Raw genomic sequence first — 57671 nt, forward strand, 5'->3', positions numbered from 1 at the left:
GTCGTGATGCAACACAGCGCTCAGTTTGCCGTCACGCAGCAAGTCAACGTTATCTTTGTCAAGGTCATGCCCGATAAAACATTTCGGCGCCTGACCCAGCGNGCCGAGCGCACGGAGTATTGCAACGTTGCCTCCNCCCATCGAATAGACCGCGACAATTTTGCGCTCTGCATCAACGGCCCGCTTGACTCGCTTCTCCGTTTCCCTGTCGAGGCCGTGCCCCCCGCTGGCATCGACGAGTCTTAGCTTCGGATTTCGGCGGGTCAATTCATCCCGAAAGCTCGCTCCGCGTTCTTCTTCCCCGCGAAACCGCTCACTACTCATGGTGACCAGAACATTGCCTTCACGGCGACCAAGCCATTGACCGATGAGGTAAGCGGCGGTCGCGCCTGCCATGTGGTTGTCGAGCCCGGCATAGGCAATGCGCGATGACCGCGGAATATCCGTAAAGATGGTGACGACAGGAATGCCCCGCTGCCGCAAGCCGGAAACAGCGGCAACAATCTCAGGGACATCTCGTGCCTTGAGCAACACACCGTGGCTGCCCCTGCGTCCAATCGCGCTCAATGCGTCCACAACTTCCGCAGTGGTCATCGTGTCTTGCATCAGAAACCGTGGTCTGAATACCGCCGGATGCAACCCCGGTAGCTCAGATTCCAACGCTTCCCGTATTTCGTCAGAAAACCTTTGCGGCGCTTCGACGACGACATCGACGACAACCTTGCGCCCGCTAGTCGCCAGCTGGAACTGTTGTTTCTCCAGTTCCTTTATCCCGTGCTGCACCCGTTGGCGAGTGTGTTCGCGGACGTGCTCCCGTCCATTCAGCGCGCGGTCGACTGTGGCAAGTCCAAGGCCCGCCTGGCAGGCAATCTCCTTCGTAAGAAAGCGGTGCGCCATGAGGGGCCTTCAAATGGAGGTGTTTTTGAGGCGTTTATCCGTTTCCTAGGAACCTCGATAAAGACCCACCACATGGTGGCTTAGCTCCCGCGAGCCAGCAGGATCTGCTACGTCGAGCGCTCGCTGAAGTCTGGCCCGAAGACACGTTCGTGACTGCGCCTCGCGAGCAGGTTGACCGACGCAATGGGCAGACCCGTACGGGGTGGATTCTCATTGCGTTTTCGGGAAGTCAGGATATAAATAAACCAGTTCGTTGCACTCAACAGTAGTTGGGGCGAAGTCGAACTGGCAATAGCGGCCCGAATGCCTTTCCGCATCGGCTTGCTCCAGACATGAAAGACTACGGGCAATAACATTCCGGGGTGACCTATGGCGGCGATACAGCACGTTTTCGTCCTGATGCTCGAGAATCGTTCCTACGACAGCGTGTTCGGATGGTCCAATCTGACGGGCGTCACACCCGGAGGTGAAACCACAACCGCCAACGGACTGCCCGCCACGCCCATAGTCAATTTCGGACGAACTGGGACAGCATATCAGCTAGGCAAAGGTGCGCCCTACGCGCTCGGCTTTGACCCGGGACATGAACTTACCGACGCCTGTGTCCAACTGTGCGGGTTACAGGTAGCCAGTGGGGATACCGTGCGTAACGACTCCCTCGTTTTCGGCGCGAGCGGCTATCCACCATTTGCGACGGACACTTCGACAATGGGCTTTGCCGCAACGTACGAAGACCATTCCGACGCAGTAGCTGACGCTTTCAACGCCTTTACACCGGACCAACTCCCTGTACTGAACTTCCTGGCCCGCCAATATGGTGTATGCGATTACTGGTTCGCATCGATGCCGGGACCGACATGGCCGAATCGTTTCTTTGCCGTAGCCGGTACCTCGTCAGGGCTCGACCATTCTCCGAGTGATGCGCAAGTTGTGGAAGCGGTGTTCTTCAACGCACCACTTTTCACTTTTCCGAACGGCACGGTTTTCTCAAAGCTTCAGGCGTCGGACTGGCTCATCGTGCAAGGCGACGTTGCACAGACGCGCGGTATTCACGGGATGCAAAATCTGCTCAGTCGTTTCGTTCGCATGGATACGCTGCTTTCTCGGCTTGCCGATAATTCATTGACCGAGAAGTTTATTTTTATCGAGCCAACGTACGACGCCAAGAATGACTTCAGAAACGGCAATTCGATGCATCCGGCCGGCGACGTACGGAACGGGGAAGCGTTGGTCAAGCAAGTGTACGACGCTATCAGTGGTTCTAACCTATGGTCCAGCAGCGTGCTGCTCATAGTCTTCGATGAGCATGGTGGCTTCTTTGACCATGTGACGCCTCCAGATGCGAAGCCGCCGGGCTCCGCCGAAAACGGCCGCCTGAAAACCCACAACTTTGCGTTTGACAGGCTAGGCGTACGCGTGCCAGCCATCGTCGTCTCTCCTTTCGTTCCCGCTGGCACCATCGACCATTCGGTGTATGACCACAGCTCGATTCTGAAAACAACAGACATGCTGCTTGGGCTCAATGGAGCGCTCAACCTGACGGCGCGTGTGCGCGCAGCGGACAATTTCTCGAAGATATTGAGCCTTTCGACGCCTCGTTCCGATATCCCGCAATGCCCGTCACCCGTCGCTGCGGGTAGTGACCCGCGGCCCACGAGCGAAGGGGCTCCGCGGTCGAAGGATCCCTTTCTGCCACTGTATGCGCATCACTAGGACCGGCGGCTCACGCCTGTACATCCGGCGCCCGACAGAAGGGCGCTTCACCAGCTTCCGGCAGTCACCAAGGGGAACTTCCGCCCTGCGGAGGTTCGCAAAAAAGTTCCACCCACTTATGGCTTTGTATGTCCAACAAGCTCTTCGAATGAGGAAGACGTAAAGACATATCTAGCGAATGACTTCAGGCAGATAAAAGCTAAAGCGCGCTGACCTGGCCGGTGATGCGTCGCGACGCACAAAGGCATTTGCTCCGTCGTTTCGAGAACCACTGTCGGCAGACCTGGCGCTCGAGTTGCACGCACCTTTACGGGCAGTGTCCTTCACCTTTCATGGCATCCCGAACGCGTCGATGCCGCAGCGCCGTCGAGCTTCTACCCGGCGACATAAGAGCTAAATTCAGGCCGGACGTTGGCGAGTGCGCGCTGCGCCGCGTCGAGCATTAACCGCTTTGGATTCTAGCGATGGCGAGCGCTCGGTCAGCAATGGCTGAGCCTCATCCTCGGCGCGTTCCGCCCCTGTGAACTGTTGGCGGTAAGCTGCAGGCGTCATTGCCTTCGTCGCTTTGAACTGCCGGTTGAAGTTGGCAACATTGGAAAAGCCAGAGCGCGTAGCGACCACGGATATCGGCAGTTGCGTGTCCGTGAGCATCCGGCAGGCATGCCCGATTCTCACCCTTGCGATGTACTGACCGATGCTTTCACCGAGGTGATGTGAAAAGTGTCGGGTTAGGGTGCGTTCGGAAAGGCCGGACGCTTGCGCGAGCGTCGCGAGTGGCAGCGGTCCTGCGAACTGTGTTTCAATCAACGAGAGAACGCGGTTGAGCTGTTCCGGCTCATGCCCTGACGGTGCGCCGATGCGCGCCTCGAAAGCGCTCGGCGAGGCTAAAGGTACTGCCGGTAAATCCGACAACCAGACCAGAATGTCGAGCACCGTCGTTAGACGTTCGCGTGAGTCTTCGGAAAGCAGCCGGTCCAGATACTGTCGCATGTGCGTACCAGCCCCTTCTTCGAACACCAATCCGCATACGGCCCGTCGCAGGAGAGTGCGCAGGTCCGCATACTCTGGGCAGAGGTCCGAGAAGCGCCGGACCCATGCATCGTCAAACCATATGACGATGGCGACCTGTGAACTCGTCGGGTCTATTGAGCGATTGGACGCCCACGTATGCGGCATGTCCGGAGGAACCAGGACCAGGTCGTCGTCGCCATAGACCGCCACCGAGTCGCCGATATACCGCTTCCCCTGGCTGTTCATAGTCAGGGTCAACTCGTATTGAGGATGATGGTGCCATTCGAACGGAATCCTCGGCAGCCGCCGATGGTAAACCCGCACGGAACAACTCCCACCGAATCCAACGTGCTCGTACGCTGCTTTCATGGCTGAATGTGCGAAGACATTGTCTGGATGTTATCACTGAAAACGTCGGCAGCATCGTACTCTTCAGTTGCTCAGCAACGATATGGAGACGATGCAATGGCACTGCACATTGATGACCTGCCGGCAGCAATCAGGAAAGCGAAGCGCGAGTTGCGCGAAACGCTGCCCAACTACAAGGCAGTCTTCGCCGAGGTCGAATCGGCGATGAACGAAGAGGCCAATCGCATAGCCGCGGTTCGAGACCGGGGAGATGCAGTCATTCCCGAAATCCAGTTCGCAGACATTGTTGCGAACCGGGTAAGCCCGGAACAGATTGCGCTTGTCAAATCACGCGGCGCTTGTGTATTCCGCAAGGTATTTGACCAATCGCTCGTCGAGCAGTGGGACAACGATATCGCAGACTATGTCGAGCGCAATGACCTCGATAAAAAACTGCTCACGCGCGCCGAAGACAAATACTTCGGTCAGCTCGCATCGAGCAAGCCCCAGATCTATGGCGTCTACTGGTCAAAGCCGCAGGTACTGGCGCGCCAATCCGACGAGCTTACGCAAGCGCGTGTGTTCCTGAACCGCCTTTGGAAAACGGAAAGCGAAGGTCGGGTCCATTTCGACCCGAACCACGTCCCGGTCTATGCCGACCGGCTGCGCCGCCGCCCACCGGGCTCGGAGTCACTCGGTCTCTCCGCGCACTGCGACGGCGGCTCGGTAGAGCGCTGGATTGAGACCAACTTCCGCAAGGTCTACCGGCACGTCTTCTCCGGGAACTGGCGCGACTATGACCCGTTCGACGCAGCGTGGCGAACCGATGTCGAAGAAATTGCATCCCCGGCAGTCTGCTCCATGTTCCGCACTTTCCAGGGGTGGACAGCGCTCACGCCGCAAGGTCCCGGCGACGGAACGCTGCAACTCGTGCCAATCGCAAACTCGATGGTCTACATCCTTCTGCGCGCGCTGCAGGACGACATCGCCGACGACGACTTGTGCGGAGCGATGCCCGGGCGCGCGCTGTCAATCAGGCAGGAATATCACCCGCCGCTATTCCGCGCGCTGTCTTCGATTCCATTGATGCAGGCTGGCGATACCGTGTTCTGGCACAGCGACGTCATTCATGCGGTCGAGGATGCGCATCGAGGCACGGGCTATAGCAACGTGATGTACATCGCGTCGCTGCCGTCGTGCGCCAAGAACGACGCCTATCTGAAGCGGCAACTGCCGAGCTTCCTTGAAGGAAAGAGCCCGCCGGACTTTCCCGCAGACCACTTCGAAGTCGATTTCGTCGGTCGTGCCACTGCCGATGACCTGACGCCTCTCGGTCGGTCACAAATGGGCATGAATCTGTAAGCGAACAGTGGCGTCTTATTAAACGAAAACACATTCGCCCACCATCAAGCGTCGGCAAATGCTCAGCAGTCGGATAACAATCAGGAGACAAATGATGAAAAAGTGTGGACTCGCCGCTGCAATAGCAGCGATTTTCGGTATGGTCGCTCCGCCGGCGGCTGACGCCGCCGAGTCCGTCTCGGTCTTGCATTGGTGGACGTCAGGCGGTGAGTCGAAGGCCGTCCGTGTCCTCAAAGACGACATGGAAAAGCAGGGATATGGATGGAAGGACTTCGCAGTTGCAGGCGGTGGCGGTGCGGCGGCGATGACCGCTCTGAAAACCCAGGTGATTTCGGGTAACGCTCCGTCTGCCGCTCAAATCAAGGGGCCGCTCATCCAGGATTGGGCGAGCCAAAGCGTACTGGCGAATATCGACAAAGTGGCTGCCGACTGGAAAGCTAACCTCCCCCCGACGCTCGATACACAGATGAAGGCAGACGGGCACTATGTCGGTGTGCCATTCTCAATTCACCGCATCAACTGGCTGTGGATTAACAAGGCGGACCTGGACAAGGTGGGTGGGAAACCGCCAACTACCTGGCCAGAATTCTTCGCGCTGGCGGACAAGTTTCGCGCGGCGGGCATCACCCCGGTAGCGCACGGTGGTCAGCCGTGGCAGGACATGACAATATGGGAAACCGTGGTGCTGTCCCAAGGCGCGGACTTTTATCGTAAAGCACTGGTCGACCTCGACCAGCAGACTCTGACATCGCCGCAGATGGTACAGGTCTTCGACATCGTGCGAAGAATTCATGGCTACCTCGGCAGCGGATATCAGGCGCGCGACTGGAACGTCGCTACGGGAATGGTGCTATCGGGTTCCGGCGGTATGCAGTTCATGGGCGACTGGGCAAAGGGCGAGTTCGCCAATGCCAACAAAAAAGCAGACGTCGACTATATTTGCGCGCCGGCTCCGGGCACATCGAATGCCTACACGTACTCTGTCGACTCGTTTGTGTTCTTTCAGGAGCGCGGAGCGAAAGACGCGACACCTGGACAACTGGCAATGGCCAAGACCATCATGTCGGTCGATTTCCAGCAGGATTTCAGCCTCTACAAGGGTTCTATTCCAGTTCGTCTTAACGTACCGATGGACAAGTTCGACACCTGCGCAAAAAAGTCATACGCGGATGAAATCGCGACTATCAAGTCCAGTGGCTTTGTCCCATCCCTCGAATTCGGTATGGTTCAATCGGCTGCGACCGAGGGAGCGATAACCGACGCGGTCACCAAGTTCATGAACTCGAACGAAGACTCGGCGCAAGGCGTCAAGGCGCTGGCTGCCGCGGCGAAGGTCCGCTGATAGCGGCAACGAAGCTAGCCCATGCGCCAAGGCGGCTCACGTACGCATTGCTCTGAAATAACATCCCGCCCGTCCGTAATCCGAGCAACATAGGCACGGTTTTCGTCATCGAGTATACGAGTCCATTGGGCAACAAGATATTCGTCGAGAGTTTCGAACACGCTGACCTGCGCCCAAGTGTTCGAGACGAACGCTGACATCGTGTAGCTGACATCGCTGGGACGGTCGACTAGAGCATCGTCCTCGGCGCGCACCCCCACAGTATAAATTTTGGCCAAGGCCCTTACTCGTTGGAAATGAAGCCGGGAAGCTCACGAGCTTCGGGCAACCGGGTGGCCGCGAATGCCTCGGCGAGCATCAGCGCGAAACCATCAACCGTTACCGCGCGGGTGGCGACACGCTGTCTAAGGAAATCCGCCCATGCAAATTTTGCGTTGAACCCGCCTGGATTTTCAAAGACGCCTGCGGCTCTGATGAAAGCCGCCAGGCTCTGGAAGATGTCATCGGGTATTGCTTCAACCGATTTCGGAAGCTCAGTTGCCGGATGTTCTCGCCCATGTTCGTCAAACGGGTGGACCCATCCTCGCTCCGACATGGTCTTCGCAAACTGTTCATCAGTCAGGCGGCTCAAATCCTCCTTGACGCGAACGGGCGCTTCGGGCAAACCTATCTCAAACCAGGCCCGCGCCCAATGATGGTGGTCAATCACATGTAGTAGTCCTTTCGGTCCCAGGATAGTCACTACGGCCTGTTCTTCAGCGAACCGGCGGCGCTTCTCGGGGCCAAGAGCAAAATAGCTCGCTTTCTTCGCCTGCACCTGGACATAGCCAATCGCACCTTGTGTTGGGCGCAGGACGTTCCATGAAACCCAGCGCGGGCTATCATCGCGGGCCGTCTTGCTTTCCTCCGGGCTCGATTGCTCCTTCATATGCGCCTCCTCGAAGTTGCGGCGCATGGACCGGAAAGTGCCGCAAGCACCGCAAGCTTCTGCAAGCAAGCCGTGCGCCCAGCTTTTCGCATGCCGCTTCCATAGACAAGGTAAAGGCGCGGTAGCCTCGTCCCATGCTGTACACCGAAAAGAGCACGCCGTCGTATGGCGAATAACAGGGTTCGGTGAATGCGAATTCAGTATGCTTGAGCATCGCGTTCTCCTTTCGCGGTATTGAAACGGGCCTTCCCGATGTTGCTTGTCAGTAGGCAAAACACAGAGCCGGATCTGCCAGTACTGTCGCGCAATTTCCTGGTAACGCGACGCGTGCTCGCCGTCGTCCTGGTTTTGGCGGTCCTTGTTCCTCTTGGCTGCGTCGCGGGCTATGAATACTTCGACGATCAGCGGCGTAGCGCAGACACGAGCGACGTCGTTGACCGCCTGATCAGGGTTGCCCAGGAGCCCGCGCTGAAAATCGTCGACATGAACAGCGAAATTAGACGTAGCTGTTGAACGTCTGCTGGTGGTCGTGGCAGGCACAGATTTCCAGTGGCTTGCACGCGTGCCGGTTGAGCGCTCTCCTTGGGGTGACGTGGCCCACAACCCCGCCACAAGCAGAGTCCGGCAACATCGCCTCAACTACTGTGCGACGTCCTTTCCGGGATCCCGGATTCGCCGCCAAGAGCACTAAGCGCAGTGGCCGTATCGACCTCGGTAGTGCCCCTGCACCAAGCTTGGCGGCTTCCCCGGCTTCAACAACCGGGTTCGTGGCCAGCATGTCCGCCATCGCCTCGGACGTTATCCGCTCGACTGCGACTGCAGGATTTGCGTCCCACGTTGTAGCGCGCTTCCGCCAGGGCGATAGTGCGCTTCCGTTGTATTGCTGCGATGCAGCAGCGACTTTTTGTGAATGGCGCACACTTTGTTGCATGCAAAGCGACGGATTCAACTTGGTGCAAACTGTGTTGTGCTCATACGCACAAAAAAAAAGCGTCACGTTTCCGTGACGCCTTAAAAAGTTCTAGCCATTCCGAGGGCCGTGCTAGAACCTGAGAGATGGTATTTCGAAAACGGCTGAGGCCACGCGCGCTGTGGTGGTGAGCATTCACGGCAGCCGCGAACCGGGACCGGTCTGCATCAGACTCCGCGCCCGATGGCGGCAAATTCGCGGCATGAAAGAACCATGCGTGATACCGTCTTTCGAAATGAGGTTCCATTTTTTACGGTTATGCTGACTAAGTCAAGCAAAATCTGAACAGCCTCGGCGCGCTGCGGAAAATTATTCCGATACAATGAATAATACGAAGAAAACAGGCGCGCACGCCGCCTGCGGGACGGCCTTGCGCGCCGACCGCAGCACCGTCGAGCAGGTCTTCAAGCAAATAACCTGAAATAATGTTCCAGAATCCACATGAACCCACGAACGCGACCCCACACCGCCGCCGACCCCGTCAAAGAGAAAGACGGCTCCGGCGACGAGGTCACCGCGCTGGCACGTGGCCTGACGGTGCTCCGTTCGATTGCCGCTGCAAGCGCACCGCTCAGCAACCGCGAACTAACCGAACTCACCGGCATTCCGAAGCCGACTGTCTCGCGGATCACCGCGACGCTGGTCGGCGCCGGCTTTCTGTTCCGGCTACCCGACAGCGAGCGCTTCGTGCTGACTTCGTCGGTCCTGGAACTGAGCAATGGCTTTCTGCGCAACTTCGATATTCGCGCGCGAGCCCGCCCGTTCCTGATCGAACTTGCGGAGCGCACGCGTCTCTCGGTGCATCTGGCCGTGCGCGACCGCCTCGACATGGTGGCGATCGACGTGATCCGGCCTCGTTCGGCCGTGCTCGTCTCGCGCCTCGAGGTCGGCGCGCGGATGAGCCTGAGCCGCACCGCGATCGGCCGCGCGTACCTGGCCGCGCTCGATGAACCCGATCGCGCGAAATTGCTGACCGGTTTGCAGGCCGCCGAGGGCGACGACTGGGGCCATGTCGGCGGCCCGCTGGAAACGGCGCTGCAGGAAACCATCCAGCGCGGTTTCGCCATTGCAACAGGCGAGTGGCACGACGGCCTGAACGCAATCGCGCTCGGCTTCACCGGCCCCTCCGGCGAGCGCTACGCAGTCAACTGCGGCGGCTCCGCCGACCAGTGCCCGCGCGACTGGCTGATCAACCGCGCCGCACCCGAACTGCTCGATTGCGTCGCGCGAATCGTGCTGGAGATCGGCGGCACGCCGGGGCGCCGCCTCGACAACTGAAGCGCTAAAACGCGCACTGCCTCGGGGCCGCGCGACTTCCTACATCCTGTAACCGGCGTAATCAAAAGAAAAATACGCAGGTGGACTGTTACAGAGCGCGGGACGTAGGATCATGCATTCCTGCCGCCGAGGGCCCGCGCGGTCTGGCGCAAGGCCGTTCGGCACGGCGCGACGAAGCCCGGACCGCATGAATGTCGCCGGGCACTGCGCAAGCATCCTTGCCGGCGTCTCAGGTAGCATCGCGCTGAACACGCGCGGGCCGCCCGCTGTCGAAACCGCCTGCCGTGCCGTCGCACGCTCAAGCGCCCAGCGTCGATGCGGCACAATCGCGTGAACGCCTCACTTCCAAGCCAGTCACTGACCGAACCGATGGACGAACAACAACAGCATTCGGAAACTTCACGCCCCACCGCTCCGGCCTCGCCTACGCCTCCGAGCGGCGCGCCAGACCGTCCGTCGCATAAACACGATAAGCGTGACACGCCGCCCGGCGTCGTCAGAAGCCATCGCGGCCGCAATATCGCGCTCATCGTCGCCGCGCTCGCGATTCTCGGCTTCGTGCTGTGGCGCTGGCATCCGTGGGGCTCGCCCGGCGGCACGGCGCCCGGCGCGAGCGGCGCGCATAGCGGCCGGCCCGGCCGCGGCGGGTTGGGCGGCATGGCCAACATGCCGCAACCCGTCCACGTGGCCACGGCAACGCAAGGCGAGATGCCGGTCGTGCTGACCGCGCTCGGCACGGTCACGCCGCTTGCCAGCGTCACGGTATTGCCGCAACTCAGCGGCACGCTGCAAGACGTGTATTTCAAGGAAGGCCAGATGGTCAAAAAGGGCGACCTGCTCGCCCAGATCGACCCGCGCCCGTATCAGATCTCGCTCGACAACGCGCAAGGCACGCTCGCGCGCGACGAAGCGCTGCTGCAAACCGCGCGTCTCGATCTGAAGCGCTATCAGACACTGCTCTCGCAAGACTCCATCGCGAGCCAGCAGGTCGATACGCAGGCGTCCCTCGTGCGTCAATATGAAGGCACCGTGAAGTCCGACAAAGCTAATGTCGATACCTACAAGCTCGACCTCGTCTATGCGCGGATCACTGCGCCCGTGTCGGGCCGCGTCGGCCTGCGCCAGGTCGATCCCGGCAACTATGTGACGCCGAGCCTGACCAACGGCATCGTGGTGATTACACAGTTGCAGCCGATCAGCGTGATCTTCACCACCTCTGAAGACAACCTGCAGCAGATTCTCGAACAGACGCAAACTGGCGCGAAGCTCTCCGTCACCGCGTACGACCGCAGCAACACCACGTCGCTCGAAGGCGGCGCGCTCGAGACGCTAGACAACCAGATCGACACCACGACCGGCACCGTCAAGCTGCGCGCGATCTTCCAGAACGGCAAGAACCTGCTGTTTCCGAACCAGTTCGTCAACACGCGCCTGCTCGTGAACACGATCAAGGACGCGGTGATCGTGCCGACTTCGGCCGTGCTCAACGGTTCGATGGGCCAGTTCGTATACGTCGTGAAATCCGACAACACTGTGACCGTGCAACCGGTCAAAGTCGGCCCCGTCGACGGCGAGCGCACCAGCATCAAATCGGGCTTGCAGGTAGGCGAGCGCGTCGTGATCGACGGTTCCGACCGCCTGAAGGAAGGCGCGAAGATCACCATTCCGGCCGACAAGCCGCGCGGGGCGTCAGGCGCCCGCGGTGCTTCAGGTGCGAACAGCGCGGCGGCCGCGTCCGGCGCCTCGGGCGCGCGCGTCCATCACGGCAAGCACGCGGCGCAAGCTTCGCAATAAAGGCACGGCACTTACCGCATGAATCCATCCCGCGCTTTTATTCTGCGTCCCGTCGGCACCGCGCTGCTGATGGCGGCGATCATGCTGGTCGGCCTCGTCGCGCTGCGGTTTCTGCCGCTCTCCGCGCTGCCCGAGGTCGACTATCCGACGATCCAGGTGCAGACGTTCTATCCGGGCGCGAGCCCGGACGTGATGACGTCGTCCGTCACCGCGCCGCTCGAACGTCAGTTCGGGCAGATGCCGTCGTTAAATCAGATGTCGTCGCAAAGCTCGGCCGGCTCGTCGATCATCACGCTGCAATTCAGCCTCGATCTGCCGCTCGATATCGCCGAGCAGGAAGTGCAGGCCGCGATCAACGCGGCGGGCAATCTGCTGCCGTCGGACCTGCCCGCGCCGCCGATCTACGCAAAGGTGAATCCCGCCGACGCGCCGATCATCACGCTCGCCATTACGTCGAAAACCCTGCCGCTCACGCAAGTCCAGGATCTCGCCGACACGCGTCTTGCGCAGAAAATCTCGCAGGTCGCGGGCGTGGGTCTTGTGAGCCTGTCGGGCGGCCAGCGGCCGGCTGTGCGGATTCAGGCGAACCCGCGCGCGCTCGCCGCCTACGGTTTGAATCTGGACGACCTGCGCACCACGATCTCGAACCTGAACGTCAACACGCCAAAGGGCAACTTCGACGGCCCCACGCGCAACTACACGATCAACGCAAACGACCAGTTGACCGACGCCGACGCATACAAAAGCGCGGTAGTCGCGTACAAGAGCGGCCGTCCCGTGATGCTGACCGACGTCGCCACCATCGTGCAGGGCGCGGAAAACACCAAGCTCGGCGCGTGGGTAGACGGCACGCCGGCGATCATCCTGAACGTGCAGCGCCAGCCGGGCGCGAACGTGATTCAGGTCGTGGACAGCATCAAGAAACTGCTGCCGCAGTTGCAGCAGGCGCTGCCGGCTGCGCTCGACGTGCAGATCGTCACCGACCGCACCACCACGATCCGCGCTTCGGTGCGCGACGTGCAGTTCGAGCTCGCGATGTCGGTCGTGCTCGTCGTGCTCGTCATGTACCTGTTTCTCGCCAACGTCTACGCGACCATCATTCCGAGCCTCTCGGTGCCGCTTTCGCTGATCGGCACGCTCGCCGTAATGTACCTGTGCGGCTTCTCGCTGGACAACTTATCGCTGATGGCGTTGACGATCGCGACCGGCTTCGTGGTCGACGACGCCATTGTGATGATCGAGAACATCGCGCGCTATATCGAAGAAGGTGAAGCGCCGCTCGAAGCCGCGTTAAAGGGTTCGAAGCAGATCGGCTTCACGATCATTTCGCTGACCGTCTCGCTGATCGCCGTGCTGATTCCGCTGCTCTTCATGGGCGACGTGGTGGGCCGCCTGTTCCATGAGTTCGCGATCACGCTCGCCGTGACCATCGTGATCTCGGCAGTCGTGTCGCTCACGCTCGTGCCGATGATGTGCGCGAAACTGCTGCGCCACACGCCGCCGCACGAGAGCCACCGCTTCGAGGCGCGTGCGCATCGCGCGATCGACTGGGTGATCGCCCGTTACGCGGTCGCGCTCACATGGGTGCTGAACCGTCAGCGCTCCACGCTGGTCGTCGCGGTACTGACGCTCGTGCTCACCGCGCTGCTTTACGTGTTCATTCCAAAGGGCTTCTTTCCGGTGCAGGACACCGGCGTGATCCAGGCGATCACGCAGGCGCCGCAGTCGGTGTCGTATGCATCGATGGCCGAGCGCCAGCAGGAACTCGCCGCGCAGATCCTGAAGAATCCCGACGTGCAAAGCCTGACCTCGTTCATCGGCGTGGACGGCAGCAATATCACGCTGAACAGCGGCCGCATGCTGATCAATCTGAAGCCGCGCGACGACCGCAGCAGTACGGCAAGCGAAGTGATCCGTCAGTTGCAAAGCGACGTCGCGCATATTGCCGGCGCGTCGCTGTACATGCAGCCGGTACAGGACCTGACCATCGATTCCACCGTGAGCCCCACGCAATATCAGTTCATGCTGACGGACCCAAACATGAGCGAATTCACGACGTGGGTGCCGAAGCTCATCGAACGGTTGAAGCAGTCGCCGGAACTCGCGGATGTCGCCACCGACTTGCAGGACAACGGCCAGTCGGTGTACATCGAGATCGACCGCGCCACCGCGTCGCGTTACGGCATCACGCCCGCCACCGTCGACAGCGCGCTGTACGACGCGTTCGGCCAGCGCATCGTCTCGACCATCTTTACCCAATCGAACCAGTACCGCGTGATCCTGGAAGCGCAGCCGTCGATGCAGCACTACACCGAGTCGCTCAAATCGATCTATCTGCCCTCTTCCACTTCGTCGGGCGGGCAGGTGCCGCTGTCCGCGATCGCGAAGTTCATCGAGAAGCCCGCGCCGTTGCTCGTCACGCATCTAAGCCAGTTTCCCGCGACTACGGTGTCGTTCAACCTCGCGCCGGGTTCATCGCTCGGCGCGGCCGTCAAGGCGATCGAGCAGGCGGAGAAAGACATCGGCTTGCCGGCGTCGTTCCAGACGCGCTATCAGGGCGCGGCGCTGGCGTTCCAGGCGTCGTTGTCGAACGAACTGTTCCTGATTCTGGCGGCCATCGTCACGATGTATATCGTGCTCGGCGTACTGTACGAAAGCTTCATTCACCCGATCACGATTCTGTCGACGCTGCCGTCGGCGGGCGTGGGCGCGTTGCTCGCATTGCTGATGACCGGACACGATCTGGACATCATCGGCATTATCGGCATCGTGCTGCTGATCGGCATCGTGAAGAAAAACGCGATCATGATGATCGATTTCGCGCTCTACGCCGAACGCGAGGAAGGCAAGGCGCCGCGCGAAGCGATTTACCAGGCGTGCCTGCTGCGCTTCCGGCCGATCCTGATGACCACGCTCGCCGCGCTGCTCGGCGCACTGCCGTTGATGCTCGGCACCGGCGCCGGCTCGGAATTGCGCCGGCCGCTCGGGATCGCGATTGCGGGCGGTCTGATCGTGAGCCAGTTGCTGACGCTCTTCACCACGCCGGTGATCTACCTCGCGTTCGACTCATTGGCCCGCCGCACGCGTGAGCGCTTTAACCGCGGCGGTCCGTCGCACGGCGGTCCGCCCGCAGGTGCCACGCCGCCCGCCACGGACGCAGGGAACTGATGCGATGAACCTGTCGCGTCCCTTTATCTCGCGCCCTGTCGCCACCACGTTGCTGGCAATCGGCATTGCGCTGTCCGGTATTTTCGCGTTCATGAAGCTGCCGGTCGCGCCACTGCCGCAAGTAGATTTCCCGACCATTTCGATCCAGGCGTCGCTGCCCGGCGCGAGCCCGAACACGGTGGCGACCAGCGTGGCGAGTCCACTCGAACGGCATCTCGGTTCGATCGCCGACGTCACAGAAATGACGTCGATGAGTTCGGTCGGCTCCACGCGCATAACGATGCAGTTCGGCCTGAACCGCAATATCGACGGCGCGGCGCGCGACGTGCAAGCCGCGATCAATGCCGCGCGCGCCGATCTGCCGGCAAGCCTGCGCAGCAATCCGACCTACCACAAGGTCAATCCCGCCGACGCGCCGATCATGATTCTCGCGCTCACGTCGAACACGCTCACCGCCGGCCAACTGTACGACTCGGCGGCTACGGTGCTGCAGCAGTCGCTGTCGCAAGTGGACGGCGTCGGCGAAGTGGACGTGAGCGGTTCGGCCAATCCGGCTGTGCGCGTCGAACTGGAGCCGCAGGCGTTGTTCCACTACGGCATCGGTCTCGAAGACGTGCGCGCGGCGCTCGCCGCCGCCAATGCGAACAGTCCGAAGGGCTCGATCGAATTCGGCCCGAACCGCGTGCAGATTTATACGAACGACCAGGCGAGCAAGGCGTCGCAGTATCGCGATCTCGTGATCGCCTATCGCAACGGCTCGGCGGTCAAGCTGTCGGACGTGGCCGAAGTCGTCGATTCGGTCGAAGACCTGCGCAACCTGGGCCTTTTCAACGGCAAGCGTTCGGTGCTCGTGATTCTTTACCGCCAGCCGGGCGCGAACATCATCGAAACCGTCGACCGGGTCACGGCGATGCTGCCGCAGTTGCATGCGTCGCTGCCCGCCGACGTCGATATTTCGCCCACCTCCGACCGTTCCGTCACGATCCGCGCGTCGCTCAAAGACACCGAGCACACGCTGATGATCGCAGTCGCGCTCGTCGTGATGGTCGTGTTCCTGTTTCTGCGCAACTGGCGCGCCACGCTGATTCCGAGCGTGGCCGTGCCGATCTCGATCATCGGCACGTTCGGCGCGATGTATCTGCTCGGCTTCTCGATCGACAACCTCTCGCTAATGGCGTTGACGATCGCGACCGGCTTCGTGGTCGACGACGCCATCGTGGTGCTCGAAAACATCTCGCGGCATATCGAGAACGGCGTGCCGCGCATGCAGGCCGCGTTCCTCGGCGCGCGCGAAGTCGGCTTCACGGTCATGTCGATCAGCATTTCGCTCGTCGCCGTGTTCCTGCCGATCCTGCTGATGGGCGGCATCGTCGGCCGGTTATTCCGTGAGTTCGCGCTGACCTTGTCGCTTGCCATCGGCGTGTCGCTCATCGTCTCGCTTACGCTCACGCCGATGATGTGCTCGCGCCTTCTGCGCGAGCCTCACGAACAGAAAGAGGAAGGCCGGTTCGGCCGCTGGCTCGAACGCGGCTTCATGTCGATGCAGCGCGGCTACGAACGCACGCTCGGCTGGGCGCTGCTGCATCCGCGCCTGATCCTGACGATTCTGCTCGCCACCATTGGCCTGAATATCTGGCTGTATATCATCGTGCCGAAAGGCTTCTTTCCGCAGCAGGACACCGGGCGGCTCGTCGGCGGCATTCAGGCCGACCAGAGCACATCGTTCCAGGCGATGAAAGGCAAGTTCGCGCAGATGATGGACATCGTCGGCAAGAATCCGGCCGTCGACAGCGTGGTCGGCTTCACGGGCGGGCGGCAGACCAATTCGGGCTTCATGTTCGTGTCGCTCAAACCCAAGAGCGAGCGCAAGCTTTCCGCCGATCAGGTGATCCAGCAACTGCGCGCGCCGCTCGGCGACGTCGCCGGCGCGCGCACTTTCTTGCAATCGGTGCAGGATATTCGCGTGGGCGGGCGGCAATCGAATGCGCAGTATCAGTTCACGCTGCTCGCCGATTCCACGCCCGACCTGTATCTGTGGGGACCGAAGCTGACCGAGGCGCTCCAGGCGCGCCGCGAACTGACCGACGTGAATTCCGACCAGCAGCAAGGCGGCCTCGAAGCGATGGTGACGATCGACCGTGCGAGCGCGTCGCGTCTGGGCATCAAGCCCGCGCAGATCGACAACACGCTGTATGACGCGTTCGGCCAGCGCCAGGTGTCGACCATTTATAACCCGTTGAATCAGTATCACGTTGTGATGGAAGTTGCACCGAAGTACTGGCAGAGTCCGGACATGCTCAAGCAGATCTACATCAGCACATCGGGCGGCAGCGCGAGCGGTGCGCAGACCACCAATGCGCCGGCGGGCACGGTGACGAAGGCGACCACCACGTCGTCCACGAGCGCTTCGTCGGGCGGCACGGCGGGCACGACGACGTCGAGCGCGGCAGCCATTGCCGCCGATTCCGCGCGCAACCAGGCGATCAATTCCATCGCGACGAGCGGCAAGTCGAGCGCTTCGTCGGGCGCGGCCGTGTCGACTTCGAAGGAAACGATGGTGCCGCTCTCGGCGATTGCCAGCTTCGGTCCCGGCAATACGCCGTTGTCGGTGAATCACCAGAGCCAGTTCGTAGCTTCGACGATCTCGTTTAACCTGCCGCCTGGCGTGTCGCTATCGACGGCAACGCAGGCGATCTACGAGACGATGGCGCAGATCGGCATGCCGGCGACTATCCACGGCAGCTTCCAGGGCACGGCCCAGGCGTTCCAGCAATCCATGTCGGATCAGCCGATCCTGATTCTGGCCGCGCTGGCAGCCGTCTACATCGTGCTGGGCATGCTTTACGAAAGCTATATTCACCCGCTGACCATTCTGTCGACGCTACCCTCGGCGGGCGTGGGCGCGTTGCTGGCACTGCTGCTCTTTAACACCGAGTTCAGCATCATCGCGCTGATCGGCGTGATTCTGCTGATCGGCATCGTGAAGAAGAACGCGATCATGATGGTGGACTTCGCTATCGAAGCATCGCGGCAAGGCCGCTCGTCGCGCGACGCGATTCATGAGGCGTGTCTGCTGCGTTTCCGTCCGATCATGATGACCACCTTCGCCGCGATGCTCGGCGCGCTGCCGCTCGCTTTCGGACGCGGCGAAGGCGCGGAGTTGCGCGCGCCGCTCGGCATTGCGATTGTCGGCGGGCTGATCGTGAGTCAGATGCTGACCTTGTACACGACGCCGGTCGTCTACCTTTACATGGACCGGATTCGCGTGCGATGGGAGTCGAGGAAAGCGCGCAGAAGCGGCATTGCTCCATCCGCTTGAGGCGTTGTGCGTGCGCGGCAGTATGTGTGCGCGGCGTTACGCATGCGCGGCCGACTGCGATCGAACACGCACAGCCGCCGCGCAACGTCATGCCGCCCGTTCGAGCGGCCTCACAGTTTCTGTTTCATCGCCAGCAGAAAAATGCGCTGCCATTGCTTTGCCTGCCGCTCGTTGTCCATAGGCAAGCGCCACATGCCGTGCGCGGCATCCTTCACCTTGAGCGCGACTTGCCATTGCGCCTCGTCGCGCTCGACGTCGGCCCCGAGCAGATCGGCAAAGATATAAGCGCCCTCATCAGCGCCAAGACGGATCTCACACAGACGCTTGCCCGACGCGAGCCGCACGGAGCCCCAACTGCCGTCGAGCCGGTGCGTCCAGTTGCCATCGCGAATATTCGGTGCGACTTCCTTACGCCGGCGCAGCCAGTACGCGCCCGCGGCAATCAGCAGCAACGCGGCCAGCACCGCCACGCCGACGGCGACCGCTGTGCCGAACGTCGCCTGCAACGCATCAAATGCGCGCACCGCGCCATACACCAGCGCAATCAGCGCCAGTAGTGCAACAATAATCGGCATCGCGAGCTCCCGACACAAGCCTTACGGCTGTTTGTGGGTCGCGGCCCAATCCTTCACGGCCTTCAGCGTATTCTCGACGTGCTTCTCGGGCGAAAGGCTCGTGTACTCGTAGATGATCTTGCCGTCCGGCGCGATCACGTACGACACGCGATTGGCCATCGAACTATGCATCGGCAAGCCCGCGTCGTATGCGCCGATCACTTTCGACTCCGCATCTGCTGCAACGGGGAATTTGCTGCGGCACTCGCTCACCGAGAACTTGGTCAACGTGTCGATGTTGTCGTGCGACACACCGATCACGGTCGCGCCGTACTTCTTGTATTCGTCGACGGCTTCGGCGAATTCATGCGCCTCGATCGTGCAGCCCTTTGTGAAAGCCGCCGGGTAGAAGTACAGCACCACCGGTCCTTTCTTAAGCTCATCGGCAAGCGAATAGGTGTAGGTCTTGCCGCCGAGCGACGCCTGTGCGGTGAACTGCGGCGCGGCATCGCCCGGCTTGAGTGTTGCAGAAGCCGTCAACGAATAGGCGGCGAGCGCCGCTGACACGGCAGCGGCCAGCGCCGCCGATATGACTTTCCTCTTCATCTGCTGATCCTTTGAGCGTTGATGCACACCGTTTCCGGGACGAGTCCACGGCCGCGCCGTTCCAGCGCACTTCGAGCACCTTGGAGCGCTTCGAAGCGCCTTTCAAGCGGCCCCAAGCAGCGTGAAGCCACACAGCCCGACATGAACGGCCGGCCTTGCGCTCTATTGGACCACGTACACGAAAAAACGTGCGGCGTGCGGCGCCGGATGCAAGCATTGGCGCCCGTTACGCGGCCGCTTCCTCCACATGCGCGCCGAACCACGCGGCCGCGGAGAGATTGAGTTCGGCGAGTATTTCGGGCGTAAGCGCCGCGAATTCCGGCGGCGCATCGGGTCCGAGTGCGATGGACGCCGCGTCGCCGCCCTCGCCTGCCACTTGCGCGATGCGCAGCAGTACGCCGAGCGGCCCGCGGCGCGTGACGATGGCTTCACGGATCTGCGGCGCGAGGCCGAGCTTTTCGAGCACGGCCTCCGGCGTGCTGCCGAGCAGCACATGCACGAGCGAAAAGATGCCGGTCATGAACGCGGCATCGGCGAATTCGTCGTCGGCGGGACGCATCCAGCCCGCCGCCAGTTCCATGAAGCGCGAACGGGTGCCGGCCAGTTGCACGAGCGGATCGGCGCGCCACGGCAATTCGCCGCTGTCCGCGTAGAGCAGCAGTTGCGCCCAGCGCGCGATCTGGCGCGTGCCTGTCGCGATGATCGCCTCGCGCAAGGACGCGATATTGCGTCCGAGACCGAATGCACTCGAATTCACGAGCCGCAGCAGTTGCACGACAACGCTGGGGTTCAGCTTCAACTCCGCTTCGAGTTCGGCGATGCCCGCATCGCGCGACAGTAACGCAAGCAGGCGCAAGAGGCTCGGACGCGGCGAGCGGTTGCGCGGCGCGGCCAGCACCTGCGGCCGCGCGAAAAAGTAGCCCTGAAACAGATCGAAGCTGAGATCGCGCGCGAGCGTGAAGTCCTCGCGCGTCTCCACCTTTTCGGCGATCAGCGTCTTGCCGAAGCCGCGCATGGCAGCGGCGAGTTCGGGCAGATGCGCACGCTCCGTCTGCAAAAAGTCGATCTTGACGATATCGGCATGCGGCAGCATGGCGAGCAGTTCGTCGGACAGCTCGCTGACGTCGTCGAGCGCGACCTGGAAACCGCTGCGTCTTAGCTCGCTCAGCCGGCGTGCGAGTTGCGCATCGAACTTCACGGTTTCGAGGATCTCGAGCACGAAGCGCTCGGGCGGCATCACGTGGACGATGTCGTCGAACAGCATCGCCCGGTCGATATTCACGAAGCCGCGATGCCGTGCGAGCACGGCAGGCACGCCGATTCCGCCGAGCGCACGCGCCACCACCTGCGCCGTCGCCTGAGCGTCGTCGGTGACTTCGGCATAGTTATGCGCGCCGGCCCGAAACAGCAGTTCGTATGCGTTGAGCGCGCCGCGGCGATCGAGGATAGGCTGCCGGCCCAGGTAGACGAACTGCGCGGCGGACGCCGGATCGGCGTCGTCGCCGGGCGAGTCGCGCACCTCGATGCGCCGGGCAGCGGCCCGGACCAAATGAAGTTCAGACATGGATCATCGGTGCAGCTTTCGAAGAGTTGCGCGGCAGCGGCGTGCCGTCACCGCACAAAGGGTTTGCCGTATTAACGGACGCCCGGCAGCCGCACTTTAACGGAATCAGCCCCGAACTGGCGGCCACGGCGCCACCGCTCTCCCTTACAAAATGTTTTTCTCGCACATCCGCTAAAGATTTCGGGGCGCGGGTCGTTATCTTGTTCTGATGGGGCGGCCTGATAGCTTCGGCCGCCTTCACCAGGCGAACAGCAAGCCGCTCCGCCTGCAGACGAATACAGGTTGCCAGCGACAAACATGGAAGCGAACAGGATCACCGCGCCCCGCCGGGGCTCCTTGCGCACGGTCGTCGACCGGCTATTTGCGCTCGGCCGGCGCGTGGATGACAAGCCGCAAGCAGGCCCGCCCTCACCGCCGCAGCTGGAGCAGGTGGTCGGCGCCGTCGATCTGCTCGCGCACGTGGACAGTGAACTGCGCTTTATCTATGTGTCCGACGCGAGCCTGCGCTTTATCGGCTATCACCGCGAGTATCTGGAGACGATCTCGCTGCACGAACTGGTGGCCCACGCCGACGTGGCGCGACTCGACGCGCTGCTCGCCCGCGCGTCGGCATCGGGCAATGTCGAGAAAGCCACGCTGGGGCTCATCAAGTCGCTGACCTACCCGATCACAGTCGAGTTGCGCGTAGTGCGCAGCAGCCACAACGGCATCGAGGGCTATGCGATCGCCGGCTTCGACGTGTCCGCCTGGCGCGCGAGCGAGGAGCGCCTGATCCAGGCGCTGCATCTGGATCGCCTGACCAATCTCGCCAACCAGTCGGCGCTGATTCCCGCCGTGCTCGAGGCGCAACAGCAAGCGGATGCGCACGGCACGCCCGCCGCGCTGCTGCTGCTCGACATCGACGATTATCAGCGCGTGAACCGCGCGCTCGGCTACGACGCCGGCGACGAGATGCTGCGCGACACCGCGCGGCGTCTCACGAACATGACGAGCTCGAACGAAACTGTGGCGCGTGTGGCAAGCGACGAGTTCGCGATTCTCGTCAAGCCCGCCGCGAACCGCACCGACGCAGCCGCCGCCGCGGAAGCACTGGCGCGGCGTCTCTTGACCGCGATCCAGCAACCGTATGTATTCAGCGGCCAGCAAGTGCATCTGTCGGCGAGCATCGGCATTGCGCTTTATCCGGATGTGCGTCACGCCAACGACACCGCCGCACACGACACGCATCTGCTGCGCTGGGCCGACCACGCGTTATTGCAGGCGAAGGCAGCGGGCGGCAACACGCTCGCGTTCTACGTGCCCGACGACAATCCTGCCGACGCCGAGCGCCTGAAACTGGAGGCGGATCTCTACGACGGTGTGCGCAACGGCGAGTTCTCGCTACACTTCCAGCCGATCACGAGCAGCCGAACGCATGGCGTGGTCGGGGTCGAGGCGCTGATCCGCTGGCTGCATCCGGTGCATGGTCTCGTGCCGCCGTCGATGTTCATTCCGCTTGCGGAATCGATCGGCCTCATCAACTTCCTCGGCAACTGGGTGCTGAAAATCGCGTGCATGCAGTTGATCCAGTGGGACGCCAAAGGCATTTCGCTGCAATACGTCGCGGTCAACGTGTCGCCCCAGCAGTTTCGCGATCCGCGCTTCAAGGACGCCGTGCGCGAAGCGATCGACCTGACCGGCATCGACCCGCGGCGCCTTGTGTTCGAGATCACCGAAAGCCTGCTGATGCACGACCCGGCCCACGCGAAAGTATTGCTCGAGGACCTGACGGCGATGGGCATCCGCTTCGCCGTCGATGATTTCGGCACCGGCTATTCGAGCCTGGCTTACCTGCAACGGTTTCCCCTTGCGAAGCTCAAGATCGACAGGAGTTTTGTCGAGAATCTGCTAACCTCCCGAAACGACCAGGCGATCGTCAGCGCGGTGGTCGGCCTCGCTCAGACACTCGACCTGGAACTGGTCGCGGAAGGCGTCGAAACGGAAGCACAACGGGCCCTGCTCACCGAGATGGGATGCGACCACATTCAAGGCTGGCTCGTCTGCAAGGCGTTACCGTCCGACGAACTGGCGCAGCGTTTCGAAGCGCGCTCGCTTCATCTGCACAGCGCGTAGCGGTGCGGGTCAAGCGCTTACGCAGCGGCACAAGCCGGCCCGAGGCCGGCGTGGCATTCATTGGAACATGTATGGCTTTTGCGGGAATCACATGGTAAAGGCGGCTGTGCTCGACCGGCTCTGGACGCGAATGAGCGAGCGCGGCGATTTCCCCATGCTGTCGCAGTCGCTGCGCACCACCATGACGGCGATGAACAACGACGACCTCGACTTCACCGGCCTCGTGCAAGTGGTGCTCTCGGACTTCGCGCTCACGCAAAAAGTGCTGCGGCTCGCGAACTCGGCCATGTATATGGCGTTCGGCGGCAATATCACGACGGTGTCGCGCGCGCTGATGGTGCTCGGCATGGATGCCGTCGGCCATCTCGTCGTCGGCCTGAAGATCGTCGATCACTTTCATCACAGCGCGCCGCGCCGCATCGACGCGAAGCTCGAACTCAACCGCACGCTGCTGTCGGGCTGCGTCGCGCGCAAGCTGACCGAGCGCGGCGACCTGCGCGCTGGCGAAGAAGCGGTGGTCTGCACGCTGATGCGGCAAATCGGCAAGCTGCTGGTCGTGTTCTACCTCGATGCAGAGTGGGACCAGATTCGCCGGCACATCGAAACCGGCACGCTGGAAGCGGATGCGTGCGTGCTGGTGCTCGGCGTGACCTTCGACGAAATCGGCGCCGAGGCCGCGGTGCGCTGGCGCCTGCCGGACATGATCCGCTCGGGCATGGGCGAGTTCGATCCGCAGGACACGGAACAGCCGCGCCAGGTGCAGTGGCTGCGCGCCATCACCAATTACTCGACGGCGGTTGCGGACGTCCTCACGCAGCAGAACGTGCCCGACTTCGAGCGCGAGCAACGTATCGCGGAGCTCGCGCAGGAATATAGCCGTGCGCTCAACACCGATCCGGAAGTGCTGCTGGAAATGAGCGTCGCGCTCGCCCGCGAGGAAGGCGGCGACGGCGTGATGCGCGAGATCGTCGAACTGCGCGCGAACGCCGATGCGATGGCGCGCGAGGCGCTGAATCCGGAAGCGCGCATCGCGGCAGGCGTCGAAGACCTGCGCGCACTGCCCGACAGCAGCGCGCTTGCGCCAGCGCTCGGCATGGCGTCGGAAACCGTGCTCGCAGCGCTCGGCTTTGCGCGCACCGTCGTGTTCGTCAAGCACAGCAACGGCACCTTCCGCGCGCGCCTCGGCCTCGGCCCGAAGATCGACGCGGCATTGCCGAAGCTCACGTTCGGTTCCGCATTCGAGCCCGACGTGTTTCACCTCGCGATAGCGAATTCGGTTGGCATCTTCATTGAAAACGCGCGCGATCCGAAGATGGTCGCACGGCTGCCCGAATGGTTCCGCCGTTCATTCGACGACGCCCGCGCCTTCGTGCTGTTACCGGTGGTGGACGAAACAGAGCAGACTGTCGCGCTGCTTTACGGCGACTGGTCACACACTCAGGAGCCTCGCCGCATCTCGCAGAAAGAGATGAGCGTGCTGAACGAACTGGCCAGGGAGTTAGGCCGTTTTTTCGGCCTGGGGCAAATGCGGGAAATGGAGACGATGTAAAGACGTGGCGTGATCGCTGATCACGGTGCGTGAGTTTCCAGTTTCTGCATTTGCCCGACGCCAGACTTTTACAAGCCCGATTCGCGATGCCGGCGTGCACTGCATGCCGGCATCGCGCAAGATTTCGGCCTCAATCCTCAGCCTCAATCCTCGATTCTTTCCAGGCCTTCCGCGCTGCGATCCGCGACACCTGCCCACGCGCCGGCCGCGAGCCCCATCTGAGCGACCTCCTCCACCGTCAGCGGTGCAAGCTGTGCGCAAAGTGCGGCAAGCTCGCCCCACGAACCGTTCTCCAGCGCCTCGACGGTGCTCAGTAACAAACCGAGCACGCCCTCGCGTTGCAAAATCGCCGCCTGGATCGGACGTGAGAGCGTCAGCACATTCAACGTGCTTTCGAGCGAGCCGCCGAACACTGCGTCGACGAATGAAAACACGCCGGTCAGAAACGCCGCGTCGGCTTCGTCGCGGCCGGCTTCCGGCAAGCGTTCGATGGCCAGTTCCATGAAACGCGCGCGAGTCGCAGCGAGTTGCAGCAAAGGATCGTCTTCGAGCGCGACCTTGCGGCCGTCCGCATAGAGCAGCAACTGCGTCCAGCGCGCGATGCGGTCGGTGCCGGTCGCATTGATTGCATCGCGCAACGTCGTCACTTTATGGCCGACCGCCAGGCCGCTCGAATTCGCCAGCTTCATCAAATGCATCACCAGCACTGGATTGAGCTTGAACTCCGCTTCAAGCTGCGCGACCGTGGGCTCACCCGCGAGCAATTGCAACAGATTCAGCAGCGCATGGCGCGGCGCGCTCACGCGACGCGTCACGGAGGTTTGCGGACGCGCGAAGAAATACCCCTGGAAGCGGTCAAAGCCCAGGCCATGCGCCGTTTCGAAGTCGGCTTGCGCGTCGAGGCCCGATGCGATCAGCAGCTTGCCTGCCGACTTGAGCACGCTTGTCAGTTTCGGCAACAGCGCGGCGGGCGCGCACGTAATGTCGATCTTGATGGCGTCTGCATAAGGCAGCAGCTTCGCGAAGGTCTCGTTGGGCTGCGTCACATCGTCGAGCACGAAACGGTAGCGCCGGCCGTGCAAGAGCACGATGCGTGCGATCAGTTCGTCATCGACTTGCATGTCGGGCGGCAGTTCGAACAGGAAGCGCTCGGCGGGCAGCCGCTCGATTGCGTCGTCGAACAGCATGTCCCGGCTCGTGTCGATGTATGCCGGATGCCCGGTCAGCGCGCCCCGCACATTGCCGTGAATGAAGCTGCGGATGATCGCGCGCGCTACGCGTTGCGCGGGCGTGGGCGCCGGGCCTGCCTTGGCGGTGGCGTCATCGGCGTCGCTTTCAGCGTCGGCGTGGAGGTCGGATAGCGCGTCTGCCGGCAATTCCGGCGCGCGTATCTTGAGCTCATAACCGCACAGCATGCCGTCCCGATTGAGGATGGGTTGCCGCGCGAAGCTGGCGTTCAACTGCTCTTCGTCCGTGGCGCCCGCATGGCCCGGCTTTTCGACTGCAATGGTGCTCATTCTGATCCCCCGCGAGGCGCCGCCCCGGCGCCTGTTGCTGTCTTGTGGCTGTCTTGTGCTGTTTTTGCCGTTACGGCTACACGGACTGCGTGCGGCCTTATCTTATCGTTTGCGGCGTCGTGCTTGCGACAGCAGCGCTGTCCGGCGATTTTAGCGCAGGCTGTCTCGCGCGGGCATGTCGGGAAAACAATATCGGCAAAAAAGTCGCGAGCGCGGAAAACGCGCATCCCGATGTCTCGAATAAAAAACGGCCGCAACTAGCGGCCGTTTTCATTGGGGCGTCAAGGCGTAACGCGTTACTTGAGCACCACCTTCACGTCGAAGTATTTCGCCGCGAAACGGTCGATCGTGCCGTCCGCCTTCAGTTCCTTCAGCGCCTGGTTCAACGCATCCTTCAACGCCTTGTCGCCCTTGCGGATGCCGAAGCCGACGCCTGCGCCAAGCAGCTTTTCGTCGCTGACGGGGGGACCGGCGAACTCGAAGCCCGCGCCTTGCGGCTTCTTCAGAAAGCCTTTCGACGCAGCCTCAGCATCCTGGAACGATGCATCGAGACGCCCCGACGCGAGGTCTGCATAGATCTGGTCTTGCGTCTGATACGGCACGACGTCGACGCCCGCCGGCGCCCAGCGCGCCTTCGCATACGTCTCCTGAATCGTGCCTTGCAGCACGCCGACATGCTTGCCCTTCAACGAAGCCGGCGTGGGCTGCAAGCCACTGCCCTTCTTCGCGATCATCTGATTCGGGATCGTGTAGATGGGGTCCGTGAAATCCACTGCCTGACGACGCTGCTCGGTGATCGTCATGTCCGAGTTGATCGCGTTGAACTTGCGAGCCTGCAATGCGGGGATCAGGCCGTCGAACGAATTCTCGACCCACACGCACTTTGCCTTCAGCTTCGCGCAGACAGCATTGCCGACATCGATGTCGAAACCCTGCAACTCGCCCGATGGCGACTTGGATTCGAACGGCGCATACGACGCTTCGACGCCGAAGCGCACTTCCTTGATGTCCGCCGCGACTGCGGAGCCTGCCGTTACTGTTATCGTTGCGGTCGCGAATAGCGCGAGCGCAGCCATGTTTCGCCAATTCATCTTCATTGCGGGTGTTCCTCTGCGGTATTGAACAAGACGGAGCCGAATCCGGACAGGCATGATTGCCGCGCCAAAAATGCGATTCAAACTCGTGCGGCCGATGTGGTGCAGCGCAGCAGCCGCGAGGCGGAGATTGTACAGGCGGCTCGGTCGCGCCTGCGGGCGTGCCAGCAAAGGCACCATTCGAAACGCGGATTCAAGCTCGCGTGCAAAGCTGCAACTCGATGTCGCGTCCACGCAAAAAGATGAGCGTCAATGCGGCTGCCCCTCACGTGAATGACGCAGTTAGACGAGCTTCGACAAAGTGTCCTGCGTCGTCTCGATCACCATCAGTCCTGCCCGCAGGCCCGGTTTGACGGTCGCGTTCGGGAACACCAGCCGCTCTTCATCGTGTTGCACGACGTAGCGATAGTCGCCATCGCGTGCGAGCACGATGCCCTTGCCGAACGGCGTGAAGTTCGCGACATCTGGCGCGACCAGCAATTCGAACGCTTCGCTTCGCTTTGTGATCTGATCGATCACGGTGAAAGCGCGCGGCAGTTCCGCTTGCGCACTGCCGTTCGTGCCCGCAAGCAGATGGCGCAACGCACGATCCGCGCCGACGAAACGCATCAGGTCGTTCTGGCCGAACGGCCGGACTTTGCCCAGTTCGAGCGTGCACGCCGCGGCTTCGCAGGTTTGCGCGGTGAAATGCGAATACGTGTTGCCCTTTGTGGTGTGCAACAGCACCGCGCTGATATGCGCTTGACCGAGCCACTCGAACATCGCGCGTGAAAACAGCCTGCCGGTGTGCGGCAGCAGCGCGAATCGTTCGAATGCCGATGCGCGGATGGCCGTATGCATATCGATATGCCAGCGCGCGCCAGGCTGCCGTGGCGCGGTGGCGAAGAACTGCGTCGCCGCCTGTTCGAGCGCGGCCGCACGCGGTGCTTCGTGACTGTGCGGCAGTTGCAGATGCCGCCCGCTGAACAGGCGGTTCAGATCGTCGTCGCGATAACGGCACGCGTCGCGCATTGCATCGACGTTGCCGAGAATCACCAGCAAGCGGCACGTCAAGGCCGCCTCGTCGCGTGCGATGTCGCGCACGAGGTAAGACAGCAGTTCGATGGGCGCGGTCTCGTCGCCATGCACGCCCGCTGACGCGAGCACGCTACGCGTGTCCGCTGTGAGCCTGGCGGGCTCCATTAGCAGTACGCCGTCGTCGAGCCACGACCAGCGCACGCCGCCGGCGCACGTGCCTTGCGTTTCGTTCGCGGCTGGCCGCGTGCCTGCAAGCGTATAGGCGAGGAAATCGTTCAACATCGCGAGTCGCCCGTCACCGCGCTCAGCGCTGGAAGTCATACAGCGATCCCAGACCGAGAATTTGCGTGAGTTCGTCAAGCGCCGCGCGCGACTCGGCGAGCAATTGCGGATCGGCCAGGTCCGACGGCGCGAGGCGATCGCGATAGTGCTTTTCGATCCAGCTGTCGAGCCGTCCGAACAGTGTGTCGTTGATCCACACGCCTTTTGTGACGGCCGCGCGTTCAGCATCGTTCAACACGACGCGCAGACGCAGGCATGCCGGGCCGCCGCCGTTCTTCATGCTCTCGCGCAGATCGAATACCAGCACATCGTCGATAGGGCCTGTATGCGATGTCAGGTCGTCAAGGTAAGCGGCCACGCGCGGGTTTTCGCGGCACTCCTGCGGCACGACCAGAACCTGCTTGCCGTCGGGGCGCGTCAGCAACTGACTGTTGAACAGATAAGACGAGACGGCGTCCGCCACGCTCACCTGCGCGTCGGGCACTTCGATCACGTTGAATTCAGCCTTCAGGCCAGAGAGCTTCGCGCGCAATTCGTCGTAGACCGCGTTCTGTTCGACGAACGCGAGCTCATGGCAGAACAGCGTATTGCGATTGCCGACCGCGATGACGTCGTTATGAAACACACCCGCGTCGATCACTTCGGGATTCTGTTGCGCGTACACCGTAGCTTCTTCGCTCAAACCGTGACGATGTGCGACCGCTCGGCTCGCCTCGAATGTTTGACGCGCGGGAAAGCGCTTCGGCTCCGGCCCGCGACGATACTCGCTGCGGCCATACACGAAGAATTCGACCCCACGTGTGCCATATTCCGAGCAGAAGCGCGTGTGGTTCGCCGCGCCTTCGTCGCCGAGGGCTGGCGTGCCGGGCAGCGCCTCGTGCACTGCGAAGCGGTCCGGGTCGCTGAAAATGGCGCGCAACGTGCGGCGCGTCGACTCGTGCTCGATCGCGCGATGCAGCTTGCTGCACAGATTGGCGGGCGTGAAATGCACACGGCCGTCGTGCGTGTCGGCGGACGGACTCACCGTCGCGGCATTCGCGGTCCACATCGCCGACGCCGAACTCGCCGCGGCCAGCAATTCGGGCGCGTTCTTCGACACACGCTCGATCACCGTTGCGTCGTCGCCGGAAAAACCTAGCTCGCGCAACAGACGCATCGACGGACGTTCCTGCGGTGGCAACACGCCCTGATGAAAACCGAGATCGGCCAACTGCTTCATTTTGCGCAGGCCCTGCTTCGCGGCGGCCTTCGGATTCGCAACCGACTTCTCGTTGTTCTGCGACGCGACGTTGCCAAAAGACAGCCCCGCGTAGTTGTGCGTCGGGCCGACCAGACCGTCGAAATTGGCTTCAGTGGCTTGCATCGTCGATCCTTAGAATTGGAGGCCCGGCGAGACGCTCGCGGGCATTTGCAGTTGCGCACTTTCGACGGACGCCATCGGGTACGCGCAGTAGTCGGCCGCGTAATACGCGCTCGGCCGGTGGTTGCCCGAACGGCCCGGCCCGCCGAACGGCGCACCCGACGAAGCACCATTAGTCGGCCGGTTCCAGTTGACGATGCCCGCACGAATGGCGCGCTGGAAATGCGTCCACAGCGATTCGTCGTCGGCAAGCAGGCCCGCGCAGAGACCGAACTCCGTGTCGTTGGCCTGTTCGAGCGCTTCGTCAAAGGTGCCGTAGCGGATGATCTGCGCGAGCGGCCCGAAATGCTCCTCGTCGGGCAGGTTCTTTACGGCGCTCACGTCGAGAATGGCCGGCGTGACGAAGCCGAGTTTCGGATCGCGTTGCTCCATCTTCAGCAGCGCTTGTGCGCCATCGGCAAGCAGACGCTCCTGCGCCGCGACGAGACGCGATGCCGCGCGCGCCGAGATCACCGCGCCCATGAAAGGCTGCGGCTCCGCGTTGTATTCGCCGACACTGATGCGTGACGTCACTTCGACAAGGCGCGCGAGGAAGCGCTCGCCGAACGCGTCGTTCGGCACGAAGATACGGCGCGCGCAAGTACAGCGCTGCCCCGCAGACAGAAACGCTGACTGGATCGTGTGATGCACGGCGGCGTCGAGGTCCGCGACCGGGCCGATCACGAGCGGATTGTTGCCGCCCATCTCGAGCGCGAGCACGATCTCGGGACGTCCACCGAATTGCTTGTGCAGCAATGTTCCGGTGTCCGAACTACCGGTGAAGAACAGCCCATCGATCTGCCGGTGATTCGCAAGCGCAATGCCCGTGTCCTTTTCGCCCTGCACGAGATTGAGTACGCCAGCGGGCAAGCCTGCGTCGCGCCACGTTTGCACGGTAAGCGCGGCGACGCCCGGAGCGAGTTCCGACGGTTTGAACACAACCGCGTTGCCCGCGATCAGCGCCGGCACGATGTGCCCATTCGGCAAGTGACCAGGAAAGTTATACGGCCCGAACACCGCCACCACGCCGTGCGGACGATGCCGCAATACCGCCGTGCCGTCCGCCATCGCCGAACGTTTTTCGCCGGTGCGCTCGTTGTAGGACTGAATCGAAATCTCGACCTTCGCGGCCATCGAAGCCGCTTCCGTGCGCGCTTCCCATAACGGCTTGCCAGTCTCGCGGCCGATTGCTTCCGCAAGCGCTTCCTTGCGTTCGGTGACGAGCGCGGCGAACCGGCGCACCACCGCGCAGCGCTCGTCGAGGCTCGCTGCCGACCACGCCGCGAACGCGCGGCGGGCGCTGCGCACCGCGCGGTCCACGTCGTCGGCGGAGGCGCTGTTGCCTTCCCACACCGTCGCCCCCGTGCCCGGATTGCGCGACGCGAACGCGGGTCCTGTGCCGGCGGCCCATTCGCCGTCGATGAAAAGCTCGCTCATGATCATCCTTGTTTGTGTTTCACCGGCAGCACCCGCACGGTGTCGCCTGCGTTCACGCCGAGTGCCGACGCTTCGAGCGCGTTCATGCGGAACACGCCGTCTTGCGGCACACCCGCGGCCACGCCGACGCGAAAATCGCCGAGCGACGTATTCGACAGCATTGAACGCGGCGCATCCTGCGCTGCGCCCGCCGGCACGTCGCCGATTTCGACGGGCACCAGCACGCTTTCGCGAACCGTGCGCAAGTCGGAGATATGACATTCGAGCACCGGACCGGCGTCAAAAATATCGACGTGGTTTTCGTAGCGCAGCCCTTCCGCTTCGAGCATGCGGCGCGCGGGAATCGTGTCGCTATGCGTAAGGCCGACGCACTGCTGCGCCTCTTCCGGCAACAACTCGACATACACTGGATAGCGCGGCATCAACTCCGCGAGAAACGCTTTACGTCCATGCGAACTGAGGTAGTCTGCCGCGTTGAAATCGATCTGATAGAAATGCGAGCCGACCGCGCGCCAGAACGGCGACGTGCCCTGTGCATCGAAATGGCCGCGCAATTCCGCGCACAGACGCTGCGGAAAGCGCTCGCGAAACTGCGCGAGAAACATGAAGCGCGAGCGCGACAGCAAGCCGCCCACACCGCTCGTGCGATAACGCGGGCTCAGGAACAGCGAGCACACTTCCGCGTAACCTGTGAGGTCGTGCGAGATATTCAGCGCACGCATGCGCGTCCAGATGCCGAGATCCTGGCTCGCGTGCACCACCGTGCTCACGCGATAGTTGTAGAACGGCTGTTGCAGCCCAACCGCTGTTTCGATTCCGCAGACGCCGGCCACGTCGCCGGTTGCGGTGTCTTCCATCACGAAGAAGTAGCCCGCTTCATGCGGCGCGGCTTTGTCTTCCATCGTGCGACGCGCGCGTTCGACGCGCGCGGCTAACGCCTCGCGATCCGGCTTGAACGTGGTGAGCCCTGGGCCGGTTTCCTGCGCGAGCCGCATCAGCGCGTCGACATCGCCTCGTTGCACCACGCGAACGACGATCATTGCGCGTCTCCCGATTGTTCATTCGTTTCCGCTTGATGCAACGGAACGCAACGCACCGCATCGCCGTCCTGCACGCCGAGCGCCGCACGCGCCGTTTGTGCGAGCGGCGCGCCTTCGTTGCGGGCTGCCGGCAGTTCGCCGAGCACGCAGCGGAACTCGCCGTCCGCGCCGTTATGCGCGATTAGATACGTCGAACCGTTCGACGCGGCCGCCGCCTCGTGTACCGCGCGCGTTTCGTTGCGCGTCACGCACGCGCTGCGATCCACCTGTGCGGTCAGGACCGGACCCGCATCGAAAATATCGATGAAGCGATCCGTCTCGAAGCCTTCTTCAAGATGAATCTCATACGCGAGCAAGGCCTTCGAATCCGGCTCGCCGAGCACGCGCTGCGCCGCTTCCGGCAGCAAGGGTACATAAATCGGGTACGTCGGCATTACTTCGGCGATAAATGTTCGGCTGCGTCCGCCCGACTCGATTTCAATGTCGGCGAAATCGCGGCCAAAGAACTTGCGCCCCACCGCTTCCCAGAACGGCGATACGCCGTTGTCGTCGGTCACGCCGAGCAGCAGCGAGAACACCTCGGGCGTGAAGCGCTTACGATTGGCCGCGATGTACATCATCCGCGCGCGCGACATCAGATGCGCGGCCGCATCGCCACGCAATGACGGATCGATGTAATAGCCCGCGAGCCGGCTCTTGCCGGTCAGTTCGTGCGACATGGTGAGCGCGTGAATCTTGCGGTTCACATGCAGTTCGCGCGACGCATGAATCAGCGCGTCGTTGCGAAACGCGTAGAACGGGTCCGAATAACCCGCGGCGGCGACGATGCTCGCTGTGCCCATCAGGTTGCCGGTATCCGAGTCTTCGAGCACGAACAGATAGAACTCCTCGCCCGGAAAATCGACGTCTGCACGAAACGAGTCTTCCGACAGCGCGACGCGTGCTTCGAGCGCACGCCGGTCGTGTGGCAGGGAATGCAGCACCGGTTGCGCGGTGCGCGCCATATGTTCGAGCGCATCGAGATCGGCGAGGCGGCCGGGGCGTACGAAGAGCATCATCGTTCCTGTTGAATGTGACGCATGAGCCAGTGCGGTGCGTTCAAAGCGCCGTTCATTTCGACGGCGCTTCGGCCTTCGCGCCGACTACATCCGCGACAGCTTTGGCGAGGCGCTCGAAGCCTTCGTTCATGTCGTCGAGCGGCATGATCAGCGACGGCACGAAGCGCAGCACATCGGGTCCCGCCATCAGCATGATCACGCCATGCTGGCCGGCCGCCGTGACGAAGTCTTTCGCGCGGCCCTTATAGGCGTTGCTCAGCTCGGCGCCGATCAACAGGCCCTTGCCACGCACTTCCTTGATAAGACCGAAGCGTTCGTTGAGCTTCGCCAAATGGCCCTTCAGCACTTCGCTGCGCGTGCGCACGCCTTCGAGCAGCTTCGGATCGCTGACCAGTTCAACGACCTTCTCCGCGATTGCCGAACCGAGCGGATTGCCGCCGTATGTCGTGCCATGTACGCCCACCTTGAAGTGCGCGGCCAGTTCGTTCGTAGTCAGCATCGCGCCGATCGGGAAGCCGTTGCCGAGCGCCTTCGCGGTGGTCAGGATGTCGGGCGTCACGCCCGTGTCCTGATATGCATAGAAATAGCCGCTGCGGCCTACGCCGGTTTGTACCTCGTCAAAAATAAGCAGTGCGCCGTGCTGATCGCATGCTTCGCGCAGCGCCTTGAGGAACGCGGGATCGGCGGGGATAACACCGCCCTCGCCCTGAATCGGCTCGACGATGACCGCACAGGTCTTTGCGCCGATTGCCTTTTTCGCCGCTTCGATGTCGTTGTATGGCAAGTGGATGATGCCTTGCGGCACCGGGCCGAAGCCTTCCGAATACTTCGGCTGACCGCCCACACTCACGGTGAAGAATGTGCGGCCGTGGAACGATTGCGTGAAAGAGATGATTTCGAATTTATCGGCGCCGTGACGCTCGAACGCGACACGGCGTGCGAGCTTCAGCGCGGCTTCGTTCGCTTCGGCGCCCGAGTTCGCGAAGAACGCGCGGTCGGCGAAGGTCAGTTCTTCGAGCCGTTTCGCAAGACGCAGCACCGGCTCGTTGGTGTAGCCATTACCGATGTGCCACAGCTTGCTGCCCTGCTCGTGCAAAACTTTCAGCAGTTCCGGATGCGCATGACCGAGCGCGGTGACGGCGATGCCGCCGGCGAAGTCGATGTAGTCGCGGCCCTGCGTATCCCAGACGCGTGAGCCGAGACCGCGATCCGGCACGAAGGCGGCAGGTGCGAATACCGGCACCATGACTTCGTCGAAGGTCTTGCGTGTCACAGTCAGGTCGTTCATGGCGAATCCTCGTTACAGGTGAGAGGTAATAACGCTAGTGTAGGAAACCGCGCGCGTTACGTCTTGCGCATAGGCGACGCTTTCTATGAGGTTCCGTGCAGGGCGTGGGTCACGCATGCTTACCGGCTGCATCGCCAACCGATGCCGATGTCGCTCGACCGCGGATTGCCGCTCTTCCACAGTCTTCGTCACGACGAAGGGATTGTGGCAGATCAAGCTCAGATCTCCGCGTTATGCGGCTCGAATAGATTACGCCCTATTTAAGAGTGTGCTGATACCCGATTGACCTCGCGCACCCGACGATCCCGGACACTTGACGGTTAGCGCCACCGGGTAGCCGGTCGGCCAGCTTGTCCTGGTACTGGGGGTGGAAAATGTCGGAGCGAGAAAGGTCACGAGGCGCCGTATCGCAGTGGTGGGCGACACGTTGAGCAGCGGCGGTCGCATATTGGCCTACGCGCAAAGCGTCGCGTTCCGGTTTCGTGGACATATGGCCGCGCTAATTGGCGGCGAGGCGTATTGCGATGTGTGCAAGAGCAGCGGCACGATTGCAAAGACGGGCGGGCCGCGCCGCATGCACTATATGACGACGCGAGATGTCGCTTTAGACGGCGATGTTGTTTTATGCAAATGCGGCACGCCGCCCCGTATCGTCGCGACTTTGTCGCTCGAATCGTGGTACGAGGACACGGCGGGACGCCATGCGGCCGCAACGGTTGGTGGTAGCAAGTTGCAAAGCGCCAGGTTTGCTACGACGAACAGTTCACGCTGATCGATAGTTCAGGCAAGCCGCTCGCAAACGTGCATTACCGCATTACGAGCGATTGTGGCGAGGTCTTCACCGGCGTTACGAAAGTAAATGGCGAAACGCAACGTTTCGCGACGACCACTGCTGCATCTTTGACGCTGGAAATTTCGGGGAATTCGTAGATGGCCGACTTTAAAAGGGAAGAAAACGCCGAGTGGTTTGAGGTACATTCTGGGGCGGTTACTAACACGAATGCGGGCTCGACGGTCTACGTGACGATTGACACGACGCCCATTTGCCCAAATATGATGGATAGTGAATTTCGGGCAATGGCGGGTCACCTTTTAAGACGTTCCGTTATAGCCGTTGATCGCCGCATTGCTGACTTGAACCACAACGATTCCAAGACAAGGCAGCGAATGCTGTATTGGTTCGGTCGAACCGACGACGACACACGGCAATATTTGCTTAATGGATTTTTTAAAGTTTCGGCCGTTCTCAAATCGCTGTGCCCGACAAATTTTATCCGCTCGGATCCAGAATCAGACCGTCAGTTGGGGTGAGTGCCGAACCTCAAAACCATAGATCGGGAGGCTGCTCACGTATGCGGGCCCGACACGTCGCGCAGATTGATAAGTATTGGAATGAAGTTCTGCGATGGTCTTCGCGACCAAAACATGTACGCGGACTCTCGCCTATCGACGCTGATTCATGAGGTAACTCACTTTGCCGATACGTTCGCAAGTAGCGATCCGCGATATGGAATCGATCCGACGGCAGCCCAATGGAGTCGCAGCAACCCCGAGCAAGCATTGCGCAATGCAGATAGTCTCACCGGCTACGTTCTGTACGATGAGCCGCTTCTCCCGGTTTGATCACGATTATGGATGTCTAACAAATGAAAGCCGGGATTCTAATTAAGTTGGCGATCGCTTTAGCACCAATTATTTTCGCCGCAGTCTTTTGCTGAATGCAATGGATCGACCAATTTACCATCGGAGCAAATACACATCGCATTCGGCACAAATGCAATAGCGGCGAGCGATTTCGAGTCCAAGCGGCTTAATGGATGGGTTACCACGATGAAAAGGAAGTACGTGATTCATGAATTCGTTACCATCGTTGGCAGTTCGTCCGAGGGCGAAAAGACGCCAAGAACGTTAGCAATGGCGCGTGCAATTACGGTAGCTAAAATCCTTTTGGACGACGGATTAGTCGATGCGCCTGTGCAAATTAAGGTGCAGGTATATCCATCAACTAGTCCGGGCGATGTCAGCGCGGATAGCCGTGAGGTTACGGTCCAGTTGAATCCCGGTTGCCCAAACCATTGCTGTATAGATGACTAACGTCGTGCGGAAACCCCCGCTTTGGCGGGATGCCTGTCTCGTCATCATAAAATCAATTCGCCTCGCGCCTGCTTTTTCGTTATCTGTCATACGTCCACTGCACGTTCTCGTACGAGCACTTGCCGCCTTCAATCGCCCCTATCCGGCCGCTCGATCAGCGCACCCGCGCGCGGCTCGCTGGCCGCGGCACCCGTCGCGCCGGTCTGCCTGTCGATCCAGTTGCGGCGATCCTCGCGCGGCGTGACGCCGAAGCGCTCGCGGTAAGCATTCGAAAAGTGCGCCGCCGACGAAAACCCGCAAGCCAGGCTGATCTGCACGACCGACTTGCTGGTGCGCTGCAATTGCGTGCGCGCTTTCGAAAGACGCAGGCCCAGATAGTATTTGGACGGCATCGAGCCGAGATACTGGCGAAAGAGGCGCTCCAACTGCCGACGCGATACGCCGACAAGACCCGCGATTTCGTCGGTTGTGAGCGGGTCTTCGATATTCGCGTCCATCAGCAGCAACGCATCGTTCAGGCGCGGATGGCGCTCGCCCGGCGCCGTCACGAACGGAATGCGCTGACGCTCCTCGCCCGCGCGCAACACGCCGACGCCAACCGTGTCCGCAATACGATCCGCCAGTTCCGGGCCATGCTCGCGACCGATCATCGCGAGCATGAAGTCGACGGTCGCCTGGCCGCCTGCGCACGTCGCGCGATCGCGGTCGATTTCGAAAATCTGTTGCGTGACGATGGAGCGCTCGAACTGCTCGGAGAACTGCTGATACGTTTCCCAGTTCACGCTCACGCGATAGCCGGACAACTGCCCCGCCATCGCGAGCCACCACACGCCGTGGTGAATGCCGGTGACGAGCGGCGTGCGTTGCCCGACGCGCGAAAGGCTCGCGAGAAACAGGCGATAGTCGGCGAATTGCTGAAACCGTTCGCTGACGATAATCAGCCAGTCGCACGCAATCGCGTCGCCGAACGCCGCGTCGGCGGGCCATTGCGCGCCACCCGAAAGCGGCACCGCGCGGCCGTCCCACGAGCACACCTGCACGCGGTACAACGCACGGCCGTCGATTTCATTGGCAAGGTTGAGCGCGTCGACAATCGGCCCGACGCCCGACATCGACACAGGCGGCAATGCAACGATCGCGACCTGGGTGGTGCGTGCGGGGCTGGACGTACGGGCCATCGGCTAAATAGAACGCTGCGAGCGCGGCTCGCGTTACTTCAGGCTGCCGGAGAGGAACTGCTTGAGCCGCTCGCTGCGCGGCGAGCTCAGCACCTCGGCGGGCAAACCTTCTTCTTCCGTGCGGCCTTGATGCAGGAACATCACATGGTTCGACACGTTGCGCGCGAAACCCATTTCGTGCGTGACGACGATCATCGTGCGCCCTTCTTCGGCGAGCTTCTGCATGACCTTCAACACTTCGCCGACGAGTTCGGGGTCGAGCGCGGAGGTCGGCTCGTCGAACAGCATCACGTCGGGGTCCATTGCGAGTGCGCGCGCAATCGCCACGCGTTGCTGCTGACCACCCGACAGATGCGACGGATACTGTTTTTCGAGGCGCGGCGCGAGGCCCACTTTCTCGAGATATTCGCGCGCGCGCTCCTCGGCTTCGCGACGCGGCAGACCGAGCACGTGAATCGGCGCCTCGACGATGTTCTCGATCACGTTCATATGCGCCCACAAATTGAAGTGCTGGAACACCATCGCGAGCTTCGTGCGGATACGTTGCAATTGCTTGTGATCGGCCACTTCGAGATTACCCGCGCGGTCGGCCTTCGTCTTGACCGCTTCGCCGTCGACGACGATCTGCCCCGCGTTCGGCCGCTCCAGAAAATTGATGCAGCGCAGGAAGGTGCTCTTGCCCGAGCCGCTCGCGCCGATGATGCTGATCACGTCGCCCTTGTTCGCATTCAGCGACACACCCTTGAGCACTTCGTTGTCGCCGTAGCGCTTGTGGATGTCCTGCACGGCGAGCTTGCAAGCTTCGGTTTGCGTGGTGTGGAGCAAGATGCTCTCCCTGTGAGAATTCGAATCGACTTTCGACGGCGCGCTTAAGACGCACCGCCTGCTGCAAACACGGCGCACTCAATGCGTGCGCACCGCGAGGTAGCCGAGCCAGTGACGCTCGGCGCGGCGGAACAACGCAACGAGAGCGAACGACACCACGAGGTAAATCAGCGCCGCAAGGCCGAACGCGTCGAACGATTGATAAGTGGCCGAATTCGCGTCGCGCGCCACCTTCAGAATGTCCGGCACCGTGGCCGTGAACGCGACCGTGGTGGCGTGCAGCATCAGGATCACTTCGTTACTGTACAACGGCAACGCGCGGCGCAGCGCGGACGGTATCACAATGCGGCGGTACATCGTGAACCAGCTCATGCCGTAGGCGCGTGCCGCTTCCACTTCGCCGTGCGACGTCGAGCGGATCGCGCCGGCAAAAATCTCGGTGGTATACGCGCAGGTATTCAAGGCGAACGCGAGAATCGCGCAATGAAAACCGCTGCGAAAGAACGCATCGAGCAGTTGATGCGAGCGCACGAACTCCAGGCTGTACATGCCGGTATAGATCAGCAGCAGCTGCACGTACAGCGGCGTGCCGCGAAACACATAGGTGTAGAGACGCACTGGCGTGGAAAGCCAGCGCTTCTTCGACACGCGCGCGACCGCAAGCGGAATCGCAAGACAGAAACCGATGCCGACCGACGCCACCAGCAGCCACAGCGTGACCGCGAGACCAGATATGCGCTGGCCGTCCCAGTAGAGAAACGCGCGCCAGAACTGATTGAGAATGTCGATCATGGTCTTAGAGCTCCGCGTGCCGTACGCCGATCGAATAGCGGCGTTCCAGCCAGATCAGCGCGAGGTTCGAGACGGTCGTCAGCGCGAGATAGATCAGCGCGGCGATCAGGATGAAGAAGAACATGTTGAAGGTGCTTTTGCCTGCATCCTGCGCGGCCTTGACGACATCGGCGAGACCGATGATCGACACGAGCGCCGTCGCTTTCACGAGCACCTGCCAGTTGTTGCCGATGCCCGGCAGCGCGAAACGCATCATCTGCGGAAACAGGATGCGCGCGAATACGCGCACGCCGCTCATGCCGTACGCGCTGCCCGCTTCCAGTTGGCCGCGCGGCACCGCGAGAAACGCGCCGCGAAACGTCTCGGTGAAGTACGCGCCGTAAATAAAACCGAGCGTCAACACGCCGGCCACGAACGGGTCGATGTCGAATTGCGGAAGGTCCAGCGCGTCGGTCAGATTGTTGACCGCGATCTGGATGCTGTAGAAGAGCAGCAGCATCAGCACGAGGTCGGGCACCGAGCGGATCAGCGTCGTGTAGCCGGTGGCGAGCGCGCGCAACGGCCGGTTAAGCGAGAGTTTCGCCGCCGCGCCCGCGAGGCCGAGCAGCACGGCGGCCGCGAGCGACAGCACGGACAATTCGACCGTCTGGATCGTGCCGGCCAGTAATACCGGACCAAAGCCGTATAGCACCACGCGTGTCTCCATCCAGTCTGGTTGAGAATCTTTCGAATGTCGTCGGCTGAACTACCCGACTCATCCTGCATGGCGCGAAGTCTCGCAAGCGAAAATTAAATTCTCAAAGGCTGGCGCGGGGTTTGCTGCGGCGCAGCAATCCCCCCATGACCGCGTTACGGCGCTGACGGCGCTTGGTTTAGCGGCGCGCAGAGCTATGCGACGTGAAGAGCGGGCAACGAGCGCCGCTGCGATTTCACAAGTTTGAGGTCGCTTTTTCGATAGACGGCGCGTGCTTCGCGCGAGGCGAAGCGCCGCGCTATAGCGCGGCCTTAACCCTCGTGGCCCGCGCGTCGCTAATCGATACCGAGGCGCGCGCGAATCGCCGGCAGCATGTATTCGACCGCCGCGCGACCTTCCTCGATGGCCGGGGCCGCGCGATGAAAATCGAAAATACCCATGCCGCCGAGACGCGGCTGGATCAGGATGTCGGCGGGCTCGCCGGCAAGACGGCTACGCGTGATCCGCACTTGCATGATGTCGATGCTTTGCGCGATCGAACTCAGCATCGAAGGCACGCGCGCGCTCGGTGCGGGCGGCACGCGCACGTCGTCGGTGACGCGCTCCTCGGCGGGTGCGAGCCAACGCGGCCAAGGCTTGCCGTTACGGCGCAGCGATACGGGTGGCGGCGCGCTCGGGTCGATGGCGGGCGTATCCACCACCGCGCCGCCGAAGTCGCGTCCGTTGAGAATGTCGTTGTTCAGATCGACCGCGATCACGCAGTCCGCCCGCATGCCGCGCGCGACCGACACTGGCACCGGATTACTGAGCCCGCCGTCGACGAGCCATACGCCGTTGTGCCACACCGGCGTGAAAATGCCGGGAATCGCAATCGACGCGCGCACCGCGTCGACCACGCTGCCGTCCTGGAGCCAGCTTTCGCGGCCCGAGTCGAGTTCGGTGGCGACCGCCGCGAACGGCATGTTCAACTGGGCGATCGAACGGCCGTTGAATTTGTCGGCGAAAAGCTGGATCACCTTGCGGCCGCCGAGCAGACCGCCCGACAGGCGCAAGTCGAGCAGTCGCACGACCGTCTGCCAGGTGAGCCGCGAGACCCACTCCTCGAGCCAGTCGAGGTCGCCGTTTGCATAGACCGCGCCGACCAGGGCGCCGATCGATGTGCCGCATACCACGTCGGGCTTGATGCCCGCGTCGTGCAGCGCGCGTATCGCGCCGATATGCGCCCAGCCGCGCGCCGCGCCGCCCCCCAACACCAGCCCGATACGGCTGTATCGACGTCGACGTATCATGATTCCCCGCCTTTATTTGTATCTCTGCTTTTCGTTGGTTCTAGCGCCCGCGCATTACGTCCGAGCGCGATGTCGTGTACACCTTCCTGTTCTGGTCGAAGTGCACGTTGAAAATGCCTTCTTCCGTCACGCCGCCTTCGCGCCACTTCCAGCTCCACACCGTCTCCGGCTTGAGCGGAAACACCGCGATTTCGCCCGGCTTGCCGAGCAGGCGCCGCACTTCGTCCTCGCTCATGCCGATGCGGACCTTGCCGAAGTTCGCCGCGGTCAGCACCTGCGTGATGGATTGAAGCTTACCGTCACGGTCGATGTCGACCATGTACGTATTCAAACCTTGCGGACCACGTGGATACTCGAAGCGCTTCGAGCCGTCCGTATACGTGCGCTCGGTTTCGGGCTTGCCCATCTGCTCGCGGATTTGCGCTTCGGTCGTGACGCCCGGCGTCATGTTCTTGAGCAGCAACGCGTCGGGCTTTACGGCATTGAACAATTCCTTGATCTTTTGCACGGCTCGCTCGCTCTGTTGATCGTCGCAAGCAGAGAGCGCGACGCACGCGGCCAGCATGGCAGCAATAGGCAGTTTCAGGCTCACAGCGATTTCCTGTATCGATGCGGGCCCGATTGCCCGCACCGCTCGTGTAGTGATTGCCGAAAGGGACTTCCTTTGGGACGCGCTACAGGATAACCGCGTGGAGCAAAAACCGCGAGCGCGGGCCGGCGGGCCAAATGGACCCATGCCGGCCTTGGGGTGCGGAAAACGCGGGACGTACAGCGTCTTTCTGGCGATCGTTCTTTCTGCGGGGATTTATTGCAAACAGCAAAACACGCAACAGAATGCAAAAAGGCGACGCCGTGCAAAGCGTCGCCCAGGCTCGCGGCATGCATGCGGTTGTTACGGCAGGTACGGTCAGTCTGCCAGGACCTGGAGACGAGGAGGAAAAGCGGCACCGGCCAAGACGGCACCGGGCATTAAAGCACCGCGGACGACGCGCAGCGGTCCGGTCCCGGCGCGGCGATGAACGACCTTGGCCGCTCACCTTGCGCCATCGCCGGAAGTGGCGAACCGCTGCTTGTCTGGCCGTCCTGGTCCCTCGATAAGCCTTCCAAGTGACAATAATCTAGCGGGATCGGACGGTTTAGACGAGAGCGCGTTTACACCGAATTTGCAGAGGATTTCGTCGCGCGAGAAAGCTCAAGGCACCGGAAAACTGCGATCGAAACTCGCGCGCACATCCAGATGCGCGCCAATCACGCTGGCTGCTTCGTAGGTGTCGGCGGTACGCTGCTGCGCGGCCACGACACTATCGTCGATGGCGACCGGATGCACCTGGCCGCGCTGATAGACGGTCTTCAATACGTCGGTCGGTAAGCCCGTGACGCGCGATTGCATCGCCGCGACTTCGTCCGGATGCGATAGCGCCCAGCGCTGACCGATCGCCACTCGCCTGAGGAAGTCGGCTAGCTGCGCCCGCTTGCCCGCAATCGCGGCCTCGGTCGCGACCTGATAGCTGAGCCCTTCCGACAGGCCCACGCCGTTCGCGATGATGCGGTCGTGATCGCGCGATTGCGCAAGCGCCGTGTACGGGTCCCACACCGACCACGCGTCGACGCTGCCCGACACGAGCGCGGCCTTCGCATCGGCAGGCGCGAGGAATACGAACGTGACGTCGCTCGCTGACAGATTCGCCTTCTTCAATGCGGCGAGCGCGAGATAGTGGCCGATCGAGCCGCGCGTCGTCGCAATGCGCTTGCCCTTCAGACTCGCGACGTCGGTGAGCGGCGAATGCGGGCCGACCACGATGGCGAGATCGAGCGGATTGGAGCGCGTCGCCGCCACGGCTCGCACGCGCGCGCCGGCAGCAAGCGCGAAGACGAGCGGCGCGTCGCCGAGGCCGCCGACATCCACGGCACCTGCATTTAACGCTTCGCCAAGCGGCTGCGCGGCCGGAAAGTTGAACCATTCGATCTTGTACGGCAGGTCTTTCAACTGGCCCGAGGCTTCCAGAATGCCGCGCGTTTGCAGCGATTGATCGCCTACTTTGAGCACGGGCGGATCGGCAGCAGCGACGGGCGTCGCGCACAGCATCGCGGCAAGCGCAAGCGCGGCGGCGGCGAACGGTGTGACGAGCGTGCGTTGAAGGACAGAAAAAATCGCGGAAGGAACGTTCAAAGGCATCATGTGGACAGTGTGAAAATGAGTTTGAAGCGACGATAAGCGAGCGAGCCGTATAAAACAAACGCATTATTCTTCTAAGCAAATATGCGAAATTTTGTTGGTTGCGTGCGTCGTGAAAAAGGCGATACGGGTATCATCGGGCGCACGAACCATCTGAGCGCTCACCATGAAGATCGACGAAATCGACGCCTACGTCACCGTTATTCGCTGTGAGTCGCTACAGCAGGCAGCGCTCTCGCTCGGCCTCACGCAACCGGCCATCACGCGTCGTCTGCAGAATTTCGAGGAAGCGCTTGGCGTCGAATTGCTAGATCGCAACACGCGTCCGCTGAAGGCAACGGCAACTGGCCGGGTCGTCTACGAACAATGCCGGGTGATTCAGCGCGAACTGGACGTGCTGCGGGAGATGGTCGCGACCGATACGCCGCCCATCGGCACGCTGCGCGTGGGTGTCGCGCAGACCATCGCCGACATCGCGCTCGGCGAAGCGCTGCGCGCGGTCAAAGCGGCCTACCCCGATTTGCAGGCGCGCGCGTCGACCGGCTGGGGCAGCCAGTTGCTGCAACGACTCGAAAACGGCGAACTCGACGCCGCCGCAGTCCTGCTGCCCGCGAACAAAAGTTTCCACGACACGCTGTCGGCGCGCTCGCTTGGCCGCATCAAACTGGCGGTGGTCGCGCGCAAAGGCCTGCTGAAAAAGCGCGTGCATAGGCTCGCGCAGTGCCAGTCGACCGGGTGGGTGTTGAATCCTGATGGCTGCGGTTTTCGCGACGGCCTTCAGCGCGCGCTAACGGGCCTCGGTCTCGCGCTGAAGCTGAATCTGGAAACGCTCGGCACCGAGCTGCAATTACAGCTTGTCGCAGATGGCAACGGCCTCGGGCTCGTGCCGGTGCCGCTGCTCAATGCCAGCGCTTATGCGGATAGGCTCGACGTCGTGAGCGTCAGCGACTTCAAGCCGCTGATCGATATCTGGCTCGTGCATCCGCGCGTGCTCGGCAAATTGCAGCAGCCGGTGGAACAGTTCGGCGCAGCAATCGAGCGGCAGTTCAAGGAGGCGCGCGCGCAACGCGCCGCTTGAAAGCGCGCCGCGCGCCGTGGTACTCGCCGTGGTACTCGCCGTGGTTGCTGGCTGTCGTCGCTGGCTGTGTTTCTCGCCCCGGTTGCCGCCCTCGTTACTTGCCCTCGTTACTCGCCCTCGTCGTTGGCCATGTCTTGCAAAGCAAAAGCATCGCGGGCTGCACCACCAACATCAAATCACATGAAATCCATGTGTGCCGTCGCGAGCCAGTTGCGCGACGAGCCCATACTCCCACTCGAGATAGGCGTTCATCGCCTCACGCGCATTATCGGTGCCTTCATACGGACGCCGATAACGGTCGATGCGCGCTGACGCCATCCGCGTCTCGCCGTTTTCCACCGGCAAGCCAGCTTCGATCCACGCAGCCGTGCCGCCCGTCAGCACGCGTACCGGCTTGCCGGTCAATGCCGCCACCTCGGGCGCGGCGAAGCGCGCGAGCAGACTGCTGCCGCATGTGAGCACGTAGCGCTCGGCGTGCGGCAGCTTGTGCAGCGCCGTCTTCAGTTCGCTGCGGATCGCGAACCACGCGCCCGGAATATGGCGCTTCACATAGTTCGCGCTACTCGTAAAGTCGAGCACGATCGTGCCAGGCGACTGAAGCAGCGCGGCCAGTTCCGCGGGCGCGATTTCATCGGCGTCAGGCGGCTGGGACGCAAGGCGCGCAGCAGGCGCCAGGCCTTTTTCGGCGAAGTCGGCGGCGGTCAAACCGTCCACCACGTACACCTCGATGTTCATTTGCGCGAGCCACGACGCGGTCATGTTCGCGCGCACGCCGTCGCTATCCGCGAGAATCACACGCGCGCCGCGAACCGGTGCGAACATCTCCGTTTCCTGCACGAGCTGGCCGCCGGGCGCGGGACGAAAGCCAGGCACGTGGCCCGCTTCGTATTCCTCCGGCGTGCGCACGTCGAAGCGGTACACGGTGCGCACCGCTTCATCGGCCCAGCGGCGCGCTTCGTCGCGTGACGTGCGCCCCACTTTCGCGCGGTCCGCGACCGCGCGCGCGCCGTCGGCCGCAACGAGACGCAGCGCATCGTCGACGACGGGATGCGGCCGGCGTGAACTGCCGTGCGCGAGCGGCTGTCCGGCAAGCGTCCAGCCCATCGTGCCATTGCGCAGCGCGGCGACCGGATTCGGCACGCCTGCGTTGATCAGCGACTGTGCACCGATAATGCTGCGCGTGCGCCCCGCACAATTGACGATGATCCGCGTCGTGGGGTCCGGTGCGAGTTCGCGCGCGCGCAGCACCAGCTCCGCTCCCGGCACGCTGATGCTGCCGGGAATATTCATCGTCTGATATTCATCGAAACGGCGCGCGTCGAGCACGACCACGTTCTCTTCGCGATCGAGCAGCGCCTGCACCTGCTGCGCCGGCAGCGACGGTGTGTGACGCACGCTGTCCACGAGTTCGCCGAACGCCTTGCTCGGCACGTTGACATCCTGGAACAACTCGCCGCCGGCCTTGCGCCAGCCTTGCAAGCCACCTTCGAGCAGCGCGACATCGGTGTAGCCGACGCTCTCGAGGCGCTCCCCGGCACGCGCGGCGAATCCTTCGCCGTCGTCGAGTACGACGATCGGCACGTCGCGGCGCGGCAGGCGCACCGGTGCATCGAGTTCGAGCCGCGACAGCGGAAGGTTCGCGGCAAACAGCGGATGACTGCGCGCGTGCGGGTCTTCCTCGCGCACATCGACGAGCGCGATTTCCTCGCGTTCGAGCAGTGCGCGGCGCACATCTGCATAAGATCGGGTACGGAAATCTTTCACTAAAGTCATGGGATCGGAGACTCCTTCGACACATTCCAGATGTTCGGCAACACGTCGTTCGAGTAGCCGGACACAAACGTTTTGCGGCCAGTGCCGCCAGGATACACGGAACGGCTCACTGCGCCGATATTTCCACCGTACACGTGAATGCTGATCGACGTACGGTCACCAAATGCGTTGCTCACGCGATGAATATCGCCGACGCGCGGCGACACCGCATCCACAGCGCCGGTGTCGAGGCGCCGAGGCGGACCCACTTCAACGACTTCGCCGTGGGCCGCGACACGGTAATGCTGCGCAATTTCCGCGCCACGCAGCACCCCGATCAAACCCCATACCGTATGGTCGTGCACAGGCGTCGCTTGCCCCGGTCCCCATACGAAACTGACAATCGAAAAACGCTGCCGGGAGTCCCCGTGCAAGAGGAATTGCTGGTAGCGCTCGGGGTCGGGCCGCGCGAAAGCGTCGGGTAGCCAGTCGTCGTGAGCAATCAGTTCGCGCAGCGCGGCGCCGCCCGCTTCGAGCAGCGGGGCTTCGGGCGTTTCGGCGTCGACGAGCGACGCAATCCGGCCCACGAACGCACGCAGCCGGTCCGGCCTCAGGTTCTGACTCATCGGTAGTTTTAAAGGATAGTTCGGAAGATTGACGCGCGGGGACGGGCGATGCGCGTCGCGCACCTTCGGCGAGCGCCGCGTTGCAGGTAGCGGTCCAAAGCGGTGCAACTTCGACACGCCGCTCGATCCTCGCGTGCACGATGTCGCCGCGCGATCGGGGCGCTGCGATCGAACGTTGCGCCATCCTGGAAGACGCTCAGTTCAGTTCAGCACGTCGGGCTCCGCTTCGACGAGGCCTTCCAGCAGGCTCTGAAACGCGAACAATGCGCCGCTCGCGCGGCCGACCTGCTCGTGAGTAAGCGTCGCGACGTCGTGTGGAATGGCTTGCGGCGTGCCGGCTGCTTCGGCGAGCAGTTGCGCGTGACAGGCGCTGTCGAGCGCGATGTACCACCATGAGGCCGCCTCGACGCTCGGACCCGCCGTCAGAATGCCGTGATTCTTCAGAATCACGGCCTTGTGCTGGGCGAGCGCCGCCGCGATGCGCGCGCCTTCGTCGGTATCGAGCACGACGCCGCGGAAATCGTCGAACAACGCGTGGTCCCGATAGAATGCGCATGAATCCTGCGTCAGCGGATCGAGCATGCGGCCGAGCGTAGACCACGCCTTGCCGTACAACGAATGTGTGTGCGCCGCCGCGACGACATCCGGACGCGCCTCGTGAATCGCCGCATGAATCGCAAAAGCCGCCTGATTCACGGGCCCGTCGCCGACTACGATCTCGCCTTGCGCATTCACGAGCAGCAGGTCGGAAACGCGAATGCGGCTGAAATGCTTGCCGAACGGATTCACCCAGAAGTGGTCGGGCCATTGCGGATCGCGCGCGGTGATGTGACCGGCGAGCCCCTGATCGAAACCGTACCGCGCGAACAGACGAAACGCGACCGCGAGCCGCTCCTGCCGATAACGGCGTTCGGCAGCGACGCCTTCGCGCGGCGGCACGTCGTCGAACCAGAATTTGCGCAGCGGCGCGTGGCGTTTCAATGCCGATGAGTCGTCTGCGAGCGCTGGGTTTTCGACGGTCAAACGTGCGTGGGAAAGATTGGTCATCGCGTCTCCGTTACGCGGCCACGGTTTTGGCGGTGTGGGCCCCGTCAGCACCATCGGCACTTTCGGCACTCTCCGCTCCCTCGGCGCTGCGAATGCGTGCGATCCGTTCGCGCGTCGCGGGGATCAACGCGCGGCCGTAGTCGATCGCGTCTTCGAGCGGATCGAAGCCACGCACGAGGAAGGTCGAGACGCCGAGCGCGTAGTACTCGGCGAGCGTCGCGGCGACCTGCTCCGGCGTGCCGACCAATGCGGTCGAGTTCGAACGTCCGCCGATTTCTTTCGCGATGCCGGTCCACAGGCGTTCGTCGGTGCGATCCGAGTCACCGGATGCCGCGAGCAGCCGCCGCGCGCCTTCGCTTTGCGCGGGCGCGCCGACGCCGAGTCCTTGGGCTGCGCGCAGCCGTCTCGTTTCAGCGAGGATGTGATCGGCGCGCTCCCATGCGGCCGCTTCCGTCGCAGCGAGAATCGGCCGGAACGATACCGAGAAGCGCACGGTGCGTCCGTGCTTTGCGGCTTCCGCGCGCACGCGCGTCACCTGCTCGCGCACTTGCGCCTTCGATTCGCCCCACAGCGCGTAGACATCGGCATGACGTCCGGCAATTTCGAGCGCGGGTGTCGACGCGCCGCCGAAATACACCGGAATGTGCGGCTGCTGCACCGGCTTCACTTCGGACAAGCCCTGTTCGAAACGATAGTACTGGCCGTGGTGATCGAACGGCTTCGTCTCGGTCCAGATGCGCCGCAGGATATGCAGATACTCGTCGGTGCGCGCGTAGCGTTCATCGTGGGAGAGGAAGTCGCCGTCGCGGCGCTGTTCGGCGTCGTCGCCGCCCGAAATGATATGCACGGCGAGACGGCCGCCCGAATAGTGATCGAGCGTTGCCAGTTGCCGCGCGGCGAGCGTCGGCGCAACGAAGCCCGGACGATGCGCGAGCATGAAATGCACTTTGCTCGTCACGCTTGCGGCATGCGCGACGGTGAGGAGTGCATCGGGGCTCGTGGAATGATGCGGCACGAGAATGCGGTCGAAGCCCGCCGCCTCATGCGCGCGGGCAAACTGCCCGAGGTAGCCGAGATCGATAACCGGCCCTTGCGGCGCATGCGTTTCCGACACCTTGCGGGTCTGGATCATGCCGATGAATTCGATGGACACGCGAGTGCCTCCGTGAATGGTTGCTGCCCGGCGGGCGGTGGCATTGCACGCTGAATGCAGTGCTCTGTACGAGGCGTTCAAGGTAGCAGCGCGCCATGCGCTTGTTAAATATTGATCGGCGATATCTATATCGAACTTGCATGTAACGGCGTCGGTTCACGCAAAGGTCTGCGTTGCGTTACGCGGCCTCACGTGGACAAACCCTTTCGAGAACGTGGACATCGCGCCGCCGCGAGCAGAAAGCCGGAAGCTTTGGGAGAATGCCCCATCGCGTGAAAGCGCCAGAAACAGCAAGCGAACAGACAATGATTCCCTTTTCGGTCCTCGACCTCTCGCCGGTCATCGCAGGCGCAACGCCCGCGGATGCCTTCAGGAACACGCTCGACCTCGCGCAGCATGCAGAGCGGTGGAATTACCGCCGCTTCTGGCTCGCGGAGCATCACAACATGACCGGCATTGCGAGCGCGGCCACATCGGTCGTGATCGGTTATGTGGCAGGCGGCACGAAGACGATCCGCGTCGGCTCGGGCGGCGTCATGCTGCCGAATCACGCGCCGCTCGTGATCGCGGAACAGTTCGGCACGCTGGAGTCGCTCTATCCTGGCCGGATCGACCTGGGCCTCGGCCGCGCGCCCGGAACGGACCAGAGCACCGCTCGCGCGCTGCGTCGCGATCTGCAAAATAGCGCGGATTCTTTCCCCGACGACGTCGCCGAATTGCAGCGCTATTTCGCGGATCCGGTCTCGGGCCAGCGGATTCGCGCGGTGCCCGGTGCGGGTTTGCATGTGCCGCTGTGGCTGTTGGGGTCGTCGCTTTTTAGCGCGCAACTCGCGGCCGCGCTCGGCTTGCCTTTTGCGTTCGCGTCGCATTTCGCGCCGGATTATCTGCTCACGGCGTTGCAGGTGTATCGCTCGCAATTCCGTCCATCGGAAACCCTCGACAAACCGTACGCGATGGTCGGCGTGAATCTCTTTGCAGCCGATACCAATGATGAAGCGCAGCGTCTTTTCACGTCGCTTCGGCAGCAGTTCATCAATTTGCGGCGCGGCACGCCGGGGCAATTGCAGCCGCCGGTCGAGCGGCTCGCGGCTTCGGAAATGGAATTGAACTCGGTTGCGCATTCGCTCGCATGCACGGCGATCGGTGACCGCGATGCGGTGCGCGAAGGGCTGAAGTCGATCATCGATCAAACGGGCGCGGACGAATTGATGCTCACCGCACAGATCTACGATCACAAGGCGCGGCTTCGGTCGTTCGAGATCGGGGCGGAAATTCGTGGGGAACTGGCTGGCGGAAGGTGAGTCGCAGGTGAATGAAAAAGGGCGGCGCAAAACTCGCGCCCTTCCTTTTGGAAAACCCCTCAGGTGCAGTTCTCTGCTTTCCAGCGCCCGTATGGAGAGGCGCGATTACTCGCTTTCTTCACAAAGACGATTCGTATTCGATCGCTTACATGCAAGTCTTCGAACTCCATGCGGCGAACCGGGCGGTCTTTATGGCAATGCCGTGCCAATCGGTTGGGTCGCAGTGTTGCACCATATACGCTGAAGTTGATCTGTGATTACCGCAAAATCATACTCAGTCACGGTCAACGAAGAACGCCCCCGACGTGTACCCGTGTCTCGCTTGAGTTCCTCGGAAAGCCATTACGGTGTACCCGAACACCGCTTCGGTCGTGCCTCCGCAACGCATTAGCGTTATGTCGAATTTGTCATGCGGGTCTTAGGCGAGCCTCCTAGGCTTGGTAATTCTCGAACTCCCAACTTGCGAAACGGCTGAGTTTAATAGCAAGAGCCGACCAGTTTTCTGCTGTGAAACGATTGATCCGATTCTCCAGATACGACTGAATCATTGCCCAGTTGTATTCAAACACTATCAGCAAGTTTTGACCCAGCATGGCTGTCTTCCCAGCATTCTCCCTGCTTAGCCAGCCGGGAGTGCAGACCGTCATTTGGAACAGGTCAGCGGCATCGCGCCCTTCCGCTCCGATCCGGAGTGTTATCGGGAAGGAAAAACAGCTTTCATCTTCCGGCCAGTATGTTGCAAAGTCGACGTCTGGAGAGTCGACTGACTTCAGTTCGGCACGCATAGTTCTTCCTATGGAAGTATGTTCAGGTGGCCATTATTTTGCCATTCGCCGCTCGGGACATTTCTTGATTGATAATTTGCCTGCACCCCAGTCGTGGCATAGGGGCTGTCCTTCGCGCTTGGTGACCTATATTGCCTCAGCCCGTCTTTGCTAATCAATATTGAATCGTCACGACTCGAGGATCGGTAGTCCGGGCCTAAGAACTCTTGGGCCAGAGCGTCGGCGTCTGCGGCAGTTCCCTCACCCAAATTGAAATCCCCTTTGGTGGAACGCGCATCCTTCAACATGCCGATTAGTTCCCCAAGCGTCAGTTGCGACGGCACTTCCGCACATTGCTTCGCTTCAATTTCAGGCTTGAGCTTCTCGATCAAAATCACAGCCGGATCGCTTGTCGCTAGCTGGTATATCGTCCACGCAAAACGCACCGCCGTAAGGGCGGCTTCCCAAGGGGCGACGACCGGTACAAGAGGTGGTTCTGCGTTTGCCGCCAGCGCCTTGACCCAACCGAGAAAATTAGCCGGCGGTCCGACCGGAGTTACTCTCGTTGTAGTTCGATATCCACCGGTCTATTTCGTCGTCGCTGATCGACACCTCCGGCCCATTGTAGGCGCTTACGACCCCGCGTCGCGACATCAGTCGGCCGTCGGGTGAGTAGCCGAAGTCGACCTTCAACAGACGATGGACGTTACCGTTTAGAGGCCCAGCCTACTCGTCATACCAGAAGCTCTTAAGCCGACCGCGTGGGTCGTAGGCTGGAAGTGCAATGCCACCGCCGGGAACCTTAATCTGGACGGCTCGGTGTGCCGAATCGCGCACCGCCACCGTGTAATAGTTTCCCGCAGTGCGGTTGTTCATCTGACGCATATTGCCGGTCGCATCACGCGAGAGATACCATTCTTCCTTTAGCGCCCCGTCTTGGTAAATCTGTGCGTAATTGAGTTGATTGGCGGAATCGTAAGCAAAGCCGTAGCTGATTCTCTGAACACCGTCGGACGTCGCAGCGAAACCGCTTTCGCCAGTAAGGTCCTTTGTTGACCACTCGCTGAAGCCGGTCATATTCGATTGTGCATCGTAGGTAAATGCACGCACCCATCCAGGCGACGCGATCATTGACGGACGCAGACCATATCCATCGGCGTAACGAACCGAAGTAATCGTCGTTCCATTGAGGCCAGTATGCGCCGAGCGGGTCGGTCGGCCGGCGTCGTCGTACGCCGTCGAGCGACCGACTCCAGAGACGCCCGTCTGCGATAACAGATTGCCGGTCGCGTCCCATGTCGAACTGGCTGTACCGGCTGCCGAACTCGTCGCCGTTGGCCGAATCATGTTGCCGATCGACGCAAAGCTCATGCTGAGGGCCTTATCGCCGTAATTCACCAGAGTTCCGTCGTTGCCGTAGGCAAACGACACGTTGCGCGTGGCATCCGGGTGGGTCACTGCGTTGGCGCGACCCTGCGCGTCGTAGGTCCAGGTGCTGATGGGTGTGCCGGTCTCGTCAATGACGCTGGTCAGCGCGCTTGTAAAGCGCGAATCTGCATAGGCATAGCGCCTGACATTGCCATCGGGCCAAGTAATGGAAGTGAGATTGTTATTGCTGTCGTAACCGTACTGCGTGACACCCCCCGTTACGTCGGTCATCTTCGTGATTCGCCATTTCGCGTCGTAGCTGAGACGAATCGTGATATCCCAGAAAGAATTCGTGTTCGGTGCATGTTCGGTGATACCAATCAGCAGGCCGGGGGATGGCGCGATGTCTGGGGCCGTATTGGAGTCGCTGTAGGTCAGCGTTATCACCTGGCCGCCGTGAACATTCACGGAGAGCAGCACACCCTGCAGCGAATACGTTTCAACGGCCCCTGTGGCGAGGTCCGTAAGTGCCCATGTCGACGGACCTTGGGAAAGCGAAAACAACTTACTATCGCTCGCACGCCACGCGCCGCTCGATTTGTCGAACTTCACGATATCGCCATCTTCACGGGATGCAGTGATCTGCGGCGGGCTGCTGTTGACTTTCGCCAAGCCAAGCTGACGCTGCCAGTTATGGCCCCAACCAGGCCCAAAGCCGGCATCGGGTTTATAAAGTCCGCGCGACCGGTATGCGGCTGAAAACCACAGGTATGTCGTCCCCGCTGACGAAATCAGTCTCAGTGACAGTGGTCGTCCCGCTATTGGGATTGACAGGGTCGGCAACTGGACATGTTGCATCCGTCTGCGCCAGGTCCGGCGGGGCACCGCACCATCGCGTGATCCTCGCCGGTTCATTGACGCAGTAATGATTTGACAGATTAATTGGCGTGTTGCTCCACGCGTTCGCGAAGCACGCGGAAGTTCCTTGTATGGCGCCCGACCTGACATACAGCGGAGCGCAAACACCGTCTCCACTTTCGGCGTTTGCGCCAATCGCTGTCAGCAGCAGCGTGAAGACGGCGAACAGACGGCACAGCATGCCGACTGGGCCGCTTCGCAGCGTTCGATTTTTCATTTTTCTCCTTTTGATTGTTTGTTAAGCTTGCGAAAGCGTAAGCACTTTTAAGGAGAATGAATTATTTTGGAATCCGACGATTCCGAAAACTCTGATTGCGTTGACGTGGGGCATGCCGGCTTTAGCGGGATTAGCCAACGCAGTCGATCAGTAAATTCTGACGGTATCGCGGGCACTTTTCCCCACAAACTCGCCTGCCCGCGCCGGTCATCAATTGCGGGCATTGCTGTGCGGGGCAACGCGAATAGGCTATCAACTCAAATACCGGCGTTCTCCAGACTTTTGGCTGAGTTCTCCGATTTCCTCTTAGATGCGGCGCAAGCGGATCGCCTGCGTCGATATCCTCGCCCATTCACCCGCAATGGCACTCTGACGTTACCGCGCATGGCCGCGATCATGATGCCTGGCATGTGTGCCAGCGTGCAGGCCGAACTGACGGCCTACTTGGTCAACTCGGCAACAGTGGCGGGCTCACCCGCGCTCAGCGCTCAGGCGTCCAGCATCAGATAAATCCCGAAACGGTGCAGTTAATACGCCACCGCCATTCTTTTCCACCGCTTTATTTGCCAGTTTCAATCCGCTGCAGCCGCTAGCTCAACGATTCACTTGCACCGCCGCCAGCCCATCGAGCAGCGCCTTATGAAACGCTTCCGGATCCTGCATCTGCGGCGCATGGCCCAAGTCGGCGAATTCAACCAGCGTCGCGTGTGGAATGGCTTTCGCCGCAGCCTTGCCCAACTCCGGATAGTGGCCAATCTTCGCGCGCACCTCGGGTGACGCCGCGTCCTTGCCGATGGCGGTCGTGTCCTTCTGGCCGATCAGCAGCAGTGTCGGCATCTGCAACTGGCCGAGCTCGTACACCACCGGCTGCGTGTAAATCATGTCGTAGAGCAGCGCCGAATTCCATGCGACGATCTGCTTACCCGGTCCCCGGTACATGCCCGCGAGCATCTGCACCCACGGTTCGTAGGCCGCCCGCCATTGGCCTGCGTAATAGGTCGACTGCTCGTAGCGGCGAATGCCGTCGGCGGTGGTCTTCAACTCGCGCTGATACCACTGATCCACCGACAGCGACGGCACACCCTTAGCCTTCCAGTCCTCGAGTCCGATCGGATTCACGAGCACCAGTTGCTGCGTCTCACGCGGATACATCAGCGCATAGCGCACCGCGAGCATGCCGCCGGTCGAATGGCCGATGATGGTCGCGTCCTTCACGCCGAGCGATTCGAGCAGCGCATGCGTGTTGCGTGCGAGTTGCTGAAAACTGTACTGATAGTGCTCCGGCTTGCTCGACTTGCAAAAGCCGATCTGATCCGGCGCGATCACGCGATAACCGGCGTCGCTCAAACGATGAATCGTCGTCTCCCACGTCGCCGCGCAGAAATTCTTGCCGTGCAGAAGCACGGCCGTGCGGCCGTTGGCGTGCGTCGGTTTCACGTCCATATACGCCATATGCAGCGCAGCGCCTTGCGAAGTGAACGGGTACTGCTCGACCGGCGCCGGATAGTCGAAGCCCTCCAGTTCGGGACCATAGACTGGGCCGGCATTGCCGTCGGGCCGAGGAGCCTCGCGCGCGGCGCTGGCAGACGCGACTGGTGAAACAACGGCCGACGCCGTCAACGGAGAAGCCGCGGAGGCGGCGCGAATCGCAGCCGGTGCAATGCAGAATGCGGCGGCGCTCAATGTGGCAAGTGATGTGGCGAGCGATGAAAAGCGGCGAAAGCTCATGGACATTTTTTGCATACGGTTGAAGTACGTTCGGAAGCCCGCCGCAAGCACGCGCGGGGATTGCGAACCGGCCGCGACGATTCTACGACGCTCATCGCAGCCGCGCAGCGGCGCACGCAATGCTGAGCGCGGCCAAGCGCGCCCGCAGTGGCACGCATATTGCACGCCGGACCTCGCAGACTATGTGTCGTGCCGCACAGAGCGCGGGCGCGCCGGGGTCGATCGTTCACAGTTGTACGCAAGGCGGCTAGCGCACGACAAACGTCGCCCGCGCGAGGCGATTCGGTGCTAGAACTACGGGACGGGCTCGCCAGCGCAGCGGCCCCGCGGTGAGATTCGATATGCAGAGCCGGGTGACCGGCATCAGCGGGGAATAGTAGGCAGTAAGTTAAGCAGCAACCAATTGCATGGCGCGGTAGAGGGATTGCATGAGACTGGCGTAAGCGTTGAAGCGCCAACTCCGGTCGACCGCGATAAAACTGCATGGGACCGGAGTAAGCACTAAACCGCCAACTCCGGTCGACCGCGATAAAACTGCATGGGACCNGAGTANNCNCTNAANCGCCAACTCCGGTCGACCGCGATAAAACTGCATGGGACCCGAGTAGACGCTGAAGCGCCAACTCCGGTCGACAAAGGAGACGGACATGGATACTCCGGCACGGCTGAACGACCTGCAACGCACCACCCTCGCCATCGTCCTCGCCGGCGGACGAGGCACGCGGCTCGGGCCGCTCACCAACAAGCGCGTCAAACCGGCGGTGCATTTCGGCGGCAAATTCAGAATCATCGACTTCGCGCTGTCCAATTGCCTGAACTCCGGCATCCGGCGCATCGCCGTCGTCACGCAGTACAAGGCGCACTCGCTGTTGCGCCATCTGCAGCGCGGCTGGGGCTTCCTGCGCGGCGAATTCGGCGAATTCATCGACCTGTGGCCCGCGCAACAGCGCGTGGAAGGCGCGCACTGGTATCGCGGCACAGCCGACGCGGTATTTCAGAACCTCGACATCATCCGTTCGATACGGCCGAAGTATGTGGTCGTGCTGGCGGGCGATCACATCTACAAGATGGACTACACGCGCATGATTGCGGACCACGCCGAAAGCGGCGCCGATTGCACCGTCGGCTGCATCGAGGTGCCGCGCATGGAAGCGGTGGCCTTCGGCGTGATGGCCGTCGACGAAAACCGCCGCGTGACCGGCTTCGTGGAAAAACCCGCCGACCCGCCGGCGATTCCCGGCCGCCCGGACACCGCGTTGGCGAGCATGGGCATCTACGTATTCAGCGCCGACTACCTGTACGCGCTGCTCGAAGAGAACATCTCGAGCGTGGATACCGATCACGACTTCGGCAAGGACATCCTGCCGCGCGTCGTCACGCAAGGCACCGCGATCGCGCATCCGTTCAGCATGTCGTGTGTGTCGTCGGACCCGAACGTCGAGCCGTACTGGCGCGACGTCGGCACCATCGACGCCTATTGGGCCGCCAATCTCGACCTCGCCTCCACGATTCCGACGCTCGACCTTTACGACCGCAGCTGGCCGATCTGGACGTACCAGGAACAACTGCCGCCCGCCAAGTTCGTGCGCGACCTGAAGGGTCTGCAAGGCTCCGGCAACAATCTGATCGTATGCGGCGGCTGCGTGATTTCGGGTTCGCAGATTTCACGCTCGGTGCTGTCGTCGAATGTGAAAGTGAGTTCGTTCTGTAACATCAATGAGGCAGTCTTGTTGCCGCAGGTCACCGTCGGTGCAAGTTGCCGCTTGCAGAAGGTGGTCGTGGACCGCGGCTGCGCGATCCCGGACGGGACGGTGATCGGCGAGGACCCAGCGGCCGACGCCGAGCGTTTCTATCGCACCGACGACGGCGTCGTGCTGGTCACGCCCGAGTCGCTGCGTCAGGACGCGACCTGACGCCTGCCGGCCGCACGCGCCTGCCTTGGCCGTGGCTTCGCCCGGCCTGGCGCGCGGCCCGCATCGCGATGCATTGCTTTCCGGCTATCACCCAAGGAACGAGACCGAGCC

Annotated in this window: 46 protein-coding genes; 16 read left to right on the forward strand and 30 right to left on the reverse strand. The window is 61.9% G+C overall.

The features are described 5' to 3' along the window. Positions 1 to 897, reverse strand: an 897-nt coding sequence (locus F759_RS0114540; RefSeq protein WP_027800495.1) for a LacI family DNA-binding transcriptional regulator, incomplete at its 3' end; no start/stop codon positions are given. Positions 898 to 1266: 369 nt separating this feature from the next. Between F759_RS0114540 and F759_RS37745 the strand changes: the two genes are divergently transcribed. Then, positions 1267 to 2610 carry an alkaline phosphatase family protein gene (locus tag F759_RS37745; protein ID WP_084534263.1) on the forward strand — a complete coding sequence of 448 codons (1344 nt, stop codon included), beginning with the start codon at positions 1267 to 1269 and terminating at the stop codon, positions 2608 to 2610. 399 nt (positions 2611 to 3009) lie between these two features. On the opposite strand, the gene F759_RS37750 is transcribed toward F759_RS37745, so the two are convergent. Beyond that, positions 3010 to 3990, reverse strand: a complete 981-nt coding sequence (locus F759_RS37750) for a helix-turn-helix domain-containing protein (RefSeq protein ID WP_036024421.1) — start codon at positions 3988 to 3990, stop codon at positions 3010 to 3012. A gap of 96 nt (positions 3991 to 4086) precedes the next feature. Between F759_RS37750 and F759_RS0114555 the strand changes: the two genes are divergently transcribed. After that, positions 4087 to 5331: a DUF1479 domain-containing protein gene (locus tag F759_RS0114555; protein ID WP_027800496.1), complete on the forward strand. Its 1245-nt coding sequence runs from the start codon at positions 4087 to 4089 to the stop codon at positions 5329 to 5331. Positions 5332 to 5425: 94 nt separating this feature from the next. Next, positions 5426 to 6673: an ABC transporter substrate-binding protein gene (locus F759_RS0114560; protein WP_027800497.1), complete on the forward strand. Its 1248-nt coding sequence runs from the start codon at positions 5426 to 5428 to the stop codon at positions 6671 to 6673. A gap of 14 nt (positions 6674 to 6687) precedes the next feature. Here F759_RS0114560 and F759_RS0114565 read toward each other — a convergent pair whose 3' ends face one another. Together F759_RS0114565 and F759_RS42855 are read right to left on the reverse strand one after the other, a co-directional pair. Continuing rightward, on the reverse strand, positions 6688 to 6951 hold the full coding sequence (locus tag F759_RS0114565) for a hypothetical protein (RefSeq protein WP_027800498.1): 264 nt from the start codon (positions 6949 to 6951) through the stop codon (positions 6688 to 6690). A gap of 5 nt (positions 6952 to 6956) precedes the next feature. Then, on the reverse strand, positions 6957 to 8141 hold the full coding sequence (locus F759_RS42855) for a ParB-like protein (RefSeq protein ID WP_154670912.1): 1185 nt from the start codon (positions 8139 to 8141) through the stop codon (positions 6957 to 6959). Between the two features lie 871 nt (positions 8142 to 9012). Here F759_RS42855 and F759_RS0114580 point away from each other — a divergent pair. From F759_RS0114580 to F759_RS0114595, 4 genes are all read left to right on the forward strand, one after another. Continuing rightward, positions 9013 to 9849, forward strand: coding sequence for an IclR family transcriptional regulator (locus F759_RS0114580; RefSeq protein WP_027800500.1), 837 nt, complete (start codon positions 9013 to 9015; stop codon positions 9847 to 9849). Between the two features lie 369 nt (positions 9850 to 10218). Continuing rightward, positions 10219 to 11643 carry an MdtA/MuxA family multidrug efflux RND transporter periplasmic adaptor subunit gene (locus tag F759_RS0114585; RefSeq protein WP_027800501.1) on the forward strand — a complete coding sequence of 475 codons (1425 nt, stop codon included), beginning with the start codon at positions 10219 to 10221 and terminating at the stop codon, positions 11641 to 11643. 18 nt (positions 11644 to 11661) lie between these two features. Next, positions 11662 to 14811, forward strand: coding sequence for an MdtB/MuxB family multidrug efflux RND transporter permease subunit (locus F759_RS0114590; protein ID WP_027800502.1), 3150 nt, complete (start codon positions 11662 to 11664; stop codon positions 14809 to 14811). A gap of 4 nt (positions 14812 to 14815) precedes the next feature. Beyond that, entirely contained in the window at positions 14816 to 18130 is a 3315-nt protein-coding gene (locus F759_RS0114595) for an efflux RND transporter permease subunit (protein WP_027800503.1), read from the forward strand. A gap of 110 nt (positions 18131 to 18240) precedes the next feature. Here the strand turns inward: F759_RS0114595 and F759_RS0114600 are convergent, their stop codons facing one another. From F759_RS0114600 to F759_RS0114610, 3 genes are all read right to left on the reverse strand, one after another. Further along, the gene (locus tag F759_RS0114600) at positions 18241 to 18705 is read right to left on the reverse strand and encodes a hypothetical protein (RefSeq protein ID WP_027800504.1); all 465 of its coding nucleotides are present in this window, start codon (positions 18703 to 18705) and stop codon (positions 18241 to 18243) included. Positions 18706 to 18726: 21 nt separating this feature from the next. Beyond that, positions 18727 to 19290: a peroxiredoxin gene (locus F759_RS0114605; RefSeq protein ID WP_027800505.1), complete on the reverse strand. Its 564-nt coding sequence runs from the start codon at positions 19288 to 19290 to the stop codon at positions 18727 to 18729. A gap of 226 nt (positions 19291 to 19516) precedes the next feature. Continuing rightward, the gene (locus tag F759_RS0114610; protein WP_027800506.1) at positions 19517 to 20854 is read right to left on the reverse strand and encodes an EAL and HDOD domain-containing protein; all 1338 of its coding nucleotides are present in this window, start codon (positions 20852 to 20854) and stop codon (positions 19517 to 19519) included. A gap of 297 nt (positions 20855 to 21151) precedes the next feature. Here F759_RS0114610 and F759_RS0114615 point away from each other — a divergent pair, with 297 nt between their 5' ends. Then, complete coding sequence (locus F759_RS0114615; RefSeq protein ID WP_027800507.1) at positions 21152 to 22966, forward strand: putative bifunctional diguanylate cyclase/phosphodiesterase; 1815 nt, start codon at positions 21152 to 21154, stop codon at positions 22964 to 22966. A gap of 91 nt (positions 22967 to 23057) precedes the next feature. Next, positions 23058 to 24515, forward strand: a complete 1458-nt coding sequence (locus F759_RS0114620) for an HDOD domain-containing protein (protein ID WP_027800508.1) — start codon at positions 23058 to 23060, stop codon at positions 24513 to 24515. A gap of 143 nt (positions 24516 to 24658) precedes the next feature. Here the strand turns inward: F759_RS0114620 and F759_RS0114625 are convergent, their stop codons facing one another. From F759_RS0114625 to F759_RS0114660, 8 genes are all read right to left on the reverse strand, one after another. After that, a complete protein-coding gene (locus F759_RS0114625) occupies positions 24659 to 26032 on the reverse strand; it encodes an EAL and HDOD domain-containing protein (protein WP_027800509.1) in 1374 nt (457 codons plus the stop codon). Positions 26033 to 26328: 296 nt separating this feature from the next. Beyond that, positions 26329 to 27129: an ABC transporter substrate-binding protein gene (locus tag F759_RS0114630; protein ID WP_027800510.1), complete on the reverse strand. Its 801-nt coding sequence runs from the start codon at positions 27127 to 27129 to the stop codon at positions 26329 to 26331. Between the two features lie 279 nt (positions 27130 to 27408). Beyond that, on the reverse strand, positions 27409 to 28464 hold the full coding sequence (gene astE, locus F759_RS0114635; RefSeq protein ID WP_027800511.1) for a succinylglutamate desuccinylase: 1056 nt from the start codon (positions 28462 to 28464) through the stop codon (positions 27409 to 27411). Beyond that, the gene (gene astB / locus F759_RS0114640; RefSeq protein WP_027800512.1) at positions 28448 to 29788 is read right to left on the reverse strand and encodes an N-succinylarginine dihydrolase; all 1341 of its coding nucleotides are present in this window, start codon (positions 29786 to 29788) and stop codon (positions 28448 to 28450) included. The genes astE and astB overlap by 17 nt, the downstream gene beginning before the upstream one ends. A 9-nt stretch (positions 29789 to 29797) precedes the next feature. Continuing rightward, positions 29798 to 31261 carry a succinylglutamate-semialdehyde dehydrogenase gene (gene astD, locus F759_RS0114645; RefSeq protein ID WP_027800513.1) on the reverse strand — a complete coding sequence of 488 codons (1464 nt, stop codon included), beginning with the start codon at positions 31259 to 31261 and terminating at the stop codon, positions 29798 to 29800. A 2-nt stretch (positions 31262 to 31263) separates the two neighbouring features. After that, positions 31264 to 32301 (reverse strand): arginine N-succinyltransferase, encoded by a 1038-nt coding sequence (gene astA, locus F759_RS0114650; protein WP_027800514.1) that lies wholly within the window; start codon positions 32299 to 32301, stop codon positions 31264 to 31266. Next, complete coding sequence (aruF, locus tag F759_RS0114655; protein ID WP_027800515.1) at positions 32298 to 33356, reverse strand: arginine/ornithine succinyltransferase subunit alpha; 1059 nt, start codon at positions 33354 to 33356, stop codon at positions 32298 to 32300. Before aruF ends, astA begins: the two co-directional genes overlap by 4 nt. A 55-nt stretch (positions 33357 to 33411) precedes the next feature. Continuing rightward, on the reverse strand, positions 33412 to 34647 hold the full coding sequence (locus tag F759_RS0114660; RefSeq protein WP_027800516.1) for an aspartate aminotransferase family protein: 1236 nt from the start codon (positions 34645 to 34647) through the stop codon (positions 33412 to 33414). A 415-nt stretch (positions 34648 to 35062) separates the two neighbouring features. Here F759_RS0114660 and F759_RS37760 point away from each other — a divergent pair, with 415 nt between their 5' ends. The 3 genes from F759_RS37760 (at position 35063) to F759_RS44830 (ending at position 36270) form a co-directional block, all read left to right on the forward strand. Beyond that, complete coding sequence (locus F759_RS37760; protein WP_244438830.1) at positions 35063 to 35419, forward strand: PAAR domain-containing protein; 357 nt, start codon at positions 35063 to 35065, stop codon at positions 35417 to 35419. 158 nt (positions 35420 to 35577) lie between these two features. After that, positions 35578 to 35958 (forward strand): hypothetical protein, encoded by a 381-nt coding sequence (locus F759_RS44055; RefSeq protein WP_244438825.1) that lies wholly within the window; start codon positions 35578 to 35580, stop codon positions 35956 to 35958. Further along, the gene (locus F759_RS44830) at positions 35959 to 36270 is read left to right on the forward strand and encodes a M35 family metallo-endopeptidase (protein WP_274533476.1); all 312 of its coding nucleotides are present in this window, start codon (positions 35959 to 35961) and stop codon (positions 36268 to 36270) included. It abuts the gene before it with no gap. A 599-nt stretch (positions 36271 to 36869) separates the two neighbouring features. Here the strand turns inward: F759_RS44830 and F759_RS0114680 are convergent. From F759_RS0114680 to F759_RS0114710, 7 genes are all read right to left on the reverse strand, one after another. Next, entirely contained in the window at positions 36870 to 37919 is a 1050-nt protein-coding gene (locus F759_RS0114680; RefSeq protein WP_027800518.1) for a GlxA family transcriptional regulator, read from the reverse strand. A gap of 33 nt (positions 37920 to 37952) precedes the next feature. Next, complete coding sequence (locus F759_RS0114685) at positions 37953 to 38744, reverse strand: ABC transporter ATP-binding protein (protein ID WP_027777329.1); 792 nt, start codon at positions 38742 to 38744, stop codon at positions 37953 to 37955. Between the two features lie 78 nt (positions 38745 to 38822). Continuing rightward, complete coding sequence (locus F759_RS0114690; protein WP_020071452.1) at positions 38823 to 39536, reverse strand: ABC transporter permease; 714 nt, start codon at positions 39534 to 39536, stop codon at positions 38823 to 38825. Positions 39537 to 39540: 4 nt separating this feature from the next. Then, entirely contained in the window at positions 39541 to 40230 is a 690-nt protein-coding gene (locus tag F759_RS0114695) for an ABC transporter permease (RefSeq protein WP_027800519.1), read from the reverse strand. A 335-nt stretch (positions 40231 to 40565) separates the two neighbouring features. Beyond that, a complete protein-coding gene (locus tag F759_RS0114700) occupies positions 40566 to 41519 on the reverse strand; it encodes a patatin-like phospholipase family protein (protein WP_027800520.1) in 954 nt (317 codons plus the stop codon). A gap of 40 nt (positions 41520 to 41559) precedes the next feature. After that, positions 41560 to 42111, reverse strand: a complete 552-nt coding sequence (gene bamE / locus F759_RS0114705) for an outer membrane protein assembly factor BamE domain-containing protein (RefSeq protein ID WP_027800521.1) — start codon at positions 42109 to 42111, stop codon at positions 41560 to 41562. A gap of 600 nt (positions 42112 to 42711) precedes the next feature. Further along, complete coding sequence (locus F759_RS0114710; protein ID WP_027800522.1) at positions 42712 to 43698, reverse strand: ABC transporter substrate-binding protein; 987 nt, start codon at positions 43696 to 43698, stop codon at positions 42712 to 42714. 163 nt (positions 43699 to 43861) lie between these two features. On the opposite strand from F759_RS0114710, the gene F759_RS0114715 reads away from it, so the two are divergent. After that, a complete protein-coding gene (locus tag F759_RS0114715; RefSeq protein WP_027800523.1) occupies positions 43862 to 44773 on the forward strand; it encodes a LysR family transcriptional regulator in 912 nt (303 codons plus the stop codon). A 171-nt stretch (positions 44774 to 44944) separates the two neighbouring features. Here the strand turns inward: F759_RS0114715 and F759_RS0114720 are convergent, their stop codons facing one another. From F759_RS0114720 to F759_RS0114735, 4 genes are all read right to left on the reverse strand, one after another. Further along, positions 44945 to 46546: a rhodanese-related sulfurtransferase gene (locus F759_RS0114720; RefSeq protein ID WP_027800524.1), complete on the reverse strand. Its 1602-nt coding sequence runs from the start codon at positions 46544 to 46546 to the stop codon at positions 44945 to 44947. After that, positions 46543 to 47151 (reverse strand): cysteine dioxygenase family protein, encoded by a 609-nt coding sequence (locus F759_RS0114725; protein WP_027800525.1) that lies wholly within the window; start codon positions 47149 to 47151, stop codon positions 46543 to 46545. The genes F759_RS0114720 and F759_RS0114725 overlap by 4 nt, the downstream gene beginning before the upstream one ends. 201 nt (positions 47152 to 47352) lie before the next feature. Then, positions 47353 to 48198, reverse strand: coding sequence for a class II aldolase/adducin family protein (locus tag F759_RS0114730; RefSeq protein ID WP_051377271.1), 846 nt, complete (start codon positions 48196 to 48198; stop codon positions 47353 to 47355). 10 nt (positions 48199 to 48208) lie between these two features. Beyond that, a complete protein-coding gene (locus F759_RS0114735; protein WP_027800527.1) occupies positions 48209 to 49351 on the reverse strand; it encodes an LLM class flavin-dependent oxidoreductase in 1143 nt (380 codons plus the stop codon). 305 nt (positions 49352 to 49656) lie between these two features. Here F759_RS0114735 and F759_RS0114740 point away from each other — a divergent pair, with 305 nt between their 5' ends. Then, the gene (locus tag F759_RS0114740) at positions 49657 to 50652 is read left to right on the forward strand and encodes an LLM class flavin-dependent oxidoreductase (RefSeq protein ID WP_027800528.1); all 996 of its coding nucleotides are present in this window, start codon (positions 49657 to 49659) and stop codon (positions 50650 to 50652) included. A 431-nt stretch (positions 50653 to 51083) separates the two neighbouring features. Here the strand turns inward: F759_RS0114740 and F759_RS37770 are convergent, their stop codons facing one another. The 3 genes from F759_RS37770 to F759_RS0114755 form a co-directional block, all read right to left on the reverse strand. Continuing rightward, a complete protein-coding gene (locus F759_RS37770; RefSeq protein ID WP_051377273.1) occupies positions 51084 to 51437 on the reverse strand; it encodes an immunity 8 family protein in 354 nt (117 codons plus the stop codon). A gap of 8 nt (positions 51438 to 51445) precedes the next feature. Beyond that, the gene (locus F759_RS0114750; RefSeq protein WP_152530638.1) at positions 51446 to 51814 is read right to left on the reverse strand and encodes a hypothetical protein; all 369 of its coding nucleotides are present in this window, start codon (positions 51812 to 51814) and stop codon (positions 51446 to 51448) included. A gap of 328 nt (positions 51815 to 52142) precedes the next feature. After that, a complete protein-coding gene (locus F759_RS0114755) occupies positions 52143 to 53456 on the reverse strand; it encodes an RHS repeat protein (protein ID WP_027800530.1) in 1314 nt (437 codons plus the stop codon). Positions 53457 to 53985: 529 nt separating this feature from the next. On the opposite strand from F759_RS0114755, the gene F759_RS42145 reads away from it, so the two are divergent. Beyond that, the gene (locus F759_RS42145; RefSeq protein WP_152530640.1) at positions 53986 to 54429 is read left to right on the forward strand and encodes a hypothetical protein; all 444 of its coding nucleotides are present in this window, start codon (positions 53986 to 53988) and stop codon (positions 54427 to 54429) included. 84 nt (positions 54430 to 54513) lie between these two features. Here F759_RS42145 and F759_RS0114765 read toward each other — a convergent pair whose 3' ends face one another. After that, entirely contained in the window at positions 54514 to 55653 is a 1140-nt protein-coding gene (locus F759_RS0114765) for an alpha/beta fold hydrolase (protein ID WP_027800531.1), read from the reverse strand. 641 nt (positions 55654 to 56294) lie between these two features. Here F759_RS0114765 and glgC point away from each other — a divergent pair. After that, entirely contained in the window at positions 56295 to 57560 is a 1266-nt protein-coding gene (gene glgC, locus F759_RS0114770) for a glucose-1-phosphate adenylyltransferase (RefSeq protein ID WP_027800532.1), read from the forward strand. Positions 57561 to 57671: the final 111 nt, after the last annotated feature.

This window comes from Paraburkholderia dilworthii, assembly GCF_000472525.1.
GTDB lineage: Bacteria > Pseudomonadota > Gammaproteobacteria > Burkholderiales > Burkholderiaceae > Paraburkholderia > Paraburkholderia dilworthii.

What these genes read in the sequence shown, in the direction of transcription:
- F759_RS0114590 (WP_027800502.1), top strand. Translation starts at nt 11,662, where the DNA reads ATGAATCCATCCCGCGCTTTTATTCTGCGTCCCGTCGGCACCGCGCTG.
- F759_RS0114630 (WP_027800510.1), bottom strand. Translation starts at nt 27,129, where the DNA reads ATGAAGATGAATTGGCGAAACATGGCTGCGCTCGCGCTATTCGCGACC.
- F759_RS37745 (WP_084534263.1), top strand. Translation starts at nt 1,267, where the DNA reads ATGGCGGCGATACAGCACGTTTTCGTCCTGATGCTCGAGAATCGTTCC.
- F759_RS37750 (WP_036024421.1), bottom strand. Translation starts at nt 3,990, where the DNA reads ATGAAAGCAGCGTACGAGCACGTTGGATTCGGTGGGAGTTGTTCCGTG.
- F759_RS0114740 (WP_027800528.1), top strand. Translation starts at nt 49,657, where the DNA reads ATGATTCCCTTTTCGGTCCTCGACCTCTCGCCGGTCATCGCAGGCGCA.
- F759_RS0114660 (WP_027800516.1), bottom strand. Translation starts at nt 34,647, where the DNA reads ATGAACGACCTGACTGTGACACGCAAGACCTTCGACGAAGTCATGGTG.
- F759_RS0114710 (WP_027800522.1), bottom strand. Translation starts at nt 43,698, where the DNA reads ATGATGCCTTTGAACGTTCCTTCCGCGATTTTTTCTGTCCTTCAACGC.
- F759_RS0114715 (WP_027800523.1), top strand. Translation starts at nt 43,862, where the DNA reads ATGAAGATCGACGAAATCGACGCCTACGTCACCGTTATTCGCTGTGAG.
- F759_RS0114700 (WP_027800520.1), bottom strand. Translation starts at nt 41,519, where the DNA reads ATGATACGTCGACGTCGATACAGCCGTATCGGGCTGGTGTTGGGGGGC.
- aruF (WP_027800515.1), bottom strand. Translation starts at nt 33,356, where the DNA reads ATGCTCTTCGTACGCCCCGGCCGCCTCGCCGATCTCGATGCGCTCGAA.
- F759_RS0114560 (WP_027800497.1), top strand. Translation starts at nt 5,426, where the DNA reads ATGAAAAAGTGTGGACTCGCCGCTGCAATAGCAGCGATTTTCGGTATG.
- astA (WP_027800514.1), bottom strand. Translation starts at nt 32,301, where the DNA reads ATGATCGTCGTTCGCGTGGTGCAACGAGGCGATGTCGACGCGCTGATG.
- F759_RS0114625 (WP_027800509.1), bottom strand. Translation starts at nt 26,032, where the DNA reads ATGAGCACCATTGCAGTCGAAAAGCCGGGCCATGCGGGCGCCACGGAC.
- astD (WP_027800513.1), bottom strand. Translation starts at nt 31,261, where the DNA reads ATGAGCGAGCTTTTCATCGACGGCGAATGGGCCGCCGGCACAGGACCC.
- F759_RS0114725 (WP_027800525.1), bottom strand. Translation starts at nt 47,151, where the DNA reads ATGAGTCAGAACCTGAGGCCGGACCGGCTGCGTGCGTTCGTGGGCCGG.
- F759_RS0114580 (WP_027800500.1), top strand. Translation starts at nt 9,013, where the DNA reads ATGAACCCACGAACGCGACCCCACACCGCCGCCGACCCCGTCAAAGAG.
- F759_RS0114610 (WP_027800506.1), bottom strand. Translation starts at nt 20,854, where the DNA reads ATGTCTGAACTTCATTTGGTCCGGGCCGCTGCCCGGCGCATCGAGGTG.
- F759_RS0114605 (WP_027800505.1), bottom strand. Translation starts at nt 19,290, where the DNA reads ATGAAGAGGAAAGTCATATCGGCGGCGCTGGCCGCTGCCGTGTCAGCG.
- F759_RS0114720 (WP_027800524.1), bottom strand. Translation starts at nt 46,546, where the DNA reads ATGACTTTAGTGAAAGATTTCCGTACCCGATCTTATGCAGATGTGCGC.
- F759_RS37770 (WP_051377273.1), bottom strand. Translation starts at nt 51,437, where the DNA reads ATGCGTGCCGAACTGAAGTCAGTCGACTCTCCAGACGTCGACTTTGCA.
- F759_RS0114585 (WP_027800501.1), top strand. Translation starts at nt 10,219, where the DNA reads ATGGACGAACAACAACAGCATTCGGAAACTTCACGCCCCACCGCTCCG.
- F759_RS44055 (WP_244438825.1), top strand. Translation starts at nt 35,578, where the DNA reads ATGGCCGACTTTAAAAGGGAAGAAAACGCCGAGTGGTTTGAGGTACAT.
- F759_RS0114615 (WP_027800507.1), top strand. Translation starts at nt 21,152, where the DNA reads ATGGAAGCGAACAGGATCACCGCGCCCCGCCGGGGCTCCTTGCGCACG.
- F759_RS0114620 (WP_027800508.1), top strand. Translation starts at nt 23,058, where the DNA reads ATGGTAAAGGCGGCTGTGCTCGACCGGCTCTGGACGCGAATGAGCGAG.
- F759_RS0114680 (WP_027800518.1), bottom strand. Translation starts at nt 37,919, where the DNA reads ATGGCCCGTACGTCCAGCCCCGCACGCACCACCCAGGTCGCGATCGTT.
- F759_RS0114730 (WP_051377271.1), bottom strand. Translation starts at nt 48,198, where the DNA reads ATGACCAATCTTTCCCACGCACGTTTGACCGTCGAAAACCCAGCGCTC.
- F759_RS0114595 (WP_027800503.1), top strand. Translation starts at nt 14,816, where the DNA reads ATGAACCTGTCGCGTCCCTTTATCTCGCGCCCTGTCGCCACCACGTTG.
- F759_RS0114555 (WP_027800496.1), top strand. Translation starts at nt 4,087, where the DNA reads ATGGCACTGCACATTGATGACCTGCCGGCAGCAATCAGGAAAGCGAAG.
- astE (WP_027800511.1), bottom strand. Translation starts at nt 28,464, where the DNA reads ATGACTTCCAGCGCTGAGCGCGGTGACGGGCGACTCGCGATGTTGAAC.
- F759_RS0114600 (WP_027800504.1), bottom strand. Translation starts at nt 18,705, where the DNA reads ATGCCGATTATTGTTGCACTACTGGCGCTGATTGCGCTGGTGTATGGC.
- glgC (WP_027800532.1), top strand. Translation starts at nt 56,295, where the DNA reads ATGGATACTCCGGCACGGCTGAACGACCTGCAACGCACCACCCTCGCC.
- F759_RS0114690 (WP_020071452.1), bottom strand. Translation starts at nt 39,536, where the DNA reads ATGATCGACATTCTCAATCAGTTCTGGCGCGCGTTTCTCTACTGGGAC.
- astB (WP_027800512.1), bottom strand. Translation starts at nt 29,788, where the DNA reads ATGCAAGCCACTGAAGCCAATTTCGACGGTCTGGTCGGCCCGACGCAC.
- F759_RS0114765 (WP_027800531.1), bottom strand. Translation starts at nt 55,653, where the DNA reads ATGTCCATGAGCTTTCGCCGCTTTTCATCGCTCGCCACATCACTTGCC.